A 57,671-nucleotide genomic window follows, 5' to 3' on the forward strand; every position below is an offset into this window, starting at 1 on the left:
CTGAGTCCGATAGAATACCGAACTCAGGTCTTAGAAGCTGCTTAAATTATATGTCTAACTTTATTGGGTCAGATCATGTTTGTCCTATAAACTTTTTTCGGCTGAATTCTCCTTTTTTTCTTCTTCTTTTAGTTGTAAGGCTACTAGACTGGCAAAGTCATGAATGATGGTGGCTGCCAATAGTGATGTAATTTGTGTTGGATCATACGGCGGGAGGACTTCCACCAGGTCGAACCCAATAAAGTTGAATCCTTGCAGAGAGCGTATCATCTCAAGGGTTTCAAAGCTATTTAGACCGCCGACCTCCAATGTGCCAGTTCCAGGAGCGCAGGATGGATCGACAAAATCAATATCGAATGTCAAGAAACATGGTGTATCCCCAATGGTTTTCTTGACTTCCTTCACGACATCTTCTATTCCTCTCTTCTTCAGCTCCGGCGTAGTTATCACATTGTACCCTAGTTCTGTACTGGAATCTAAATCTCCTGGATGATTGAGCGTACCTCTGATGCCAATCTGGAAAACTTTATCCGTTTGGAGCAAGCCTTCCTCATATGCACGGATAAACGGGGAACCATGCCAGTATTTTTCTTCATAATAAGTATCCCAAGTATCTGTATGTGAATCAAAATGGAGAAGTGCAACAGGACCGTGGATTTTTGCGGCTGCTCTTAAATTAGCCAATGTTACTGAATGATCCCCTCCGATGCCGATTGGAATGATACCGTTTTTCATCAAGTCTCCCATAGCCTTTTCAATTATCTCATAGCTTCGATGTATATTATGGGGAATCACCGAAACGTCCCCAATATCAATGGCATTACATTCGTCAAAAGGAAATACCTTGTGAATGGGATGATAAGGAAACAACGTCATGGATGCTTGGCGGACTGCCTGTGGAGCAAACCGGGCTCCTACCCTGAATGAAGCAGCTGTATCAAAAGGCATACCTACCACTGCCAATTTGGCATTTTCTCTTGTAGAAGGTAAGCGCATAAATGATCCGGTGGTACAAAACTCTGGTTTAACATCAGGTGATAAAGGATATTTCATTTTTCTATTCCTCCATTTTCTTATAACTATAGTAGTTTTGAAACTCATTAAATGAATTCCTATAGATGATTAATCATGCAATTACCATGCCAAGTCACTGTGAGTGATTTAATGAGGGTTTTTACTAGATAACATGGGCTTTGTGTATGCAAAGGCGAATAAGTTATGGGAAATTGAATCGCCGCCGATGAAGAGATACTGAAAGACTTCATATCTGTGAATCAATCATTTACCGGTAAGAATAAAGGAATTAAGGTGTTTTTCGTTTGTCGAAATAAACCGAAATCATATGGCACAGAAATTGCATAAAGGTATACAGGTAAAACTTTTAAAAAAGAGGGAGGCATGGGGATTATTCTAGTTAAGAAATTGAACTCACTGGTTTGAAAGCGGTTTCAAGGAGGAATGATAGGTGGAAAATGAGGTTACATTGAAAAGATCACTGAAATTATGGCAAATCGTTATGATGGGGTTAGCATATATGACCCCCATGGTCGTATTTGATACATTCGGCATTGTATCTGGGATTACGGGCGGCCATGTGCCGACTGCCTATATCGTTGCATTGGTGGGGATGCTTTTTACAGCTGCCAGCTATGGAAAACTTGTAAAGGTTTTTCCTGCTGCAGGTTCTGCCTACACTTATACGCAAAAGGCGATAAACCCGCATTTAGGATTCCTGGTAGGATGGTCCTCGTTGTTAGACTATTTGTTTTTACCTATGGTCAATGCATTGTTGACCAAAATTTATTTGACAGCATTATTTCCAGGAGTTCCTACATGGATTTGGGTAGTATTGTTCGTAGCAATCGTCACCATTCTCAATCTCAGGAGCGTCAATGTACTTGCTAACTTTAATGCGCTTTTTGTTTTAATTCAGATTGCCATCATGGCAGTGTTCATCATTCTTGTTGTCAAAGGTTTGAATGATGGAGAAGGTACAGGAGAAGTGTTTACATTAATGCCTTTCGTAAATGAAGGGATGGACTTCTCGGCCATAATAACCGGGGCTACGATCCTTTGTTTTTCCTTTTTGGGATTCGATGCGGTAACGACACTATCTGAGGAAACGCCGGATCCGAAAAAAACGATTCCAAAAGCGATATTTTTAACTGCGCTATGGGGTGGAATCATCTTCATTACCGCATCTTTCTTTATTCAGCTCTTTTTTCCGGATATATCCCGTTTTAAGGAACCGGATGCTGCATTACCGGAAATCGCCCTTTATGTAGGCGGGAAGCTATTTCAATCCATTTTTCTTTGTACGACTTTCGTCAATACGCTAGCCTCGGGACTAGCATCACATGCCAGCGTTTCCCGTCTTTTGTATGTTATGGGCCGTGATAAAGTGTTTCCGGAAAAATGGTTTGGATTCATTCATCCCAAGTGGAAAACACCAGCCATTAATGTACTCATAGTTGGAGTCATTTCAATGTCGGCTTTATTCTTTGATTTAGTGACAGCAACGTCACTGATCAACTTTGGTGCATTAATGGCATTTACCTTTGTAAATCTTTCAGTGATCAGCCATTTTATCATTCGGGAAAAGGAGCACCGAACGATAAAGGGGTGTATTAAATACTTAATTATGCCTTTAATTGGAGCTATAGCAATTGGCATTCTATGGATCAACCTTGAGGCAAGTTCCCTAATAATGGGGACAAGTTGGTTCATTATTGGTTTTTGTTATCTATTATATATCACAAAGGCATTCAGGAAGGCACCGCCCCAATACCAAGTTGAAGAAATTCAGCTATAAGACTTTGCAAGGAAAAACGCATTCGATAAGGATGCTTCAGTTTATAGACTTCAAAAGGTTTAGGAATGATTTCATTCCTAAACCTTTTTGATTTTTAATTGGATAAAGAATAGATTAACGCGACCATTTCTGGCCCTTGCCTGTCCAGTTGGATATCTTCTTTATATTCATGTAAGAGTCGCCTGCACCGACAATATTTTACGTCCGCTTGTTGTCCAAAGCATGCCATGGCTTTTCTTTTGCATCAGCGGATATTTCATAAGTAGTAGAGAAGTGTGGTGCTTTATCTGACATAACCTAAGAACCGGCATAGGCCACGTTCGTATTTACCTCTTCAATAGTTATGCATCAATCGAATAAATAGAGTAGATTGAATGAATGTCAGTTTAACCAAAATGACTGGGTCAATACTTGGGCGTACTACCTCTGAATACATATCTTTCACTAAGTCATAAATGATGATAACATTTAAAGTCGATTTCGCTTAATAGAATCATGTTTAGAAAGTATCCTTTTGACTTCAAGTTTTAATACTTCTTTTTTAAAAACAAATAAGACTGTAGGCAAAAGGGTTCTATTTAAAAGATAAACAAAGTTGATTGGAACGGAAGGTGCGAGCCTCCTGCGGGAAAAGCGTGTCGAGGGAAACCCCGCAGGAGCAAAGGCGCCGAGGGCGGACCGCCCGCGGAAAGCGAGTGCCTGGAGGCTACGTTAGAATTTATTATTATCTGGGTTTGACTACAGCCGGACGCATTCTAAAAGGATGCGTTTTTTTTGTATTTAATCATCATTTTTTACATATGCAAATCTGAATTGCTTATGAATTAATACATATGTCCTGATGTATTGTATGTGTGATATGGGTGAGGACAGATGGCGGTATGGTGCCATTCATACAATATCCTCAAAGCTGGCATGAAAGTTGCTTAATAAGTAATAAGAATAAAAGTGAGGTGCTAAAATGTCAGAGGAAATTAAGGTTATTGAAAAACGTCAATTGGATAATCCACTGCAAGAATTCCAGGATATCTTAAAAGAAGCGATTCATGTTTTGGACTATCCAGAGCAGGTTTTTGATTTTTTGAAAGCGCCAATGCGTTTTCTGGAAGTCTGTATTCCTATTCAAATGGATAATGGCGAGACAAGGATGTTTCAAGGGTATCGTGCTCAACATAATGATGCAGCCGGTCCAACGAAAGGGGGAATCCGGTTTCACCCGGATGTCACTCCTGAAGAAGTTAAGGCATTGGCCGGGTGGATGAGCTTGAAATGCGGAATAACCGATCTTCCATACGGAGGGGCAAAAGGCGGCATTGTGTGTGATCCGAGACAGATGAGTTCATCTGAGCTTGAGCGATTAAGCAGAGGGTATGTCAGGGCAGTAAGTCAAATAGTGGGCCCTACAAAAGATATCCCGGCACCAGATATGTATACGAATTCACAAATCATGGCCTGGATGCTGGATGAATATGATCACATCAGGGAATTCGATTCACCGGGATTCATTACAGGAAAGCCTCTGAGATTAGGAGGATCGAAGGGCAGGGAAAAAGCCACTTCCAAGGGCGTATTATATACACTTCAAATGATTTGTGATTTAAAGGGGATTCCCATTGAAGGCATGCGGGTAATCATCCAGGGATTCGGGAATGTTGGCAGTCATTTAGCATTGTATTTACATGAAATGGGGGCAAAGGTTGTCGGAATAGCGGATGAACTTGGAGGTTTATATGATCCGAATGGATTGGACATTCCTTACCTTTTGGAGAACAGGGACTCTTTTGGGGTCGTTTCGAACTTATACAAAGATTCATTATCCAATCAAGAATTATTGGAAAAAGAGTGTGATGTGCTGATCCCCGCAGCGATTAGCGGAGTGGTGAATAAGGATAATGCAAAACGACTAAAATGTGAAATCCTGATTGAAGCAGCAAATGGGCCGACGACAAAGGAAGCGATCAAGATTCTCGATGATAAAGGTATAGTGCTAGTCCCGGATATTTTGGCGAATTCAGGAGGGGTAATTGTCTCGTATTTTGAATGGTGCCAGAACAATCAAGGGTATTACTGGACGGAAGAGCTTGTAGATGAACGATTGAAGGAAAAGATAACGGCCAGCTTTTTGAATGTCTACCATACTTCACAAAAATATTCCGTGAACATGAAAGTGGCTGCTTATATTGAAGGGATTCGCAAAATAGCAGAAGCATCCCAGCTTCGGGGGTGGATCAGGTTCTGAACGAATTAGGGTTTACAAGAAAGGAGGCAATCCGTTGATTTTTGATATTCTTTCCGAAAATAAAGAAAACCAGGCTATTCATCATTATTGCTTATTGTCACAAGATTATAGATATGATGTAACCATTGTATATTCGGCCCAGTTTTTCGGTAAAGCAATGGTGACTTCCATGCAAAGCGGAAGAATGATCCTGCTTTGTGCCAATGATATTAATTTAGATCAGTACTGGGCTCCGACCCTTGGCATTGAACAAGAAGATATATCTGAGTTCCAAAACTTTCTAAGGTTAGTTTTACAAACCCCATTTCATTTTGAAGAATACTGAAGGAAGGAATGATGTAAATGTACGTTGATGTGATTCTTAGCCCTTGTGATGGCAGGATTGAAAAAATTTCAATATCCAAAAATTCGAGATTTTACGAATGGGAACAATTATTTCAGATTAAGAAGGCAGATGGAAGTGTGGAAATCATTGATATTGGTGTCAGCGGGAAAATAGAAACTTTGGAGGTATTGGAGGGCGAACCAGTGGTGGCCGGCGAGGTCCTCGCCTATTTTAAAGAAGATTTATTTGTGACCGGCAGCGATTAATATAAAACGAAAGGCTGTTTTCGCATACTTTGTTGCTATTTACGAAGTAGTGCAGTGTGGTTGATTTCCCCTCCAGGTGCTCGCTTTCCTTGGTGCGGGCGGTGAGCCTCCTCGGCGTAAACGCCTGTGGGGTCTCACCTATCCCGCAGCTCCCGCAGGAGTCTCGCACTTCCGCTCCAATCAACCTAAAATAGTTTCGTTTTAAAAACAACAATCTTTACGAAAAGAGCCAAACAAAAAGAAGATGATATGATTCATCTTCTTTTTGTTTTATCCGATAATCCTCCACTTCTCTCTTATTATCATGGTCCCCTATACCCCAATTTTGCAGAAACCCGATTCCCAGTTTCCATCACATTCTTAATGAGGAAATCGAGTCTTTCATCTGTCAGGTTAAAACTGACAAAACCAATGCTCACCGCACCGTGAACTTCCCCAAAATGGTTCAATATCGGTACGGCAACAGAACAGGTTCCCTCTGTTCTTTCACTGTGACTGATCCCATGTCCCTTCGTTTTAGTCTCTTGCAATATATCCCAAAAAGCTGCTCTTTCTTTAGTTGGTAGAAGAGCATCTACGATTTTTTTCGTTTGATTATATGGCATATAGGCGAGCATCGCTTTATTGGCAGCCCCGATATGCATAGGTACACGTGAGCCAAGCTGGTCATAAACCCGGATTTGGCTCTTTTCACTGTCGATCCTTTCGATAACGAGTGATTCCATCCCGATTGGTTGGCTTAGATAGACGCTTTCCTCCACTTTGTTCATAAGCCTTTCGAGTTCAGGTCTTATTTGACTAATGTAATCCATTTTGTCATACATGCGTAAACCATATTCGAGCCAAATATTCCCCAAACCATATTGTTTGGATTGCCCGTCCTGTTGAATTAATCCATGCAAGGACATTGCCTTTAACAACCGATGCATGGAGCTGACAGGAAGATCACATTCTTGGGAAAGTTCCGTAATTGACAGCCAGTTTTCCGAAGAATTGGATACCAGCACCTTTATAACGTTCATGGCGCGGTCGATTGATTGCATATAAAAACCACCTATCTTTCCATACAAGTTAAATAAAAAGTTAATTTATTTGAAAATTTAAAACATATTGACATTATACCAAAACTAAATTTATAATAAAAGAAAAATTCCTATTGGCGGAAACGTTTTCCGCTATGCGGAAAAGGGGGGAGAGGCAGTGACATTTTGTTCGTCCATGTACAAACCATTGGAACGTGTCATTGTAAAACATCCGAAAGAAGCTTTTATTAGTCAAGAGCATTTAAGCCAAACATGGGAGAACTTCAACTTTTTGGAAGAGCCAGATTTCAACGAAGCGCTAACAGAGTATGGTGACTTTATATCCATTTTGGAGAAATATGTCCCAAACATCGATTATTTGCCAGCATCTTCGGTAGTTGGCATTGACTCCTTATATGCGCATGACCCAGTCAAATTCACTAGCCAAGGGGCCATTATTTTAAAGTCGGGGAAAGAATCGAGGCAGCCTGAAGCGACTGTATACAAGGAATACTGTAAGGAAAAGAACATCCCGATCATTGGGTATTTAACGGGTGATGCGGTCGCGGATGGCGGTGATATCGTTTGGCTTGATGATAAGACCTTGGTTGTCGGGCATGGTTATCGTACAAACGCTGAAGCCATTCGGCAATTAAAGGAAATGACCGCACATCTTGTGGATGAATTCATCGTAGTTCAGCTTCCGCATGATCAAGGAGAGGCAGAGTGTCTCCATCTCATGTCTTTCATCAGCATGATCGACCATGATTTAGCGGTAGTTCATTCCCGCCTTATGCCTGTCTTTTTCAGAAAACTGCTTATTGAACGAGGCATTCAGCTTATCGAAGTGCCGATTGATGAGTACTTGAACTTGGGGTGTAATGTGCTTGCCATAGCTCCGCGGGTTTGCGTGATACCTTCTGGTAACGCTTACACGAAGCAAAAGTTAATTGATGCGGGAGCGACAGTTTATGAGTACAAAGGAACTGAAATCAGTTTCAAGGGCACTGGAGGTCCTACCTGTTTAACCTGCCCGGTGGTGCGTACAAATATTGATGAAGGGGGATTGAAATGAGTCAATTACTATGGGATACTCCAGAAACGCTCCGTGCTTTGTTGTGTGAACTTGTTAGCTGGGAAAGCCGGACTCTTACACCAGGGGAGCGAATGTTCTCTTATAAGGTGCAAGAGAAATTAAGGGAGCTTGATTATTTTAAAAGGAACCCGGCACACTTATCGCTTCACGAGGCAGATTTAGGAAGGAATTTTGTCAATGCCTTTTATAAACATCCCGATAGCAAGGAGACCGTAGTATTAATTAGCCATTTTGATACGGTTCATACTGAAGAATACGGTGACCTTGAGACTCTTGCATTTCAACCAGAGGAGCTCACGAAAAAACTTCATGATAGGAAAGATGATCTGCCGGAAGAAGCGCGCATTGATCTGGAATCAGGAAAGTACTTGTTTGGTAGAGGAACGATGGATATGAAAATGGGGCTTGCCCTTCATATGGCTATCATCGAAAAGGCAAGCATCGAACAATGGCCGATCAATCTCCTGCTGTTAACGGTTCCGGATGAGGAAGTGAATTCTGCGGGAATGAGGGCTGCAGTTAAAGAACTTGTGGCTTTACGGGATAAATATGACCTTTCCTATAAAATGTTTTTTAATAGTGAACCGTCCTTTTCACAGAAACCGGGTGATCATAATCATTATATTTATTCCGGAACTTTGGGGAAAATCATGCCCGCTGCCCTTTTTTATGGGAAAGAAACTCATGTAGGTGAGCCATTAAAGGGCATAACCGCCAACTATATAGCCTCGTTTCTCACGCAGCTCATGGAGTGGAACACTCTTTTTCTGGAAAGTGACCTTGGCGAGGAAACACCTTTACCAGTATCGCTTCAGCAAAAAGATCTAAAACTACAATATTCAACACAGACACCTTATCGGGCAGCCGCGCTTTATAATGTGTTCATCATGAAAAGAACAGCTGCAGAAATAATGGATCTATTCGAGCAGGTTGCGAACGAAGCAGCGATGAAATGCAATGAATCTTATAAAGAACTTTGCCTGCGTGAAGAAATTGAAGGTGTGGGCGAAGTACAAGTATTGCGCTACGAAAAGTTACTTTCATATGCCGAGGGCAAATTTGGCGGGAGTTTTGTTGAGCAAATAAAGAGTGAAGTTAAAGGAAACAAGGATTTGGATGAACGGGAAAAATCAGTGCGGATCGCTGAAAAATTGATGATACAATGTCAGGAGCTATCACCCGCCATTGTATTGCTGTTCGCACCGCCATATTATCCAGCCGTCAATTCGTCCGATGATCCGCTTATCATCGAATCTGTGAAATTAATGAAGGAGACTGCCAGAAAGTTTGATGAAGAAGTCAGCCAAATTCATTATTTTAATGGCCTTTGCGATTTAAGCTATGTTCAATATACTGATGATTCTGACGGCTGGACGGCTTTTGAAAAAAATACACCAGTCTGGGGCGATACTTACAGCATTCCTTTTGCCGATATGCAAAAACTTCAGGGACCCGTACTTAATGTGGGGCCATTCGGCAAGGATGCCCATCAGCGTACTGAGCGCCTTCACATCGATAGCGCCTTTGTCCATACGCCCGTTTTGCTTGAGAAGTTAATAAAGAGTATGTTTAAGTGTTTGGTTGAAAAGTGATGGTCCGACAGGAAAACTGGATTAATAGCATTAAACTTTAACTGGGGGTATTAAGATGAATGACCTTCCTAATGGTCCAATCACTTCCAAGCCGCTTAACCAGAATAATAAGCCACTTAACCAACTAACGGAGTTGCCGGAAAAAGGGGTAAATCCTTTTGTATTAATGTTTATCGTAATTGTGATAGTGACGGTTCTAACCTATATCTTACCAGCAGGCCAATATGAAAGAATTGAAAAGGATGGCCGAAGTGTAGTCAATCCCACTTCTTTTGAATTCGTAGAATCAACACCTGTGGGATTATTGGAAATGTTCAGCAGTATTCATGCAGGGATGATTGAAGGAGCATCAATTATCTTGTTCGTCTTTTTGTTTGGCGGAGCACTGGGAATCATGCAGGCAACAGGAGCACTGGATTCCTTCATTAAGTTTGTGGCTGTCCGATTCGGAACAAAAGAAAAATTGCTTATTTCGTTGATGGTATTAATCTTCGCATCATTAGGGACACTGATCGGCTCTGCTGAAGATGCATTAGTTTATATCGCCATCATTGTTCCGATGACGATCGCATTAGGCTTTGATGCACTTACTGGTTTTGCGATCGTCATCCTTGGAACATTGGCGACTGGATTCATTTCGGGCATTACGAACCCATTTAATGTTGGAGTTGCCCAAAGCATTGCAGAATTGCCCATGTATTCGGGAATGGGATTGCGAATCGCTCTTCTTGTTGTTTTTTATATCGTTACAGTATTGTACATCTATTTTCATGCAATGAAGGTTAAAAGGAACCCTGAACTGGGGGAGTATGGGAAATTCAGGCGTGAAGAACATGGACAACTTGATAAAAACTTTAGGATGAGCAAAAGACATAGCGCTGCTTTAATTATTTTATTGGTGAATTTCATCCTATTAGTCTATGGAGTTATTAAATTAGGATGGTATATAAGTGAAATTGGCGGCTTGTTTTTATTAAGCGGGATCATAATGGGCCTAATCGGAGGCTTGACTCCGTCCAAGATGGCTAATGGTTTTATTTCAGGAGCAGGCGATATGGTTTCCGGGGCATTGATAATAGGTGTTGCTCAGACAATCTTGGTCATCATTACAAGTGGCGGATTGCTTGATACCATTTTATATTATGCTGCAGGATTGGTTGAGCAGCTTCCTCCCGCCATAAATGCAATCGGAATGTTCATTGTTCAATTATTCCTTAACTTCATTGTTCCTTCAGGAAGCGGACAAGCAGCATTGACGATGCCGATCATGGCTCCATTAGCGGATTTAATGGGTGTGACAAGACAAACGGCAGTTTTAGCTTTTCAATTAGGGGATGGGATTTCAAATATGATATTTCCGACTTCTGGAGTGCTATTGGCTGGACTGGCAGTGGCCGGCATATCATTTACGAAATGGGTAAAATGGGTATTTCCCTATCTTTTGATTCAGGTTGCCGTAGCAATTATCTTTTTGATCATTGCTCAAAGCATACAGTATGGCCCTTTTTAAAGATGTGAAAAATCTGAATATTTGAACTAAGTGATCTAGGAGGCATTTATGATGAAGACAATACAGGAGACAGTTTTGGATGAAGTGATTTCATGGAGACGTCATTTTCATGAAAATCCGGAGCTCTCGTATCAGGAACACCAGACTTCCGAATTCATTTATAGGAAATTAAAAACCTTTACAGGATTAGAAGTGACAAGACCTACCGAAACGAGTGTTTTAGCGGTTCTCAAAGGCGCAAAAAAATCACCCCGAAAAACGAATACCATTTCTTTTCGTGCAGATATTGATGCACTCCCGATTGAAGAGGAAGCAGATATTGAATATAAATCAAAAAATCCTGGGGTTATGCATGCATGCGGACATGATGCACATGCTGCGATGTTATTAGGTGCTGCAAAAGTCCTCTCCGGGAAAATAGACGAGATTAATGGAGAAATTAGGTTCGTTTTCCAACATGCCGAAGAGGTTCTGCCAGGAGGAGCTCAGGAATTGGTGAAAAAAGGGGTCATGGAAGGAGTGGATTATGCATTTGCATTGCATGTTACTCCTTATGAACGAACAGGAACCATATGTTTAAGGGAAGGGGTATTCTGTGCAGCAGCCGATGATTTTGAAATTAAAATCATAGGGCAGGGCGGTCATGCGTCGACTCCGGAATTAACGGTAGATCCGCTTATCATTGGTGCAGAAATAACGACGAATATTCAACATATCGTTTCCAGAAAAATTTCAGCTCTTAGGACACCTGTCATTTCAGTCACCCAATTCCATTCCGGAAGTGCGCTCAATGTCATACCTGAATATGCAGAAATCGGCGGTACCATTCGTTCCTTGGACGCTGATAGCCGAGTTAAAGCTAGGGAGTATCTAGAGCAAATCGTTAAGGGGATTTCAGAAGCGCATGGGGCAAAATGTGAAGTCACTTGGTATTTAGGGTATCCAGCGGTGGTGAATGATAAAGCTGCCGTTGATATTTCAAGAACGGTCATGGAAGGTATTTTTGAGGAAAATAATATCATCCAAGTTGATGATCCTATGTTTGGGACAGAAGATTTTTCGGCTTTTTCCGAAATCGTTCCCTCTTCCATGCAATTTCTAGGCGTCCATGATAATGAATTTGGAAAAGCTTATCCTTTGCACCATCCTAAATTTAAAGTCGATGAGAAGGCTTTAGGGTATGGAGTAAGATATTTTGTAGGAATAGCGGATAAATTATGCGGTCATCAAAATAATTGAGAAAGCATGGACTAAGAAGAGACATCCCTTATAGTTAAGAAAGACTTTCGGTTGTCTCTTCTCTCGCTTTTGTCATAGTTAAGCAACTGCCTGAACAGCAAAAAGGTGAATTTCCCACATTTTAAAAAATAAGCAACCTATTTAGGAGGAATATATATGTTTAATCACGCGATTGTAAGAAAGATTGGAAAAAGTTTTGTAAATGGCTTAACAACATCGGATTTAGGAAACCCGAATTATGAAAAAGCGCTTGTACAACACGAGGCTTATGTAGAAGCATTAAAACAATGCGGTGTGAAAGTGACCGTTCTCGAATCGGATGAGAGGTATCCTGATTCCACGTTTGTAGAAGATACCGCGGTGTTGACGCCCAAATGTGCCCTTGTAACCAATCCTGGAGCGGAAAGCCGGAATGGTGAGATTAATGAAATGAAAGAAGTTTTAAAGGACTTTTATGACACAATCGAATATATTCAATCTCCAGGTATGTTAGATGGCGGGGATGTAATGCAAGTTGAGGATCACTTCTATGTTGGCCTTTCAACCAGAACGAATGAAGCAGGTGCTCTTCAGTTCAAAGATATCATGGGTAAGTATGGTTATGGCACGACCATCATTCCCCTTAAGAAATTCTTTCATTTAAAAACGGGTGTCAATTACCTGGGAGACAATAATTTATTAGTGGCAGGAGAATTCATTAATCACGAGGCTTTTTCCAGCTTCAATCAAATAACCGTAAAACAGGAAGAAGAATATTCCGGTAACTGCGTCAGAATGAACGACTGCGTTATTATCCCTAAAGGATTTGAGGGTACAAAGAAAAAGATTGAAGAATTGGGATACACAGTGATTGAAGTGGAAATGACTGAATTTCAAAAACAAGATGGCGGCCTTAGTTGTCTTTCATTGAGGTTCTAAGATGGTTTTTGGGAGAAGGCATATGCTTACTAGATAAAATAAGGACGTGATTATATGGGGTATGGACTGGAGAATAATGATCAGCTGCAACGCTCAATGAAAAGACGCCATTTATTTATGCTTTCACTCGGCGGCGTTATTGGTACAGGCCTTTTTTTAAACGCTGGCTATACAATTAACCAAGCGGGGGCAGGCGGAGCCCTGATCGGTTATCTAGCAGGCGGTCTTATTTTGTATATGGTCATGGTCTGCCTTGGCGAGCTGGCCGTTCATATGCCGGTTACCGGATCATTCCAAAAATATGCTGCCGAATATATTGGGCCTTCCGCTGGTTTCTCTCTAGGATGGATGTATTTCGTAGGCTCAGCCGCAACTGCAGGAGTTGAATTTACGGCAGCAGGAATATTGATGAAACAATGGTTCCCCCATAGTCCTACCTGGATTTGGTGTGCGGTGTTCATAGTGCTTTTATTTACATTGAATGCATTAACGACAAAAGGTTTTGCAGAGGCGGAATATTGGTTCGCTGGAATAAAAATCGTTGCAGTGATTTTGTTTATCTTGATTGGAATCGCTGGTATCTTTGGTTTTGTCTCTTTATCTGATCGTCCAACCCCATTCTTCGAGAATTTGGCACCTTCTGGTCTATTTCCAGCTGGCGGCATTACAATTATCTTTGTGACAATGATGAATGTAATATTCTCTTATCAAGGCTCAGAACTTATAGGAATAGCGGCAGGTGAAAGTGAAAAACCTGAAGAAAACATTCCTAAAGCCATTCGAAACGTACTATTTAGAATCATTGTTTTTTACATTTCATCCATTATCATCCTTTCCGCCATATTCCCTTCTTCGGAATTAGGTTTATTGGAAAGTCCTTTTGTAACTTTGATGAAGATAGCGGGGATTCCTTATGCAGCAGGTATCATGAATTTCATTATATTAACAGCCATTCTTTCAGTGGGGAATTCATGTCTTTATGCATCTACAAGGTTGCTTTGGTCGATGGCCCATGATGGGATGGCACCAAAAGTGTTTGGTCTATTGTCCAAAAGGAAAGTGCCCTTGAATGCCCTTCTTTTTACGATATGCTTTTCGCTTCTCTCGTTATTGACTAGCTTCATTGCGGCGGATACTGTGTTCGTGATACTAATGTCCATAGCGGGTATCTCCGTCACGATTTCATGGATGGGAATTGCTTTATCGCAATATATGTTTAGAAAGAAATTTATTAAAGCGGGTGGCAAAACGGAAGACTTACAATATATAGTGCCGTTTTACCCATTCGTCCCGTTGTTTTGTTTAGGCTTTTGTTCGCTGATTCTAGTATTCCTTGCCTTTGACCCCACTCAAAGAGTTGGACTGTTTTATGGAATAGGATTTTTGGTAGCCTGTATATTATTCTATAAATTTAAATTGGCTAAGAAAGCAGAGTCGAACACGAACTTGGAAAATGAAAAAATATTGTAATAGAGTCCCTATATTGATTGCCCGTTCGTATAAAAGGTTAGCCAGAGTTATTACTGGTTAACCTTTTTTAATCTTGTAGCTGAGGTCACTTGAATGATTACTTGGGAGGGGAATACTGACATTTTGGCGAAATAGATGGAATATCATATTACGAACATAGGAAGGAGGAATGGAGATGTCTGATAACAAAGTGACGAATAACATCACAACGAGTATAGAGGGGGGATCTCGTCATGTAGCGTACCCTTGACGGGCAGCGGGACCTTGTTTTTTCTGAGCACTGGCTGGATGGTGGGGACCGAGTGGATGGCAAACGGAAAATCGGGCGTTTAATTTTAAGTCTGACGGCGTATGGCATTATTGCATGCGGTGCACAGATGAAGAAGGCAATGCAGCCGACGGTATGCCAGTTATACTGGTAACGTTGACGTTTGTTGAACACGAGGGTAAGACAAAACCCATCATGCGTTCTGGATTCGCTTCAGTCGAGGGGCTTCAGCAAGTAATGGGAATGGGTATAGTCCAAGGATGTGCCTCACAATTTTACCGCCTCGTCGACCTGCTGGATAAGCTTCAGGAGCTGTGGTAAAAAGGTATGGGTGCTATTTAACAACTCGTATCATTGAACCTAACATTGCGAATCTTACTTAAGCAGGATCGCTTTTTTCTTATGCAGCTAAGGACAATGAAGCATGTGGAGAGAAGGAAAAGAAAACTATACAATTAAAAATGGGGGAAGTAATGAAAATCAATCACATAAATTTAACTGTTAATGATGTTACAGCTTCACGTGACTTTTTAGAAACATACTTTGGATTGACATGTGCAGGAAGTAGGGGAGATGGGTTCGCTGCAATGAAAGATGATGATGGTTCCATATTGACTCTGATGAAAGGAAGCAATGTACAATACCCCAAAACTTTTCATGTTGGATTCATTCAAGAAAATGAAGAACAAGTTAACAGGATCAATCAGAGGTTGAAGGAGGATGGATTCAAGGTAAAACCTCCACAACACATACACAGATATACTTTCTACGTGGAAGCACCCGGAGGATTTAACGTTGAAGTACTGTGTTAAAAGTATAAGGAGATGAAATGCCGTTTTCTAAAGATGAATGAGGAGGAAAACTGAAAAAGATGGTAGTGAAAGTGCTAAAAATACTGGATTTACCACAAAATATTTCTGCAATGGAAATGCAAGAATTTATTCAAAATCAATTGATGGAAAAAATGAAAATACCTACATTCATTGCAATCTAGGGAAGCTCCAAAGTTGGAGCGATGGATGTAGGCATGCTCTAGAAATCCACCATGGATCTCTGAGATACTTGATTTTAAAAAGATCTTCTATGTAGTTGTATATATATGGTTTGATAATAACGAAAAAGCTGACTGCAGGAGCCCGTTCAAAACGGCTCCTGTTATCAGCTTTTCTTTTTTACCATGGGCTCCAATTCGATAATGGGACTGCACGCCGAAATCAAACATGTATGTTTAGCTGTTTGCGGAGACGTTGCATTTCTGAATTGAAATAGGCTTTGCTGTAATCACATCCGACAATTGCTACGATATTGCCGTCATCATCAATGATTGGCGCAAAGCTTGTTTTCCACTCTCCGTACCTGTCTTCGTATATGGGAGTAACACCCGCTTTACCATTAAACGCCTGGTAAGCGACATTGACCATTTCCGGGGGACCCATATATTCTTCCCCCGGTTCAATTACAAAGCCTTTGTCTGCAACAAGGTGAATCAGACGTCCATCCTCCGACATGATAAATATAAAGACCCATTCAATTACGCCTTCCTTTTCTTGAATCATGGTAAGTTTTTGTTTTAATTTCTGGGAATAGGAAGTTTGCCGGTTCATATTTTTTTGTAGACTGATAACCTCTTCAGCTGGAATGATAGCTGCGGTTACAACGGCAACGGATCGAAGCCGCTGGTTTATTTGTTCTTCTAAAATGGCCCGTTTATCCACTGGTGAAAAGCTTGCCTCTTCCATTTTATTTCGTAATTTTTTATATTTCCTGCTCATCGTCGGCTGGCTGACTTCCAATACCTTTGCCGCCAGTTTCAATGATTTATATTGTTCCATCGCCATGTTGATGAGTTGTTCTTCCACAAGGTCAACAGCTTCCTGCAAAGGCATTAGGAAATCGATGACAGGTAGTGAAAGAGGTTTGGGCCCTTTAAATGGAAGCACCTCTTTAACCAAAGCAACATCCACTTCCGGCATTCCGCTAGTAATCACAAGTCTTTCAACTGTATTTTCAAGTTCGCGCACGTTACCGGGCCATTGATAGATGCAAAGCAAGTCGATTGCATCCGGGGTGAACGCTACCTTTCGATTGTACAGTGTATTGTACTTTTGTAAAAAAAACTGAACCAGGTGGGGAATCTCATCCACACGATTTCTTAGCGGCGGAAGATGGATAGGCACGACATGAAGACGATAATATAAGTCTTCTCGGAATTCACCTTTTTTCACCATTTTTTCGAGCGATTTATTTGTTGCGGCAATCACTTGAATGTCAACAGGGTGTGAGGTCGTACTTCCAATTGGTGTGACAACTCGTTCCTGAAGGACACGAAGCAGTTTTACCTGTACGTTAAGCGGTAACTCGCCCACTTCATCCAAAAATAAGATACCTTTATGGGCCAGTGTGAATTTTCCCTTGGCGCCTTCTTTCCGTGCGCTGGTAAAAGCCCCTTCTACATAGCCAAACAGTTCGCTTTCAATCAGGTTTTCCGGAATGGCGCCGCAATTGACAGGTATAAATGGTCCGTCGCTTCTATTACCCATATTATGTATGGCCCTGGCGGCTATTTCCTTTCCTACACCGGATTCCCCCAATAAAAGGACGGTTGCGCTGACATCACATACCATTTGCATTTTATGAAGAACATCAAGCATCGGTTTACTGCGGATCACAAATGGAAAAGTTGGCTTTTTCGATTCCGTTAATGGTCCCGATTGCCCCCTTGATGTATCTGGATATGAGTCTTTAATTTCTTTGTAAGCCCAGACCCATGCCCCGGATTCAATTGGGTATGCCGTCATCAGCAGCTCATGACCCTGCCATGAGGACTGCATGATAGATCTTTTCTCATTTTTGCCCATTATCTCTTCTGCCAAGCTTGTGGAAAATAAATCTTGTTCAACATCCTTGATGGAACCACCGACATTAGCGGATTTGATTGTATGGAATAAGGTTTTCCCTGTTCCAGTCGATTTCATGATGGTGCCATTTTTATCTGTCACAATAAGCTGATCGTAAATAGACAAGAGTGCAGAGGTGAAGTGATCCATTTATGTCTACCTGCCTTTCATTTAACTTCCTAGTTTCATATTACAGAAATTTCACAATTGTTCAATAGTTTCAAAAATGAATATTCTTCCTATTGAAAACCCTGTTAGCATAGTGCTTTCTGATTGGCATGGTTATTGCAATAAGTAAAGAGAAGGGACTAGAAAGCATGATTGCAAAGGAGGGAGAAGCGATTTTGAATAAAGAGAATCAGTTCCAACAGAATATCAATTCTGAAGATCCCTTTATTAAAAATCTATATTCAGATTTGAATGAGCGGATCAATGCGTATGAGCAGGAAGATGCCGTGAAAATCGAAAAAATGAAATGGAGTGATGCGACAGGTTCTATTTTTTTCATGGTTTTAATCATCGCCTACCTAATCTATTCATTTGTCTAAAATGTTGTCTAGGTCACGAAGAACAATGACAGCCTCATTCCAAGCCATACAATCATTATTTTAATAGTTGGGAGAGAAGCGTGTGAGCAAAGAGAAATCCTCCATTTCAAAGGATGTGGCCTTTGGGTTCTTACCGGCAAGTAAAAACGACCGGATTTTTAACCTACGGGATTTAATTTTAGTTCAAGTTGTTATTGGCCTCTCATCTTTTGGGCTGTTGACTGGCGGATATACAGGTACAATGCTTGACGCGAAGCAGTCACTTGCAGCGATTTTATTCGGTAACGCCTTCCCTATGCTGTTGATTGTTCCCATTACCCTTTATTTTGCGCGTTATGGCATAGACACTTTTGTAGGGTTTCGAAGTTCACTTGGTTATTTAGGATCCAATATCTTTTTCTTTGTTTTTCTTATTTTGACCCTCGGCTACATTTCCATTGCGCTCTTTATGTCCGGCCAGGCGTTGGCAGAGGCTGCTAATTGGCTGGGGATGCCCGCAATTTTTTCAAGCCAAGCAATGGGGGCGCCGTTTTTCTCGATATTACTCTTTATCTGTGCATTTCTTGTAACCGTGAGGGGACCGGTAGCGATTCAAAAATATACCGCAGTGGCCGTGCCGGTTTTTATGGTTCTCATGTTTGGCCTTCTCGCAATTGTCTTGTTTGGACAGGGATTCACGAAAGTTGCCCATATACTTCCTTCTGAACCCTTTGAAACGACTTCTCGTTCATTCGCGACAGCCCTGGAATTAAATATCGGTCTCGGCTTTTCATGGCTTCCGTATCTTGGCCAATACAGCCGTTTGTCCAAAACAGAAGGAGGCGCATTTAAAGCGGGATTCTACAGCTATGGAATCATCGTCTGTATCGCTGCTTTAGTTGGGGCCCTTGCTGCATTAGTCGCTGGTTCACTTAATCCTTCTGACTGGATGTTTTCCATCGCAGGAAGTTGGGGCGGCTTCATTGGCTTGATTTTACTTTCGGTAGGGAATGTCGGTGCAGCCATTTTCCTTATGTACTCACAAGCTGTCAGCTTTAAAACTGTATTCCCGAAAAAATCATGGATGATTGCGATGGGAACGACCGTACCGACTATATTCTTACTTCTAAGCTCAACGTTCTACGATGCATTTGGCTCATTCATTGCTGTCATTTCCTTCATTATGGCTGTACTTGGCGGCATTGTCGTGGCAGATTACTTTTTTGTAAAGCGCCAACGCATTTCAATAAGGGATTTGTATGACACACAAGGCTCTTATACTTATTGGAAAGGCATTAACCCGTCTGCCGTTCTCACGGTGGTCATTGGAACGATCGTTTACTGGGCACTCTATAATCCATTGACTTTTGAAGCAAGTGACTTTTTCCTTTATACAGCTGCCGGAATTCCAACATACTTTGTCGCTTTAGTCACCTACTATGTTTCATCTAAATACATTTTCCGTTATGAAGTTGACATGGTGCGTCCATCCGTGGAATTAAAGGAAGCTAAGTAGAAAAAAACTCACTTTAAAGAATCTAGGGAACGAGAGGAGATTGTTCAATGTTTACACAAAGTTTAGATTTCAAAACAACAGATTTAGATACATTCCCATTTCCATTCACTTCAGGTAACTATCGTTATTCAAACGACTTGAAAAAACTCTCAAACGTTAACTGTATTGAAGTTACACCAGAATACAAACTCCAAGTGGAAACGAAGCGTCGTCTCCTTGAAGAACAGCCGCATATAAGGTTTCAATCTTTTTCACACACAATGGAAATGCAATGGGAAGTGTTGGAAATGCTGATTGACATGGCAGCTGATCGCTATCCGGAGCATTTCGAGGTCATTAAAGATGGTGACAAATGGACTTTCAAGAACCACATTTTCGGGGAAACCGATTCATTCGTGTATGGCGATGCCAGCACGCTTCCAAATGAGCCGCTTGACTATATAGGCCGCCATTTCCATAATGATTTTGTTTTAATGGTTCATCGCGATATTAATTTCTATTTGGAAGTGGGTCAAGTTTCATACGCTGCACTCTTCTCGGCTAACTGGAATAAAGGGATGTCCTTTGATGAGATACATGCACCTGTTCCATTCGTATCACGGAAAGGAGATGAACTCGCAGATCGCGTTCGTAAGTTTTTATTATCCATCGAGCCAGGAAAGCCATGGACACGCATCAATTGGAACCTGATGGCGGACCGTTGGGATGTCAACTATGAAACGATGGATGTCTGGGGACCGCAACGTTCTGAAATAACTCAGGAAAATGCAGGTAAACTTGTTCGTTTGCGTGTTGAAGAACAAAAATTTTATCGCATGCCACGAAGCAACGCCATTCTATTCGTATTGAATACTCAATTCCTGCCGCTAGAGGATTTGACATTGCGCCAGGAGTGGTTTGATCTAACATATAGCGTACTGCAGGATATTCCCGGACCAATGGCTGAATACAAAGGAATTGCCCCATTCCTACCACAATCGGTCGAATATTTGAGGAGTATCGATGAAAAGAAAAAAGCGAAGATAAACAATAAGTAGGAGGATAGGGCCTTGTACAATAGTCCAGTATTGTTTGATAAATCCATTACGATCGTAAACAAATTTACCCCTCGGAATGAACGAAGAAAGTTTGTCGTCATTTCCGATCAAGCCGGATATGATCAGGCGAAAAGTTTCACTTCTGAAATTGCAGGTACAGTGCCTATTGAATGTCTATCCATTAACGGAATGGAAGATAAAGAGGAGATTAAGAGAGTCATACTGTCACAAAAGATGGGCACCCAATTTTATATTGCGGCTGCATGGAACAATGCCGTGATGATCTTCTCGCTCGGAGTGGAGGCTGGTCTATCTGAAGCTGAGATCCAGACGGTGATTATCGGGCCTAAACGACGTTACGTATATTGCATGAAATGTTTCGAAGTGTCGGAAGTCGAAGAAGAATCAGAAATTGCAGAATGTGACCATTGCAAAGCCAGTCTTGAAATAGGTCCTTTTTATTCAATCGTACGGGAAGGTTATATTGGTTACCCATACATCCCGATCGGAAAAGAAGAAGTAGGGAGCTGATCATCATGCGGGTAGTAGGAAATATTCAAATGAAAGTAAACAAGATCATTCAAGAAACTCCATTCGTGAAACAGTTCGAGTTGATTCCAGTTGATGGAAAGCCGTTGCCTGCATTTACAGGCGGTTCGCATTTGACCACTTACATGCCGGCTGGAGATAAGATTTTCGAGCGAGAGTACTCCCTTATCAGCAACCCAAGGGACCGCAATAAATATGCGATTTCCATTCGGCGTGATGAGGCATCACGCGGAGGTTCGGCTTTCTGGCATGATCAAGTAAAGATAGATTCCAGGTTGGAAGTCAGTTTTCCTAAAAATAACTTCCCTCTCAGCTTTCGAGCTAAGCATCATGCTTTTTATGCAGCTGGAATCGGCATAACCCCCTTTCTGGCAATGATGGAAGACATGGCCGCCGAAGGGCAAACCTTCGAACTCCATTATGCTGCACGCACTCCGGAGTTATGTGCTTTTTATGATCTGCTGAAAGCCAAATACAATGATCAATGCACCTTTTATTTTTCACAGGCAGAAGACAAACGCAGAATGATGCCCGAGACGATGATGGATCATCGCATTGGCACGCACGTCTATTTTTGCGGACCAATCGAGATGGTGCAAGAGTATCGAAAAGCTGCCAGTTCCTATGGTTATCCGGAACATGCCATCCACTTCGAATTATTTGCGGCAAAAAATGATGGGGCGAGAAATCCTTTCATCGTTGACCTTACGGAAAGCGATCGGTCCATCCGCGTTCAGGAGGGTGAAACACTGCTTGATGCGCTTTTAAGGGAAGGAATCGATGCACCTTATTCTTGTAAAGTAGGCGGGTGCGGAAGTTGTGAGGTGGATGTTGCAGAAGGTGAAGTGGATCACCGTGATTTCTTCCTTAGCGAAGAAAACCGTCAAACACGGAAATCAATCCTGACATGCTGCTCACGTGCGAAGGACGACAGACTGGTCTTAAAACTGTAACGATTAAATCCCGTACAGATTATAAAAAAATAATGAAAACCGGAGGAATGAAACATGACAATATTAGAAACGGCAGTATTAGAGCTTAAAAATTACATCGACGGTAAGTGGCAGACCTCATCTTCAAATGAAGTAATCCCGGTAATCAATCCTGCAACACAGGAAGTCATCGCAAAAGCTCCGCGTGCCACCAAAGAAGATACAGAAAGGGCAATCTCAGTAGCGAAGGCAGCCTTTGAAAGTGGAATCTGGTCTGGCCTAACAGCACAGGAGCGTGCTTCCTACCTATATAAAATCGCTGATAAAATTGATGAACGTGCCGAAGAGTTAACGATTCTTGAAACAATGGACAACGGGAAACTTAAAGCAGAGGCAGGTTTCGATATTGCTGATGCCGCCGCGTGTTTCCGTTACTACGCTGGTTTGGTCCTTCATCCAGAAGGGGAAACGTATCAAGTTCCCGCACCCGTGCAAGCGATGGTTGTTCGTGAGCCAGTAGGTGTAGCCGGTTTGATTGTACCTTGGAATTTCCCACTTCTAATGAGTGTCTGGAAAATCGCACCGGCGCTTGCGGCAGGAAACAGCATTGTATATAAACCGGCTGAAGTAACACCTGTAACAGCAATGAAATTATTCGAAATCCTGGAGGAAGCAGGCATCCCGAAAGGTGTGGCTAATATGGTGATGGGCCGCGGCACCGTTGTCGGTCAAACCATCGCGGAAAGCAACGATGTTGACATTGTTTCATTTACAGGAAGTACGGATGTTGGGCGCTCCATCATGAAGGCGGCAGCGGGCAACTTAAAGAAAATTTCCCTTGAGCTTGGCGGTAAATCACCTAACATCGTTTTTGCAGATGCAGATTTAGAGACAGCCGTCGATTATGGATTATTTGGCATCTTCTTCGGTGCCGGTCAAGTTTGTTCATCAGGCAGCCGAATTCTAGTTGAAGAAAGTATTTATGATGAATATGTAAAGCGCTATGTTGAACGCGCAAATAAAATTAAAGTTGGACCTGGACTTGCAGAAGACAGCAACATGGGGGCCATTGTCAGCGAAGCACAAATGATTAGCATTTTGAACTATATTGAAATCGGCAAACAGGAAGGTGCGACACTTGCGGCAGGCGGGTACCGTCTTGTTGATGACGGTCTTGACAAAGGGTACTTCATTGCACCGACTGTCTTCACCGATGTAACACCTGACATGCGCATCGTACAAGAGGAGATCTTCGGTCCAGTCGTTGTCATTCAAAAGTTCAAAGATGAAGAAGAAGCTATTAAACTGGCAAATGATACAGACTACGGACTTGCAGGCGGCGTCTTCACGAACGATGGAGCAAAAGGATTGCGTGTGATCAAGAAGGTACGGGCAGGCATCACATGGGTAAATGATTATCATCCAACATATGTCGAGGCACCATGGGGCGGTTACAAACAGAGCGGGATTGGACGCAGTTTAGGAAAATACGGTTTGGACGAATACCAGGAAATTAAACAAATCAACATCAATCTCGATGTAAAACCCGTCGGCTGGTTTCCAAAATAATCATATGATTAGAGAGGAGACAAACTACTTACCATAATTTAACCAAAGGGGTCCGGAAGTGAAAAATATCGCCCCCTTATGGAATTTCCTTTGAAATTTTGTCCAAGGTTAATCAATGGCAGGTTCGCTGGCTAAAGTAATCATTTCAAGTTGATCTCGGAATAGAATCATGTTTAAAAAGCATACACATCACCTTAAGCTTTTAACCTACTAAAAGAGTTCTATCAAAGTTGTTTGGAACGGAATGTATGAAACTCCTGCTGGAAAAGCGCGTCCAAGGGAGACAACGCATGCGCAAAGGGCGCCCCGAAGAGGCTACCGGACCGCCCGCGGAAAGCGAGTGCCTGGAGAGGAAATCAGATCAGATTTTACTAACCTTCAAAAAAGTTCCGGTTGATTTCAGAAATCCAGTAAGGTTGCATTACTAATAAAAAAGTAAAAAATCATGTAGTATAACCAAATTTTTTAAAAATCAAGGGTCAGAGTGAGAGCATTCGGCCCGGTCAGACAATAAATTAATTCAAGAAAAGTCAGTTCACTTAGATTTTTTCTAAAAAACATTCCAGTTGATTGGAACGGAAGGTACGAGACTCCTGCGGGAAAAGCGCGTCCAAGGGAGACCCCGCAGGCACAAAGGTGCCGAGGAGGCTCCCGGACCGCCCGCGGAAAGCGAGTGCCTGGAGAGGAAATCAACGTTCAATTTGTCTACAATCTGAAACCTAATCCAAATACGGATTAGGTTTTTTCAAATTGTCGAGAAACTTTTTAAAACACTTAACAAATAGTTCTTAACCCTTAAAGTATCTGAAATTAAAAAATCTCAAGGAATGAGCCATTTCGTAGGCATTTTTATTATGCAACAAAAGGACAAGTTTTCCTATGATGATTGAAAATGGATTTGAGCATAAAAAACACCATTGATATGATAAAAGTAACATACCATTGCTATTTATCGTTTTAATCAGAAATAGGGCAATGAGATTGAATCGTTTTACCGGTACAGCATTTATTCTTGGTGTCGTTGATTGTCGTACATAGTATCATTAAAAAGAAAAAGGAAAAAACATTACAATAATGCTCACACAATATAAGTTAATAAGTTTATTGCCTTCTTTAATATGAAAAGACTAGGAAGCCGACAGGACCTTCAAAAAGTCTTCAATCAAGGAGGAATCGTTCTATCAAATATTAAAGGCCAGCCAGGGAGTGGATATTGATGACTAAGTTTTATTCGGATATGACAGTGGAGGAAGCAATATCTTGTTTCCCGATAGGAAGCACTGAAGTGGAAGTTTTGGATGATTCAGAGGATTTCATCGGATTTTTGACAATAGAGGCTTTATCAGCGGCAGTGCAGCAGAGTGATTTGACGAAGCCCATTTCTCATTTCATTACGGTTAATGCACCGCTGCAAAATTTACGGAATTACTCAATACCATATGATCAATTTCAAGCATTCTTTGAGAGTGATTTATGCAGGGTTGTTTTTAATGCTCTGTATGATGGCGTGTATATCACGGATGGTGATGGAACGACATTATTTATCAATCAAGCCTATCAACGTATTACTGGAATAAGAGAAGAGGAAATCATCGGAAAACCGATGAGTTATTTAATTGAGCAAGGTATGATATCTGTTTCAGCTTCATTGGATTCCATTCGAACGAAGAATCAAGTTACTTTGACACAAAGAATTCGAAATGGAAGGAAGATTATCGTATCGGCCACACCTATTCTATCGCCACAGAATGAAGTCATATTTGTCATAAATAGTGTCAGGGATATTACTGAATTAATCCGGATGAAGTATACGATTGACAGCCAAAAGTTATCTTTCCAACCTATTTCCCAATTATTGCCTGGATCGGAACAGGTCAATTTACAGGAAATAATCATTGGTCCTTCTACAACTCCTTTATTCAAACTGGCTGATAAAGTGGCTAAAACGGATGCGAAGATCTTGTTACAGGGGGAAACGGGAGTAGGGAAGAGTTTAATCGCCAAGTACATACATGCCAAAAGCTCCAGAAAGGAAAAAATTTTCCTTGAATTAAATTGCGGAGCCATTCCAGCGAACTTGGTGGAATCTGAACTTTTTGGATATGAACCAGGGGCATTTACCGGATCCCTTAAGAATGGAAAAATGGGGATTTTTGAAAAAGTGAATGGTGGCACGTTATTTTTGGACGAAATTGGGGATTTACCTTTAGAGTTACAGGTGAAACTTTTGAAAGTGGTAGAAGAAAACAAGTTTATGAGAGTGGGTTCTACCGAAATGAAAGAAGTGGATGTCAGGTTAATTACAGCCACCCATCGTGATCTGGCCTCCCTCGTGCAAGAAGGATCCTTCCGCGAAGATCTTTATTACCGGCTTAATATCGTTTCCTTTGAAGTCCCGCCTTTACGCCAGAGAAAGGAAGAAACGATCCCGCTTTTAGAAATGTATTTGAAAAAATTCAATGAAAAATATAAAGAGAAGAAAAAGATGACACCGGAATGCTATGAATGGCTGACGAACTATTCGTGGCCTGGCAATATACGTGAGCTTGCGAGTCTTGCAGAGCGGCTGGTCGTCACGACATATGATGATACGATTGATTTACCTAATTTACCATCTTTCATCCAGCCGGTCTTATCAAAAAAAACGACAACACATTCTTTGAAGGAAGCCGTTTCCGAGCTGGAGCGTTCACTGATATTGAATGCGATGAAAAAATATGGGACTACAAGGGCCGCCGCCATCTCTTTGGATATCAGTCAAAGCGCTTTGGTGCAAAAAATGAAAAAATTTCACATTCGATTAGAAAACGAATCGAATTAGTTTTTTTGATTTGATTTCTACTCATTATTGATCCTGTTACCCATGAAAAAAAGGGTATCTCCCTTATGAATTAAGCGTTTTCACTTTGGCATGATTCCTGCATTAGTAAAAACATGAAAGGGGAGATAACCATGAATATTTCTATTTTTTCTATGGCTAACAAATTGGTGACAGGAGCAGACTCTTTACAGCAGCTGACTGATGAGGCTACGCGATTAGGGATGAGGAATCCGTTGATCGTTACAGATAAAGTTTTAGTGGGTGCCGGGGTTGTACAAAGGGTTGAGGATTTACTTTCATCAGCATACGGTATTTTCTCGGATGTGAATCCAGAACCGGAAATTGAAATCGTTGAGCATTGTGTACGGACAATCAAGGACGGAAAACATGATGGACTGATTGCGGTAGGAGGTGGAAGTGCGATTGATATTGCAAAAGCCTCTTCTGTCATGGCTACGAATTCAGGCAGCATCGAGACCTATTTCGGTACGAACTTGATTGAAGTTCCAGGTCTCCCTTTAATAGCTATACCCACGACGGCAGGGACCGGGTCAGAAGTGACGAATATTTCGATTTTATCGGACAAGAAAGAACAGGTAAAGAAGGGAATCGTAAGTCCGTACCTTTTACCGGATGTAGCGATTGTATCACCCGTCATGACGCTGACTTGCCCGCCAAGTGTGACTGCTGCGAGCGGAGTGGATGCACTTGTTCATGCCGTAGAGGCCTATATTTCCAAATTTGCGTCGCCCGTTACAGATGCCTTGGCAATTGGGGCCATGAAGTTAATCGCTGTACATTTACCAAAGGCTTATGCTGCGCCGGATAATCTGGAAGCACGGGAAGCGATGATTACTGGAAGCCTAATGGCAGGGTTAGCTTTTGGCAATGCAGGTGTTGGAGCTGTTCATGCCTTAGCTTATCCGCTTGGAGGCCGCTTCCATTTATCACATGGAGTCAGCAATTCATTATTACTGCCATTTGTCATGAAGTGGAATAAAATTGCCTGTTTGGAAAGGTTTCGCGACATTGCTGAAGCACTTGGAGAGAAAGTCAATCATTTAAATGATGATGAGGCAGCGGATAAAGCGATAGAAGCGATGACCAGAATATGTCGCTATGTTGATATACCACAGTCACTAAGTGAATTTGAGATTCCTGAATCGGCTTTAAGTGAAATGGCTGCCGAAGCCATCAAACAAGTCCGTTTACTTCGCAATAATCCCCGTGCATTAAACGTTCGGGATATCGAAAAAATATACCGTTCAGCCTATGGCTTTTAAGTGGAGGAAACATTATGAAATGGAAAAAACGCCGCTACGGAGAAGAGACATCGTATATACCTGCGGGACCTTTTAAGATTAGACTGCCATTTGTCCATTATCGTTTTGAGTGGCCTGACTACGTTCAAGGATTATTGATGTGTGCAGTTGACCTTGGAGCGATAACGCTGCTTGCAGACCATCTCGGTATGCCTTTTGACGTGGCTCTAGCCGTCGTTATCTTGAATGGATTATTATACTTGGCGCATCATTTACTCGGGGACCCGGTTATACCAGGTTGGATTACACCTGCGGTTCCATTGCTTGTATTATTCGTCGGGCAATTTCCGGAGGGGCCTGATCGGGTCTATGCACTGGTTGCGTTTCAATTAACATTAGGTATTTTATCGATATTGCTAGGAATGACCGGACTTGCCAGTAAGGTCGTGCGACTAGTGCCGAATGCAATCAAATCAGGCATTATTTTAGGGGCGGGTATTGGTGCTGTCGTTTCCATTTTTGAAGTGGGTGGAAAGTTTGATTTATTTCCTTATACAATTAGCATTTGTATCGGCTTTGCTTTTTATCTGCTTTTTTCGAAAAGTTTTGGAAAATTGAAAATGCGAAATAAAGCTTGGGTATTCATAGGGAATTTAGGGATATTGCCGGCAATTTTACTCGCGGTCTTTGTAGCCCCGATTTTTGGAGAAGCAAAATGGCCTGATATCCAATGGGGATTCAGCAGTCCGGATTTTGCTACGCTATGGTCAGACTATACTGTTTTCGGTTTAGGTTTTCCTGCCTTGACCTTCTTTTTAAGTGCGATTCCAGCTGTTTTTGCTACTTATTTAGTCGTATTCGGGGATGTGCTCAAAACAAAAGCGCTGCTTTCTGAATCCGATGAGGTCAGGGAAGATGAAAAGGTGGACTATAATCCAAACAGAGCCCATTTAATTTTTGGCGGCCGAAATGTGATCATGAGTTTTATCGGACCTGATATAACAATGTGCGGTCCGTTGTGGGCAGCCATGCAGGTCGTGGTTGTGGAACGGTTCAAGAATGGCAAGAAAGCGATGAATTCTTTCTTCGGCGGTGCCGGCTCGTTCCGTTGGGGTACGAATACAGGGTTATTCCTATTGCCGGTAGTCAGCCTGGTGGAACCCATTCTCGGTGTCGCCTTGGCCTTGACGCTTTTGGTTCAAGGATATGTTAGCGTACGCGTAGGCGTGATGCAGGCGAAGAGCCAACGCGACCTCGGAATTGCAGGTGTCGTTGCTGCCATCCTTGTTATAAAAGGTGCTGGCATGGCGTTTGCTGCAGGCATTCTATTATGTGTCCTATTATATGGCAAGGACTTTTTCAAAGGAGAGAATGATAAGACTTTTACAGATCATGGAGAAGAAGAGGAGAGTAAGGCATCATGAAAAAAGTAGTGGAAAAATGGCCAATTTATATTAATGGCGCACCTATTCATACAGAAAGTCATTTTGTAGTGGAAAATCCAGCAACATTGGAGCCTGTGGGCTATGTTCCGGACGCTAACGAAAAAGAGGCAAAGGCTGCTGTGGATGCAGCTCAAGCTGCTTTTCTGACTTGGTCGAAAACGAGTGCATACCATAGGGCGGAATTACTAGAGAAATGGTACACCATCATTGAGAACAGGCTGGATGAAATCGCAACGATCATGACCCTGGAACAAGGAAAGCCATTGGCAGAGGCAAAAGGTGAAATGAAGTATGCCTCAAGTTTCGTGAAATGGTTCGCTGAAGAAGCAAAGCGCAACTATGGGGAAATCATACCAGCCTCCGTTGCATCAAAGCGTATTTTAGTGCAAAAGCAGGCAGTCGGTGTCATTGCTGCCATTACCCCGTGGAATTTTCCTGCTGCCATGATCACGAGAAAAGTGGCGCCAGCTCTTGCTGCGGGATGTACCGTGGTCATAAAACCCGCGGAACAAACGCCTTTGACAGCTTTGCTATTGGTTGAAAGTGCTCATGAAGCGGGCATTCCGGCTGGTGTGATAAATATTGTAACTACACAAAAACCGGGAGATGTATCAGACGTGTGGATGAATGATTCACGTGTTAAGAAGATCACATTTACCGGCTCCACTCCAGTAGGGAAATATTTAATGAAAAAGGCGGCAGAAACAGTGAAAAAAGTCTCGCTTGAACTCGGTGGATTGGCTCCGTTCATCATTGCTGAGGATGCGAATATCGAAGAAGCAGTAAATGGTTTGATTCAATCGAAATTCAGGAATGCTGGACAAACATGTATTTGTGCGAACAGGATATTCGTCCATGAGACAATTGAACAGCCGTTTTTACAAGCTTTCGAACAAGCCGTTTTAGCTTTGAAGGTTGGAAATGGAATGGAAGGAGCCGATCTTGGTCCATTGATAGATGGAGCTGCAGTTAAAAAGGTTCGGCTTCAATTGGAGGATGCTGCAAGTAAGGGGGCCATCCTCCATAACACCTCAAAAGTCGATGAACAACAAGGCCATTTCATAGCACCAGCCATACTTTCCAATGTAACGGATGATATGCTGTGCATGCAGGAAGAAACGTTTGGGCCAATTGCGCCAGTCAGTACATTCAAAACCGATCAAGAAGCGATAGATCGAGCCAATAACACGAATTTTGGCTTGGCAGCTTATGTGTATACCGAGTCACTTAATAAGGCGGTTGCCTACTCGGATGCACTTGAATATGGGATTGTCGGTATTAATGACAGTGCCCCATCCACTGCACAAGCGCCATTTGGAGGCATGAAGGAAAGCGGTATAGGCAGGGAAGGCGGACACTACGGCATGGATGAATATTTAGAAGTGAAGTATGTCTCCATGCAGCTTGGCAAGTAAAAAAACAGAAGGGTCCGCCATGATTCTTAAGGCAAAAAAAGAGTGGAAGGCACATCAATTATCGATGTGCCTTCCACTCTTTTTCAATGGTTAAAATGCATTTTTACGTCCATTCAGATAGGAAGGAGGAAAGGTCATGTTTCCAAGGATGACATCGAAGTCAGCACCGGTAGCCTTGGGAACGTTACTTGTATGACCATGGAAAGTCTCATTTGCAAGTAATGCAAAGGCCACCGCTTCTTTCGCTTCAGAAGAGTATCCCAACTCTTCTTGAGTCAAAACTCGAATAGAATTTCCAAGCAGTGATTGAATCATGTTTAATAACGTTTTGTTATAGCTGCCACCGCCGCCAATGATCACTTCTTCAATACTGGTTTTTGGAAAGATGAAATTTCGATAGTTTTCCACAATGGACTTTGCTGTGAACATTGTTACTGTTGCCAAAATATCTTGGTTTGGAAGCGATTCAAACATCTTTAATAGTTTTACTACATATTGCTTTCCAAACAATTCCCTGCCCGTTGATTTTGGTGGAGGGCTCATAATATAAGGATGACTGATACAATAAGATAAAAGTTCGTCATTGATTTGTCCTTGTTTAGCTATGTTTCCACCTTCGTCATAGCTTATATTGAACAATTGGCGGCATACTTCATCAATGATCATATTCCCAGGCCCTGTATCAAAAGCGTACATGTCATCCAAAGATGCTTGCTTGGGTAAGACGGTTACATTTCCAATGCCACCTATGTTTTGAAGTAATCGTCCCTTTGCTTCACTTCTATAAAGAATGTATTCGGTAAAAGGAACAAGAGGAGCTCCTTGTCCACCAGCAGCCATGTCCATCGTCCGGAAATTAGAGATTACAAGTGTGTTTGTATCATGAGCAATTACTGCAGCTTCCCCAATTTGCAAAGTGGAGGGTATATAATTTTGTTCTTTTAAAGGCTGGTGGTAAATGGTTTGTCCATGGGATCCAATAAGATCAAGTTTATTAATGGGAAGTCCAGCTTTATGACAAACTTCCTTTACGGCATTGGCAAATAATTTCCCTAATTTAAAATTCAAACTGCATATTAACTGCACATTGGATGTATCTGCAGATAAAGACTGCATAATTTCTTTTTCAATTTCTTTTGGAAACGGGCATGTCATGAACTCAATCATTTCGATTTCAGTTTCGAGTCCACTTTTATTCACCCGAACGAGTGCGGCATCAATTCCATCCAGTGATGTTCCTGACATTAATCCAACTATGTACATCGTCATTCCACCTACTTCGATTCTTTTTTCATCCTGATATAGCATAATATACAACAGTGTATGCTATTAAGATAAAACCTTTTCCAATATATTGTTTATGGTTGCTTTACGTCCATTGTTCACTGAGAAGGGCCTTTTAAACTATAATGCTATTTCCTGAAGATCATTGTACTTTTATATCAATCTGTTTAGTTTGTTTGCTTTCATTGTGGGTGCGGTCCAATGCTGTCACAACATATGTGTAAGTCTTTCCTTTTTCTACACTGCCGTCATTAAACAATTGACTTGTATTTTCCTTATGCACTGTGGCAAGTAAGTTCGTTGAATCTTCAATGTTTCCTTTTTTCTTCCCATCAAAACGATAAATGGCATAATAGGTTGCATCTGATTGCTTATGATCTTGAATTTCGAATTGTATCCCATCTCCTGATTGTGTGGCCTTGCTCACCTTTGGGGCCTTTGGTGCATGATCATCAATCCAAGGCATGGCTGGAACCAATGCGGGATGCTTATAAATATCCTCGCTTAAGCGATCCGCTATCCCAAGAGGGTTTTTCCGTAAATCCTTGGCACTGAAATGCATGCTTCCATCAAATTCCTTATATGTTCGATTCAGTTTTAACTGGTTGGGCATTTCTTCAGGGTTGAACCAGTTTTGCACACCATTGGACTCTGTATTAATTTTATAGTCTCCCTGTCCAATATAGAGTTGAACATTTTTTCCTGCGACTTCTTTTGTCCACCAATCTAGAAGTTTGGCATAGTCAGCTACTGGCAATCCTATATTCCAATATAATTGAGGGGCAATATAATCAATGTATCCATTATTGATCCATGTTCGGGTATCTGCATATAAATCATCATAATTCGTTTGTCCAGCGGCAGTGTCAGAACCTGTGGGATCAACTGCTTTGTTGCGCCAAACTCCAAATGGACTTATACCAAACTTCACAAAAGATTTTTCTGCCTTGATTTCTTCGTTTATATTCTTAACAAGGTTATTTACATTATCCCTGCGCCAATCTTCAACATTTGTAAATCTATCTGCTCCATATTTTTGATAGGAAATATCATCTGGGAAAGGTACTCCTGCAATCTTGTAAGGATAGAAATAATCGTCCATATGGACTGCATCGATATCATAATTCTTAACAACTTCCAATATTCCATCGATCACAAACCGTTGTACGCCAGGAATGCCTGGGTCAAAGTACAATTGCTGTCCATATGGTATGACCCAATCCGGATGCTTTCTAGCAGGATGAGATTCTGGAAGATTATCAATATCCGCTATTTCAGCTGTTTTACCTAAAGGCATCGTAATGCGGTACGGATTAAACCACGCATGGAATTCCATATTACGATCATGTGCCGCTTCTACCATGAATGCAAGAGGGTCATACCCAGGATCTTTTCCTTGGACCCCTGTTAAATATTTTGACCAAAGACCGTATTCAGAAGGATAAAAAGCATCCGCAGTGGGTTTGATTTGCATAACGACAGCATTCATCCCCATCGCTTTTTGTTCATCCAAATATTTTATGAATTCTTCTTTCTGTGCTGATATGGATAAACCAGGTTTGGACGGCCAGTCAATATTTAACACACTTGCAATCCAAGTTGCCCGCAGTTCCTGTTTTACATAAGTGGTTGCTTGCGGGATTGTCCCTGATTCTGCATTTGCAATCAAATCAGCTGGAAGGAGAAGTGATCCTCCCACCAAAGCGGCTAGTGCCAATGAACCCAATTTTATCTTTGTAATTCTTTCATGCATCAATAGTACAACCTCATTTCATTACTAATATTTATATTTAATTATTTGTAAGCGTTAACAAATAATGAATATATGAATTTGTCATCTATGAATAGTGAGATAAGATCTAACAATAAAAAGAATCGTAGGTTTGGTTCACTAAATGGCTACTCGGTTTACATTTTTTATTTTTAGCAGAAAGATAACAATCAATTAGTTATCTTACTTTTATATTAAAATTAAATTTTAAAAATGTATATACAATATTGAAATTAAATTTTAATAGTGATATAGTCTCTTTAGCTAATAAAGTTTCACCTTTCACCACTGAAATAAAAAAGGATGATATGTATGCTAGAGCATTTAACGACAGAGAGTCGTAATGAAAAGACCATGAGTTTAGATGAAATGGGAACTCTTGAATTTTTAGAAGTGATGAACGAAGAAGACATTAAAGTTGCCCATTGTGTAAAAAAAGAACTTCCGCAAATTTCTAAAGCTGTGGACATGATCGTTGAAGCCATGAATAAAAACGGCAGATTAATTTACATGGGTGCAGGAACAAGCGGGCGCATCGGTTTATTGGATGCAGTAGAATGTCCCCCGACATTCAATACCGATCCGAGTGAAGTAGTGGGTCTCATAGCTGGTGGGGAAAAGGCTTTCATTAAGGCGGTTGAAGGTGCTGAAGACAGTTTTGAATTAGGTCCTGAAGATTTGAAGAAAATCGAATTGACAAACAGGGACGTCGTAGTGGGCATTGCAGCTAGTGGACGCACTCCATATGTTATTGCTGGATTGGAATATGCCAATCAAGTTGGTGCAGGAACTGTGTCGATAAGCTGTAACAAAGGTTCCGAAATAGGTAAGATTGCAAAAGTTGCGATTGAAGTGGTAAATGGGCCTGAAGTCCTGACGGGTTCTACACGTTTAAAAGCTGGAACATCGCAAAAGTTAGTATGCAATATGCTTTCCACCGCCTCAATGGTTGGAGTTGGAAAAGTTTATGGGAATTTAATGGTAGATTTACAGTTAACTAATGAAAAGCTGGTTGAACGTGCAAAACGTATTATCATGGATGCTACTGACTGCAGCTATGAAATTGCAGATGAATTTTTAGAAAAGGCACATGCCCAGCCTAAAATCGCCATTGTCATGATTTTAACGAATGTATCATATGAAGAAGCGTCAAATCGTTTAGTGAAGGCACAAGGATTCATAAGAAAAACGATTTAACGCTTTTTATAAAAAAAAATCAAAAAATTGGAGGAACAAATAATGAAGGTATTATTCGTATGTTCAGGTGGAATGTCCAGTGCAATCGTTGTAAGCGCTTTAAAAAAGGAAGGGGAAAAACAGGGTATAAACATAGAAGTATTGGCGGTCGGCACACAAGAATTCGATGCAGAAGTACGAAATGGCTGGGATGTTGCGATGGTAGCTCCGCAAGTCAAACATCGTTTCGACGGCTTTAAGGCTTCTGCAGATGAAGCGGGCGTCCCATGTGAAGCCATTCCAGCTCAAGCCTACAGCCCTCTTGGCGGACCTAAGCTACTTAAACTTGTAACGGAACTAGTAAAATAATAAACGGACCACTATTCTTATCACTAAACGTAAAAGGGGAAAACACGAATGGACAAGTTTGTAGCTTTTTTAGAAAATAATCTTTCAACACCTATGGCTAAATTGTCTGAGCAAAAGCATTTACGCGCAATTAGGGATGGTGTGGTTTCCGCGTTACCATTCATCATCTTTGGCAGTTTATTCTTGATCATTGCATTTCCGCCCGTTGCAGCAGATACTGCATTAGGTGAATGGTCTGCAAAACATATAGCTGAAATTTTAATTCCATATCGATTAACGATGTTTATCATGACGCTATATATTACTTTTGGTATTGGCTACAGCTTATCTCAAAGCTATAAACTTGATCCGCTATCTGGAGGTTTACTATCATTGGCAGCCTTCTTGTTCACAATTGGTGTAAAAATGATGGACGATGTGGGGTTTGTTTTGCCAATGACAAATCTCGGTGGCCATGGCCTTTTTGTAGGAATGCTTGTATCCATTTTTGCTGTCGAAATTCTACGTTTTTGTAAAACAAAAAATATCACGATTAAAATGCCGGATTCTGTTCCAACTTCAGTAGCCCGTTCATTTGAAGCATTAATTCCAGTTTCAATTGTCCTGCTTGTCATGACTTTAATTACAGTCGTTTTTGCTGTTGATTTACATTCACTTGTTGATAAAGCGGTTGCACCGCTCATCAGTGCTGGCGATACATTGCCAGGTGTATTAATTCCAGTATTTTTGATTACATTCTTCTGGTCATTTGGTATTCACGGCGTATCGGTAGTAGGTGCCGTAGCTCGTCCGGTATGGGAAGTATACTTGGGGAATAACTCGGCAGCAGTTGCAGCTGGAAAGGCAATTCCCCACATAGCACCTGAAACATTCTTCCAATGGTTTATTTGGATTGGTGGATCTGGTGCAACATTGGGATTAGTAATAGCCATGCTCTTAACGGCGAAGTCCAGCTATAGTAAAGCAATGGGGAAAGCAACAATTGTGCCGAGCATTTTTAACATCAATGAACCTGTTATCTTTGGGATGCCGATTGTACTAAACCCGGTACTGATTATTCCATTCATCATTACACCGCTGATTGGAGCAACACTTGCATATATAGCAACGTCCATCGGACTTGTGAACCCGACATATGTAATGGTTCCCTGGACATTGCCCGCTCCAATAGGTGCCTACCTTTCAACGGGCGGGGATTGGAGAGCCATTGTTCTCGTGATGGTGAATTTAACCATTTCGGTCCTTATATATCTGCCATTCTTTAAGATGTACGATAAAAAGCTTTTAGCACAGGAAAACATGGTAGAAACAACGGATAATAAAAATATCGCTTTATAAGGAATACCTAAAAGGGAGTTTGGGACTAATGCTCCAAACTCCTTTTATAAATTGAGAGGAGGAAAGGACATGAATTCAACATCCAGAATTCACTTTTTTAGTTACAAAAGTGCCTTTCTATTTTTTGGCTTCATTCTTGTTTTTAATTTTATCTTTAACAGATTAATGGATGCCTTTGAGATAAATAAACAATTATCACTGTACTTAGGAAATACCTTTGCCATAAGCGCAGGATTGACGATGGTTGTTTGTTTTGTTGAAGGTAAGTTTAAAAACAAGAAACAAGCAACGCTATTATTCTTGTCTTTATTAGCGGTAAGTGCACTGGTTTGTTATGCAATAATCTATAAATGAATGAAGAATCCAGATTAGCTTACGATGAGGTGTTGGGGAAATGGAAATGGAAAAAGGGCTGAAGATTGCCACAATCGGTGGAGGCTCCAGTTATACGCCAGAATTAATAGAAGGATTTATAAAACGATATGATGAGTTGCCTATTAGGGAACTGTGGTTAGTGGATATTGAGGCAGGAAAAGAAAAACTGGAGATTGTAGGAACCTTGGCAAAACGGATGGTTGAAAAAGCAGGACTTCCAATGGAAATACATCTAACGTTAGACCGCCGTCAAGCCTTGCAAGATGCTGATTTTGTCACAACTCAAATGAGAGTGGGTTTACTTGATGCACGAATCAAGGACGAGAGGATCCCGTTGGAATTAGGATTAATTGGTCAAGAAACAAATGGGGCAGGAGGATTGTCCAAGGCATTACGAACGATACCCATACTTCTGGAAATTGCAGAAGAAATGGAGGAGCTCTGCCCTGATGCATGGTTAATTAACTTCACAAATCCAGCGGGGATGGTAACGGAAGCCCTGCTCCGCTACAGTAAACATAAAAAAGTCATTGGAGTATGCAATGTTCCATTTAATATGCATATGTCTATTTCTAGCATGCTTGGTGTCGATATGAAGAGAGTGCACATAGATTTTGCCGGTTTAAACCACATGGTATTCGGGATGCATGTGTTCGTTGATGATCAAGAAGTAACAGATAAAGTGCTTGAAATGCTTGGCAATCCTGAAATTCAGCTGACAATGAAGAATATTGCCCCATTGGCTTGGAACAGAAGGTTTTTGAAATCTTTAGGAGTGGTGCCTTGCCCGTACCATCGGTATTATTACAAAACAAAAACGATTTTAGAAGAAGAGTTGGAAGCATTCAAATCAGGGAAAACCCGAGCTGAAGTTGTGAAAAAATTAGAAGAAGGTTTATTTGACCTATACAAGGATGAAACCCTTGACATCAAGCCTCCACAACTAGAGCAGCGCGGTGGAGCTTACTATAGTGATGCAGCATGTAACGTCATTTCTTCTATTTATAATGATAAAAAAGACATTCAAGTGCTAAATGTACAAAACAAAGGATCGCTTACTGATATTGATTATGATTCAGCAGTCGAAGTAAGCTGTATCGTCACAAAGAATGGACCAATTCCTTTGGCTATGGGTAAATTACCCTTACAAGTGCATGGCTTGATCCAACAAATCAAATCATTTGAGAGAATTGGTGCTGAGGCAGCCGTTACAGGTTCTTATGATAAAGCGTTATTGGCTTTAACGATCAACCCGCTCATCTCAAGTGATGACCTGGCGGAAATGGTTTTACAAAAACTTTTAAAAGCGCATGAAGAATACTTACCGCGATTCTTCAGTGAAAGTGCTGTTCCATCAAGTGAATGGTGTTTTAACTAGTGAATCTGGATTACAGTAATCCAATGAACCTTCATAATCTAACATAAATGGGAGTGTAATGATATGTCAACTGAACTGAACAATAACGAAATGGAAATTTTTGAAATCATATCACATAGTGGAAATGCAAGAGGATTAGCATTTGAAGCACTGAAAGAAGCGGAAGAATTTAATTTTGAAAAGGCAGAGGAACTAATTAAACAAGGCCAGGAAGAATTGAACATGGCCCATAAAACACAAACCAAGCTCATTCAAGCAGAATTGAATGGAGTTCCAAGTGAGAAAACTTTATTGATGATTCATGCTCAAGATCACTTGATGACTGCAATGAGCGAACAAAAACTAATAGAACACATGATTCGCATAGTAAAAAAGCTAGCCCCACAACAGTAAAGAGGTGATTAAAAATGGGTAAACTCGGTATATCTATCTATCCAGAGCATTCAACCGTTGAAAAAGACATGGAATACATTGCACTTGCACACAAATATGGCTTCAAAAAGATCTTTACTTGCTTGCTTTCTGTCGAAGGAGACAAAGAGAAGATTTTAAAAGAATTTAAAGAAACGATTCATTATGCCAATCAATTGAATATGGAAGTGATGGTCGATATTGCTCCCCGAGTATTCGGTTCACTGGGCATTTCGTATAATGACTTATCATTCTTTGCAGAATTAGGCGCGTATGGAATCAGGCTGGACATGGGTTTTACAGGCAACGAAGAGTCGATCATGACACATAATCCATATGGTCTAAAAATTGAAATAAACATGAGTAATGCAACGAAGTATCTAGAAAATATCATGGATTACAAACCAAATATAGAACATTTAGTTGGATCGCACAACTTCTATCCCCATCGCTATGCAGGATTGAGCTATCCACATTTCATTAAATGCTGTGAGTCATTCAAAAAGCATAATATCCGCACGGCAGCTTTCATAAGCTCACATGCAGCAACGTACGGACCTTGGCCTATAATGGAAGGATTATGTACCTTGGAAATGCACCGGGAATTACCGATTACAACACAAGCGAAACATTTGTATGCAACAGGATTGATTGATGATGTAATCATAGCAAATGCTTACGCATCTGAAGATGAATTGAAACAGCTTAGCTTGTTAAACAGCGGTCTGTTAACATTTAATGTTAACCTTCACGAAACCATAACAGATTTGGAGAAAAAAATAGTATTGGAAGAATTCCATTTTTACCGTGGAGATGTTTCCGATTATCTAATTCGCTCGACTCAATCACGAGTGAAATATAAGAGCGAAGAATTTAAACCAACATATACGCCTGATATTAGAAGCGGTGATATATTAATTGAAAACGAGCTCTATGGACAATATAAAGGGGAATTGCAGATTGCATTGAAGGAAATGAAGAATTCGGGGAAAACGAATGTAGTAGGCCGAATAGCAGAAGAGGAGATTTTTCTCCTCGATTATTTGGAACCATGGGGGAAATTCCAATTCAATATTAATGGATCAGGGAAGGAACGGTGATATTCCTTCCTTTTTTACTGAATAGGAGAATGACATGAATTATATTATCGGTGTTGACGGCGGAGGGACCAAAACTGAAGCAGTGGCTTATGATATGGATGGTAATAAAATTAGTGAATGCAGAGCGGGGTTTGGAAACCTGCTTATTAATGAAAAACAAGCCACCGCTAACATTATACAGGCAATTGAACAAACCATGACTCCTATTGATGATGGCAGCTGCCTATACATTTGTTTAGGATTAGCCGGGTATGGAGGAGTTGAAAATCCGCAGGGCATAAAAAGTGCATTAAGCAAGGCATTTAAGGCGCCGTTCACCATTGTAAATGATGCAATTATCGCTCATGCTGCTTTGCTAAAAGGAAATGATGGCATTTTGACCATATCCGGAACGGGATCTGTAAGTATCGGCATCCATGAAGGAATCGAGAAATCGGCTGGTGGATGGGGACACATTCTTGGGGATGAAGGAAGTGGCTATTGGATCGCCATGCAGGCTTTTATAAGAATGACGCAAGAAGAGGATGAAGGGTATGAATATAGCCATTTAACCGAGTCGATACTGAAAAAACTTGGCTATGTTAATGTAATGGAACTGAAGAAATTCATTTATTCTGCCACGAAATCCGAGATAGCCGCGTTTGTTCCCCTAATAGTCCAACATGCGGAGAAGGGGGATGGCTTCTCGCAAAATATTCTGAATCAGGCCGGGTACCACCTTGCAAAACAAACGCTTGAGGTTATCAAGAAGTTAAAGTTGTGCGAGAATGTTACAATTGCATTAAAAGGTAGCATATTGTCTAATGTACCATTGGTGCAAAGCTCATTCATCAATCATATTAAACTTGAAAACCCAAATGTGAAATTTGTTTTAGAAGACGTATCAGCTACCTTGGGTTGTTACTACATAGCAATGAAGCATTTAAAGTAAGTAGATCAAGGAGAGTAAATCATATGCACGGCGAAAATATTATATTGAGAATTGAAAGTTTATTGAACCAATTGCCCAAATCAGAAAAGAAAATTGCACAATATATTTTAGAAAATCCCAAAGATATAGTAAGAATGACGATACATGAATTGGCCGACCATGCCAACGCAAGCAGTTCGGCAGTAACGAGGTTCTGTCATTCCATAAAAGTTAATAGTTTTTCAGAACTGAAGGTATCCCTATCATCCCTGATTTCCCAGCCGGAGAAAAAAGGTTTCCATGACATTGAGCCTAATGAAACAATAGCATCGATCAAAAATAAAATTGTGTCCAACTCTGTCCAGGCCATACAAGAAACGGCACATTATTTGGATGAGGCCGTTCTTGACAATATCATTGAAACCATGAGGAGTGCAGACGTGATTTATGTCTATGGCTTAGGGGCATCATGGCTCGTTGCTGAAGATATTACACAGAAATGGTTACGGTTAGGAAAGATTGTAAGTGCCAATCAAGACCCGCATATTACGGCCACTGCACTTGCTGCATCATCAAAGAATACCGTTTTTTTCTGTATATCCAATAGTGGCGAAACTGAAGAAATTCTGGAACTCGTTGATATTGCTAAAGCATATGGCATTAAAACAATTGGTTTATCGCGATTGGGGAACAATGGACTAACTAAAAAAGTTGATATGTCACTAAATCATGTCCGTGCACCGGAGGCTAAATTCCGAAGTGCTGCAACAAGTTCGCTATTTGCCCAATTTCTAACGGTCAGCATTATTTTCTATGCGTATGTTTCTAAATACTATAATGAAAATAAAAACGAAATTGAACGTTCAAGGGAATCGGTACTGAAATTCACAAAAAGGAATGTGGATACCTAAATGTGGGCCTAATAAAATGGATAAAATCAACGAACCTAAGTTTTAGCTTGAGATGTTTCCGATCAGGATGCCTTGTAAAAATATACATCACGATGAAAGGAAGATGTAAGCTGAATGATCCAAAAGAGTTCTCCGAGTCCCATTTATCATCAACTTGAAGAGGAGATTAGAGGAGCGATTCAAAGTCTTGAATTGGTGCCAGGAGAGATGATTCCTTCAGAAAAAGAATACACTGAAAAATATGGCATAAGCAGGATGACGGTGAGACAGGCCATTTCTAACCTCGTGAATGGCGGTTATTTATACAGACAGCGCGGAAAAGGAACCTTTGTTGCCGAACAAAAATCGGAGCCGCCCTTGCAAGGTCTGACTAACTTTACAGAGGATATGATTTCAAGAGGACTTAAACCAAGTACGCGAGTTATCAGCTTTACGGAGGTCAAGGCAGATCATGAACTTGCTGCAAATCTTGAGGTTGAAGCAGGAACTGCTATTTTCGAACTGGAACGTGTAAGGCTTGCTGATCGGTTGCCGATGGCATATGAAAAGCTATACATCCGTAAAGATCATGCCCTGGACCTTACGGAAGAAATAGCTGTAAGTGCCATTCATGATTATGTTGAAAAAAAGTTCGGCTTAAAAATCCAGCATGGCAGACAGGTAATTGAAGCCGCCATCGCTCAAAAAAAAGAGGCGGAAATGCTCGGGGTAGCTGAAGGTTCCCCTGTATTGCTGATAGATCGAAGAATTACCCTTGAAACGAATCAACCACTTGCGGTTGTCAGATCTGTCTACCGGGCTGATCGATATATATTCAAAATCAATTTGGAGCGGTTATCGTGAGCAAAATGGGAGTAATAATCCCGTTTACAAAAAGATTACTAAAAAACCCCCCCTGCCCAAATATGGACAAGGGGGGGTTAGTAGAATATCATTTTTCAAGTTTGAGAATTTGCCAGATAGAAAGGAAAGATACGGATTAACAATCCAGGACTTTCATTATTTCGCTAAGCTTTCTGTCAATCGGTTTTCTTTCCAAATGACTGTAATGCCAAGGCCAATGACGATAATGACAGCAGCGAATAGATAAGGGTAGTGGATGTTTACGTCAAAAAGCAATCCTCCCATGGATGGCCCGGCGATATTCCCTAAGCTCGTATAGGTGGAGTTCATTCCAGCAACGAATCCTTGTTCTTTTCCGGCAGCTTTTGATAAAAATGTCGTCAATGCCGGACGAAGCAGGTCAAATGCAAGGAATATGAAGCAAGTTACCACTAGTACTGCCAAAAAGCTGGAAATCATAGTGGATGCTACCGCAAAAATGGCCCCGACGATTAAACATAATTGGATAAGCTTCTTTTCGCCGAGAATATCTACCAGCTTTCCAAACATGAATACCTGTACTACAACTCCGAAAATAGAGCTTATTGTAATGATAATGGCAATATCCTTCGGCGTGAAGCCGAATTTATGATCAGAAAATAGGCTAAACACCGTTTCATAGGCTGACAAACCAAAAGCGAGTACAAATACAATGATGAACGCAATGAAGTAAAGCGGATTCAGAGATTTTTTTAAATCGCCGATAAAGTTCGTTTGCTTTGTATTAGCAGAAACTTTTACAAGCTGTTCCTTTGTCATCGGTTCTTTTAAAATGAATATTGATGACAGGCAAGCTATAAAAGCAATGCCCGCCGCAAGGAAGAAGGGCAAGCGTATACCATATTCTGCAACAAAGCCACCGATTCCTGGTCCTATTATAAAGCCCAAGCTAATGGCGGCTGAAATATAGCCCATTGCTTTTGGCCTTTCTTGAACGGATGTAATGTCCGCAACATATGCAGTAACACCAGGCATGATAAAGGCGGCACTGATTCCGCCTAGGATCCTAGATAAATAAAACACCGACACATTTGTCCCTACACCGAAGATTAGTTCCGAAACACCAAAAAGGAATAAGCCGATGATGATGATTTTCTTTCTGCCGTAACGGTCAACCCAACGACCTGCGAATGGAGACATGACAAGCTGTGAAACCGCAAATACGGCAACCAGATAGCCCATCGTGCTTCCGGATAAATGCATGATATTCATAAATGACGGCATAACGGGGATGATGAGTCCTATTCCCAGAAAAGCAATGAATATATTGCTTAGAAGAATAATTAATACCGCCTTTTGATCTTTAATTGGTTTATTCATGTTTTAACACCACTTTCTATGTGAATCATTTTTGCGAAATACCCCTCCAAAACACTTTCCAGGAGGCTGATAATTTATCATTCAGCCGTTTCTCATCATTGCCGTATACAAGCTCAAGCAAAATGGAATCCACGACTCCCAAGAATGCATAGGTCGGCGTTATGGCTTCATCTTCGACGATTAATTTGGCATTGATCCAATCATGGAATTTACATTCCAGGATCGCCTGCACCTTTTCCTCGATATCGATCACTTCCTGCCCGATTTCTTTTTCAAGATGCGCTGGCGGAAAAAAGGACATACGCAGCCAAAATTTTATATGCTCATTTTTTTGGAAAAGGTCGATGACCAATTGAAGGAATCCGTATAAATCTTTTTCAGGATTTTTTGAATCAACTTTACGGAAATATTGGAGCTTCGACGATAGCTCCGTCTCTTTCGCATCACGTAAAACTTGCAGGAAAAGATCATCCTTGCCTTTAAAATGAGCGTAAATGGATTGCTTTTTCATGCCGACTTCTTCAGCTATTTGAGAAAGCGAAGCTCCTTCATAACCATGAATCGTGAAATATTTTAGAGCGGCTTCCTTAATTTCATTACTTTTCAATAATATCACCTCATAATTTAACGAACGTTCGTCAGTTATAATAGCAAATTACATAAATATATGCAAGCGAATATGTTAATAAAAAGGTATTATGCCCGAAATCATTGATAATTATGGCGCTATATTTGAAAAGGACATAGCTATGCACTAAAGGCTACTCACAAAATTCCTGCATATAATTCTATATGGAAAATAAAGAGGCAGGTGGGATGAAGTTGGATATGTATGACATCAGAAATGCGATTCATTACTATTACACAAAAATACAAGAAACGAATCATCCTTATTATTGGTACTGTTTGGCTGAGACTCAAAGCAGGGCCGGATTAACAAATGAAGCACTGCAAACGATAGATAACGCCTTGTCGTTTCAGAATCCTTATCCTTCCAAACAGGAACTGCTAGACATGCAATTGAACCTCCAAACCGTTCTTTCAAGACAAATGATCTCCAATAGAACAGTCATAGTGACCTCAAAACAGGGAGATATTGATGCGGACGGGACAAAGGACAATGTTTTTCTTACCGCAAACAAAACCCCTGATAGTCCCTTTTGGAGGAATATAACCTTGGTTATCCAAAATGGGAGGACTAATCAATATGAACAAGTTCCAATGAAAAATGATACAGGATATAATCCGACCCTTTTTCTTGGTGATTTTACAAGTAATGAGGGGGATGACATTTTAGTGGTCATTGATACAGGAGGAAGCGGGGGTTCCATTTATGCGTATGTTTTTTCCTACCTTAACGGTCAACTCATGACCATTTTTAATTCAGATTCATTCAATGAATCCTTTCAATACGATGTTCATTATGAAAACCAATACAAAGTGAAGGTGAACAGTCATTACCTAAAAGAAAGGTACATTCTTGACCTGACTTATAAGGATCAGGAATATTTATCTGAAATTTATAACAAGGAAGGTATATTGAAGGCGCCGATTGAAGGATGGGTCAATCCTTTATCTGGTTTATATCCGGTTGATTTCAATAGGGATGGCATATATGAGCTCGAAGCGTATCAGAGGATCGCAGGGAGGTACAATGCCGACTCACTGGGATTTGTACAGACCGTATTGAAATGGAACGGGAAAGCATTTGCTCCTGACCGGCAGAATGTGGCTATATTTGGAAAGGGAATATAGCACAAAGGAATAGATGGTCATGTACAAGGTACAGGCAAAATCTTCGCCCAAAAGAAACCGGAAAATATTCCTGGCAATGGTTCACCTGACTGTGTTCATTGACGAAGAAAAACGAACCGGCTTTCTATACGATTTACCTTCGAAGCGGATTAATGCATATTTGAATTTTTAGTAGGCGATGCCTACACGTGCTTTTAAAAAATCGTTACTTTTTATTTGGCTAAATGCAAATTCTGCTGTATCCGGAACGGATATTTCAACCCCATCCTCCGGCAAAAAGTCGCCTTCTATACGATATATACCAACTCTTTTTCCATCCGGCAAATACGTAGGACAGACAATTGTCCATTGTAGTGTTGATTGTTTAAGCAAATCGAAAACTTCATGATGTTCTTTCGCTGCACGGGTAGACTTCTGCTTTGATTCACTTGTCTGATAACGCAAAGAATTTGGGATTGTTCTACTTTGGAGGATACCTGCCGTTCCAATGGTAATAATTCGTTGTATACCTTCGTTTTCCATAGCTTCGATAATTAGTGGCATACTTTCTGATAAAGTCGTTGTCCCATCTGTATTAAGTGCACTAATAACTACATCAATTCCATGCATGGCGCGTACGATATCATCTTTATTTAAGACATTACCTTGAATGATGGTTAAATTGGCATTGTTTATAGCAATCTTCTCTGGAGTGCGAACTAAAACCGTAACATGATGATTGTCTTGCAGACCATAAATAACTAATTGACCCCCAACTCGTCCAGTTGCACCCAAAATTAAAATATTCATGGAAACGACCTCCTTTTTATCTAATATAATTATTCCACTAACATTGTATCGTCATTTTCAACTATTGGGGAGTTTTGTGCATTAAATCATTATAATCCAGTGTTTGCTGGCGGTACCCCATGCCCAAGAGCATTTTCCCACAATCTTGTTGTGGGTATATTTTTTCCTCAACATTGAATTCATCCAAAAGCTTATTGTGGATAGCTTAATGAAAGATTACCTATTTCCTGCTTCAGATAAATTAAATAAATTTTTTATAAAATTATTCATATTTAGACAAAATTACTAATTTTTGTTTTATAAAGCCTTTCTAATATGAAATCCTGTTATGTCCAAGCTCACTTATTCCTTTTCCATATACTAATAAAAAAAGGAGGTGAGAAAGTGAGTAAAAGTAAGAATAGCTCTTCACGCAAGGATGAAGAGAAATTGAGTAATAATGAGCATAGCTCTTTACGTAAAGATAAAGCGAAAATAGAATCGGCACAGCAAGAGTGTATTGATCGTGCTTATCGTATTCCTATATTTTTAAGTACGACGACTCATTTAAATGACAACCAACAACGGTTTCTAAACCGTCTAATTTTAGAGATTGAGAATGCTTTGCTTTTTCCGCGTACATTACCATTAAGCGAAAGTTATCCTGAATCCATTTTAACTGATATTCGTCGGTTAGTTTCATCAAGCTATGGAATGTTGGCAGTAAACCTTCGTCGTTTTAAAATTCAAACAGTTGATGTCAATGCAGGACCCCTTCCACCTTCCACTCCATTCTGGACAGGATCAGTTTATTCACAAGTAGAACCTTCAATGGCTTTTCAATTTGGTCTACCCTTATTATTAGTAAGGGAAGAAGATACTGACGCAAATAATGGAATTTGGGCAGGAGGAATTGCCCCACTCAACCTATTTATAGTTTGGCATTCTGAAACTCAAACTGTAGATCAATTCTTTAACACTCCTGAATGGAGATCAGCCTTTGCAAATTGGAGTGCACAAGTAAGAAATGCTTTTTATATACAGACAGAGCCTCAGTTCAAGTACAGATGTGAATGAAACCCTGGTACTTTAGCAACAAGTCGAAAATATACAATGTTTAGTTCACCTTTATATATTTTCGACTTATTCACACAAAAACAAATATTTCCTTTTTGTTATCACGAACAAAAAGATTTACTTCATAAAAACAGACTTTATAGAAGAGAGACGGCCGGGTCTGGTAACATCCGAAGGCTTTGCGTATATTTTCGTTAAAATTGTGGCCGGACCCCATCGCCATCAAGCTAAGGTGAATTTGTATCATCATAAAAAAACGAGAGTTTCAAAACTACTTATCTCCATCTTCTCTACAACAATTAGCTAAAGAAGTTGGTTTTGTTCAACGTACAACTAAATATCAAGCACAAGAATTAATTGCTTTATGTGTATGGTTTAGTCAACAGTCGCGAGTAACACCACTCACACAATTGTGTAGCCGCCTCGAAGCATCTACAGGTGTCCTCATGAGCCCTGAGGGGTGGGGAGTTCCTCCACGTTTAGTAGGAAAAGCGAGGGAAAATGATAAAATCACCTTCTGTTCCACGGGTCTACTAACCATTCAACCGAAAGGCTTATACATAAGGGATTTAGGTTATTTCGACTTACACGCTTACAGAAAATGAATGATGAAGGTGCTTACTAAATCTCACGTTTTAAGTTGAATTCTCGTATATATCGTAAGAATGATGAACCAGAGTTTTTTTGGAATGGGACTGTGAAGAAAGGTACTCTCTTTATTCAGTTAGAATGGAAGAGTTTTGAATCAATTTCAACATGGATGGTTTTTTTGTCATGCGTTATTTTTAGCGTTACCATAGTAAATTAAAGAGAACATCCTTGTATATTATCTCTTGCGCGCGTACCTTGATGGCGATGTGGCGGTATCCCAATAAGAAAAACGTTCGTTGATAAGGAAACAAAACGGGCCGCTCAAAAGCTTCATGAGGGCCCATTTAACGTGAAAAAAATATAAATAGCGACCACAATTTTGCCCCTAATATCCCTGTCCTTCTTTCGATTTTAGAAAAGCATCAACGGATTCATCCAATAATTTTTCCCGATTAGGATCTTCATTGACATCTGTATCCACTTCCATCACGTCGTTTAATCGACTAACCTGACTTTTTGGCTGAGCTGGATTATTTTTTTCTTTTGGCATATAAACTCCTTCTTGAACAGTTATTTTTTATTTAGTATGAACGATTCATCCAATATTCACTAAGATTATTTCCGCTTCTTTCCCAAATCGAGTCCGGTTGTCTTAATGGAAGGTTGAAACAACATACACGATATTCTTTCGGTTATCGTTGACTGAATATTATAAATATTGTAATATTTATTTTGCGTATTTGTTTTTTTGAAACGAGGTTTTATATTCGAAACAATTGAGTTTTCCTTGTGTACAGTCAAATAATCTGACAGGAGGTTTTTGTTATGAAGAAAAGAATAAGAAATACTTCGTTTGGTTTTTTGTTGGTAGTGACCATAATTCTATCATTATCATTATTTCTTCCTTCATTTGGCCAAACAGCGGTCCAGCAAACCGATTTTAAAGTAACCCTATTAGGTACAGGTTCTCCACTTTTAAGTACATCCCGCTCCGGTCCAGCTACTCTTGTAGAAGTTGGTAATGAAAAACTCCTCTTTGATGCTGGACGCGGAACCGCTTTACAATTATATAAAGCGAATATGTTACCAGGAAGTGTTGATAAGTTATTCCTTACGCATCTGCATTCGGATCATACAATCGGCATACCGGACGTATGGCTTACAGGTTCCTTACCAACAGGAGGAAAAAGAGAGCAAGCATTTAAGATTTGGGGACCTAAGGGAACCGAGAAAATGATGGTACATATGAATAAAGCATTTAAAGCCGATTTGGATGCAAGGGATGACTCTGGAAATGGGAACGCTGAAGGAGCAAGTATTGTCGCAAATGATATCAAGGAGGGTATTGTCTATAACAAAAAGGGAATTGAAGTAATAGCCTTCAAGGTTGACCATAAATCAATAGAGCCTGCTTTCGGTTATCGGGTTAATTACAAAGGACATTCAGTAGTTATCTCAGGCGACACCCGCTATAATGAAAATCTTATAAAATTTGCCAAAGGTGCTGATGTGGTGATTCATGAGGTTGCAGCGGCAAAACCTGATAATGAATCAGAATCAATCGCCAATATACTTGATCTTCACACTACACCGGAGGAAGCAGGTAAAGTCTTTAGCCAAATACAACCAAAACTTGCTGTGTACTCACATATAGTATTATTGGGAGGATTAACAGAAGAAAAAGCTGATTTGCTCGAAAGAACTAAAAAAACATATGAAGGAACTGTGTTAGTAGGGGGGGATTTACTATCCATTGAAATAGGGGAAGAGGTACAAGTACAACAGCCGGTTAACGAGGCGAACTCGGGGAACTAGACAGACAGGGCTGCAACGAGCAAATGCGTTACTCCTATTAATTAATGCGATGAGAGTTTGATACCTTCTTTTGAAGGTGTATTCGTTGAAGAACATGCAGCAATGCCTTATAAAGCACAAGAGATAAAAGAAAAGGCTATAACACGATCAAAAGATTTAGCTTCTACTTTTTAAAACAAAGAGTCAACAATTTGTTGGCTCTTTGTTTATCATATAGCAATAATTCAAAACCCAACTGTACTTGTTGGGTTGACACTATAAGTGATATAATTTGTTAAAAGAATGTAAGTAAGGAAGGAAGGTAGGCTTATTATAATGAAACCACTGCAGCACGAAAGTGTAATTCCACTTTATCACCAATTGATGGAGAGGCTGAAGGGTTCTATTGAAAAGGGGAATTGGACACATGGTGACAAAATCCCATCTGAAAATCAATTGATGGACCAATTCGGTGTGAGCCGGAACACAGCTAAAAAAGCAATTGAGGAGCTAGTACAGGAAGGCATCCTTTACCGAATTCAAGGAAAAGGTACTTTCGTGGCAAAACCAAAATTGCAACAGTCATTGATGGGTTTTTACAGCTTTAGCAAAGTATTGAAAGAAAAAGGAATGAACCCTAAAGATATCATTCTAAAAATAGAGGAAGTTAAATCAACGGCAAAAATCAGAGATGCGCTGCTGCTTGGAGAAGATGAGAATGTCATTGAAATGAAACGCCTTCGTTGTGCCGACGATGAACCGTATATTCTGGAATCTTCTTTCATCCCGAAGAACGTGATTTCAGATACTGAGCAACTTGAAAAAGTTGGCGAAATTTCATTATATGATTTATTTTCACAACAATTTAATATCGTAGTAACCAGAGCAAAAGAGGCATTTGAACCCGTCCTCATTCGTGCTGAAGAAAGTGAGTACCTTCAAACGGAAGAAGGCCGTCCGGCACTGTTGCTTGAACGGACAGCCTATGATATTAATGGAATGCCTGTTGAGTTTTGTATATCCATTGTACGAGGAGATCGCTGCCGCTTTTACACGGAACTAACATGAAGGTTGAATCACTCATAGCATTATGTCTATGAGTTTTTTAAGTTCCAAAAACCCGCTAACATGAAATGTAAGAGTAAAGGAATCGGTTTTTTTATTTATTTAAGTTGTTGGGTTGACAGGTTAATGGATGGAGTATATATTTAATTTAGTCATAATTTTCAGTCAACTACTAGGTTATGTCGACAAAACAGTTTATTGGAACCTTTTTTTAATACAACTTGTACCAACAACCCATTGTGTATTAAGCGAAAATGTGAACGAAATAAAACTACTCTTAAAAACATTATAAACATTCAAAATGTTTTTCTTATAAAGGATAAAAATATTTGTTATCCTTTATAAGAAAGCGCTTAAGTACATAATTAAGAGGTGTTTTATTAGTGATAAGATTAAAGGATATTGCTGAACGTGTAGGTGTTTCCATTTCTACTGTTTCTAGAGTAATTCAAAATGATCAGACACGAAATGTTAACCAGGAAACAAAAGCGAAAATTTGGGAGGCTGTTAAGGAGTTAGGGTATATACCAAATCAGAATGCTCGAAATTTAGTTGCAAACAAGCAAGGAAAGAATAACATAAGAACAATGAAAATTGGATGGGTAGCCAATCCAAAACAGGCGGAAATTAACCCTTACTTTGCAAATATTTATACAGGTATTCGTGATGTATTAACAGATCATGATTACAACTTGATTAGTATTACCAGGGATGAACTTGAAAACGAGACGCTACTTCTTAAGACTATACATGATTCGGGGATTGAAGGACTGCTTCTTATCGATAAGATTAATGACAGCATTATTGAATATATTCAACAAAATATACCTCTAGTAGGATTGGACTTTTTTTATACAGATAAAAATATAGCAATCGTAGACTACGATCGCGAGGAATCTATTAAAATGGTGGTTCAGTATTTAGTTAAGCAAGGGCACCGGGACATAGGTTTTATTGGTGGAGGTGTTAATGAAACTTTTGAAAATTTGTATGCTGAACTTCGTTTTAAAGGTTTTCAACATGCCATGGAAGAAGCCGGGCTAGCCACCCAATCTGAATGGGTAATGAATACACAGTGGAAAATGGAAAACAGCTATGAGAAAATGAAAACTTTAATTAAAAGAGATCCATTGCATATGCCAACAGCAATGGTTTGTGCGAGTGACTTGATGGCCATCCCTGCCATGAGAGCTGTCAGAGAAAATAAACTTAGAATTCCAGAGGATATCGCTTTCTTTGGGGTTGATAATATTGAAATGGGGAAATATTCGTCTCCACAGCTTTCGACGGTAGACATCCCTAAATATGAAATGGGAAGAATTGCAGCTAAAACTATTATGGAAATGGTAGAAGGGAAGATTACACTTCCGATAAAAATCATATTGCCATTTGAATTAGTCCTTCGGGAATCATCTAACATAAAACGAACCTAAGCGGTTCTTTTTTTGAAATTTGTTGGAAAACGTTTGGAGTAAATCAGGAAAACTATCGGAAAAATGGAAGATAGGAGAGTAAACCATGAAACAAATGACAGCAATAATAATCGGGGCAGGTGACAGAGGGGGAAGAGCTTATGCACCTTATGCCTTAGAATACCCTAATGAATTAAAGATCACAGGTGTGGCTGAGCCGAATAAAGAAAGAAGAACTAAATTCCAACAAGAACATAATATTTCCAACGAAAATAGTTTTGAGTCTTGGGAAGATGCATTCAATCCAGGAAGAAAAATTGCTGATGTAGCTATTATTTGTACACTTGATCGCAATCACTTTAAACCGACCATTAAAGCATTGGAACTGGGTTATCATGTTTTGTTGGAAAAGCCTATGTCCCCAGACCCAATGGAATGCATAGCGATGGAACAAGCAGCCCAAAAGTATAATCGACATCTTACAATATGCCATGTATTGAGGTATACAGAATTTTGGGCAACAATTAAAAAGATTATTTCATCAGGAGAAATTGGTGAGGTAGTTTCACTTCAATTAAATGAAAATGTAGAAGTGATGCATATGTCGCATAGCTTTGTACGTGGCAATTGGAATAATAAAGTACGAACAAGTCCGATGATTCTGCAAAAATCATGTCATGATATGGATATTATTTCTTTCGTGATAGACAAGGAGTGTAAACGCATTAGTTCATATGGTTCGCTTATGCATTTTAAGGAAGAAAATGCACCAATTGGAGCACCGAAAAGATGTTTAGATGGCTGTCCTGTTGAACATGAATGCCCATTTCATGCTGGAAGGTATTATCTAGGTGAAGGAAAAGGATGGGCAAGGAAATTTACAGAGGATTATACAAATGAAGGAATAATAAAAGCATTAAATGAAACTCCATTTGGAAAATGCGTATATCGCTCAGATAATAATGTGGTGGATCATCAAGTTGTAAATATGGAATTCGAGGGGGGAGCAACAGCGACGTTTAGTATGTGCGGGTTCACAAGGGAGCAAACACGTATTGTTCAAATAATGGGAACAAAAGGAGAAATACGTGGGAATATGGAGGAAAATAGTATTTCGATTTTTAATTTTCTCACCAAGCATGAAACGATAATAAGATTTGACAATCCCATTGGTGGACATGGTGGTGGAGATAACAGCATCATTAGGACTTTCTTGAGAGAAATTCAATATGGAAATAAACAAGATAGCGTTTCTTCCGCACTTGCTTCAGTAAGAAGTCACCTAATGGCATTTGCTGCTGAAGAGTCAAGGCTAAAACAGGGTCAATCCATTAATATTGATGATTATTATAATAGTTTAAAAGAAAAACCAAGAGGTAAGTAATTTCCCTATATTAAGAGAAAGGTACCATCTACCATTTTCTTTGGAGTGTAAAGTCAATAAAGAAGATTTGTTCACATCCTGGTTTTATTTTCAGAGCCTATTTTATTTAGTGGAGGTGGTAAGCCCTATACAAATCGCATTCGTACGTATTTCTAATTTATGCTGTAGTAAAAGTTTTAATGGAATAAATAAATGTAAGGGTTATCATGGTGAAAAATGTCACAAAACCATTCGTGTTCAAGAAGTATTTTGTTAGAAATCTACAAAACTTTATTTGAAAGAAGGTAACATGATGAAAAAATGGCTAATAATGCTTTTAACCACAATTTTAGGATTAATAGGATTAGCTGGATGTAGTAATGATGACACTGCATCAGGGGACGGAAAGGTTGAAATTACTTATGGATTTTGGGATAAGAAGCAAGTCACTGCCATAGATGAAGTCATCAAGTTATTTAACGAAAAATATCCGGACATTAAAGTGAAAACGGAGTTGACTCCTTATGGCCAGTATTTTCAAAAACTTGAAACTGCTGCAACTGGGGCGGCGTTGCCAGATGTTATGTGGATGAATGGTGCCCATGTTGAGAAATATGCAGAAGGAAAGGTAATTCTCCCACTTACTGACCTTGCAAAAAAAGAAAACTATGACTTAGATAATTATCCGAAATCTCTAATTGACCTTTATACCGTAAAAGGAGAAATATTCGGTATTCCAAAAGACTTTGATACAACGGGCTTATGGTATAACAAAAAAATCTTTGATGAAGCAGGTGTACCATATCCAGATGACACTTGGGATTGGAGTAAGTTAAAGGAAGTCGCTAAAAAACTGACAGATAAAGACAAAGGTATTTGGGGCTATGCTGCATTAATGGGCAACCAAGGTGGCTATTATGATTTTATCTGGCAAAATGGCGGTTATATTATTTCTGACGATGGTAAGTCTGTAGGTTTTGATCAGCCGGAGGCCATTGATGCGCTTAAATATAATATTAGTTTCATTAAGGAGGGATTATCTCCAACACAGGCTCAAATGACAGAAACAGCCGCTTCTGAATTATTCTCTTCAGGAAAAGTAGCGATGATGTTTGATGGTCCTTGGATGGTACAAGAGTATAAGAATAATCCTGATATAAATGTTGCTGTAGTACCAAAAGGAAAACAGCGCGCGGTTGCCATTCATGGGCTAGCCAATGTTATTGCGGCTAACACAAAGCATAAAGACGCTTCATGGAAGTTTGTCCAGTTCCTAGGCTCTAAAGAAGCCGCAGATATATTTGCGAAAACAGGGACGGTTATTCCAGCTTATAATGATACACAGGATGCTTGGATACAAGCCGTTCCAAATATAAATCTTCAAGCCTTTATTGATGGTGTCGATTATTCTGTTCCACTGCCTAGTGTTATACGGACAGGAGAAATTTGGCAGTATGAAACGGACGTTCTTAAAAAGGTTTGGAGTGAAGAAGAAAGTGTGGACGACGCTGTAAGAGAGTTAACAGAAAAGGCAAATGAGGCGCTATCCAAGAAGTAGAAAAAATGAAGAAGAGAAGATGATTCTTCTCTTCGTTCCTTAAAAGGAGTGAATGCAGTGAAGGAACATCCTCTACAGGTTGAAGTGAATACGAATGCAAAACTTAAGGTTTCCAACTTAACGAAGACAAGGAAAAGTTCAGACTTCTTTTGGGCTTATCTCATGATTGCCCCTACCATGCTCGGTTTGTTCATTTTTTACCTGTGGCCTATCTTTCAGACCTTATATTTTAGTTTCACCGAATGGGGAGCATTTGGTCAATATGAGTGGACGGGGTTAGATAACTATAAGCGGATGCTTGAGGATACTAACCTTTTGAAATCATTTAAGAATACTGGGATTTATATTATTATCACTGTCCCAATCGGAATTTTCTTCTCTATTATAATAGCGGTACTCCTAAACCAGAAAATTAAAGGGAAATCCGTTTATCGCACATTATATTTCTTACCCGTAATTACAATGCCTGCAGCCATCGCAATGGTTTGGAAATGGCTTTATAATTCTGATTATGGACTGCTAAACTATCTTTTGTCTTTATTTGGGATCAAGGGTCCACAGTGGGTAAGTGATCCGAAAATTGCCTTATATTCGATTATTGTGGTAGCAATCTGGAGTGGAATTGGTTATAATATGGTCATTTTCCTTTCCGGACTTCAAGGAATTCCAAAGTCCTATTATGAAGCGGCGGAAATGGATGGAGCAGGGCCGATCAGTGTGTTCTTTAAAATTACACTGCCACTGCTCTCTCCTGTTATTTTCTTTGTAAGCATCACTTCTCTAATTGGAGCCTTTCAGGTGTTTGATCTAATTTTCATGATGATTGGAAAAAGTAGTACAGCCTTGGAAAGCACACAATCGGTAGTTTATTTATTCTATCAGCACGCTTTCGTTTTAAACGATAAGGGATATGCAGCAGCAATCGCTGTTCTATTATTAATAGTAATCCTAATCATCACTGCAATCCAAATGGTCTTACAGAAAAAATGGGTTCATTATGACTAAAGGAGGGAGAACCATTGGAAAGAACGAGGCAGTTTGTAACAAGTAAGACATTCCTTATCCATTTCGTCCTTATTGTAGGATCCGTGGCAATGGTCATGCCTTTTTTTTGGATGATCTTAACCTCATTAAAAACTTATGCTGAGTCAATTCACGTTCCGCCTGTTATATTTCCGAAGGATTTCCAATGGGGGAACTATATAGAGGTTTTTGGACTTCTGCCTTTTTTCAAATTTATGTTTAATACCTTTATAATTACGGTCGTCCGGACAGCAGGGCAGCTATTTTTGTGTTCGTTAGCCGCCTATGCATTCGCTCGGATTGAATTTCCAGGCAGGAACATTCTGTTCATGCTAGCTTTATCGGTATTAATGGTACCAGGGCAAGTGTTTTTACTCCCGCAATATATGATTATGGTGGATCTTGGCTGGTTAAATACTTTACAGGCGGTGATAGTACCAGGCCTGTTTAGTGCATTCGGTACGTTCCTGTTAAGGCAATTCTTTATGGGACTTCCAAAAGAACTAGAAGAGGCAGCCAGACTTGATGGCTGTAACCATTTTCAAATTTACTGGAAAGTAATGCTTCCCCTCGCGAAACCTGGGTTGATTGCTTTGGGCATTTTCACTACTCTTTGGAGCTGGAATGAATTGATGTGGCCAATGATCGTAAATAGTTCTCCTGAAACAATGACACTTTCTGTCGGATTGTCATCGCTTCAAGGTCAATATTTAACTAACTATCCTATACTTATGGCAGGCTCCTTTTTAGCGATACTGCCAATGCTGATTTTATTTATCTTCTTGCAAAAACAATTTATTGAAGGAATTGCAGTAACAGGCGGAAAATAAATAGAAAAATGTACACGATTCAATAGGGGACTTAAACATAAAATTAATTCTAAGATATCACAACTTGATGGGTTGACCCAACAAGTTGTGATGGTGTAAAATAAATAAGTATAGATTGTAAGTATGTTTTTTGGAAGGCAGGCTTATTTAGACACTCTAATCCTGAACTTACGTTTTAAAAAAACTCATAGTATTTTGGCTATGAGTTTTTATTAAAATAAACTTGTACCAACAACCCGACTATATAAAGCTGGAAGTCTGAATTAGTTGACTATTTTTGGAAGTGGGGAAAGACTATGAAGTAGTCGGAATCGTTTGTTCAAAAAGTAAACGATGGAGAGGAATAAGAGGTGCAGGAAAATGAAAAATGCAATCGGCATTGACATTGGAGGGACAAAAATTGCAGCGGGAATCATTACGGAATCGGGAGAATTGCTAAAGCGCGTGGATGTAAAAAGTGATCCTTCAGATCGGGAAAAAATG

52 protein-coding genes and 3 pseudogenes (1 of these 55 running past the window's edge) are annotated in these 57,671 nt (G+C 40.2%); 45 read left to right on the forward strand and 10 right to left on the reverse strand.

Annotated elements, in window-relative coordinates:
• Nucleotides 1–84: 84 nt before the first annotated feature.
• Nucleotides 85–1,053, reverse strand: coding sequence for an agmatinase (gene speB, locus AC3WLU_RS22680; protein ID WP_098864306.1), 969 nt, complete (start codon nucleotides 1,051–1,053; stop codon nucleotides 85–87).
• A gap of 412 nt (nucleotides 1,054–1,465) precedes the next feature.
• Here speB and AC3WLU_RS22685 point away from each other — a divergent pair, with 412 nt between their 5' ends.
• Nucleotides 1,466–2,812, forward strand: coding sequence for an APC family permease (locus AC3WLU_RS22685; protein WP_053535505.1), 1,347 nt, complete (start codon nucleotides 1,466–1,468; stop codon nucleotides 2,810–2,812).
• 264 nt (nucleotides 2,813–3,076) lie between these two features.
• Here the strand turns inward: AC3WLU_RS22685 and AC3WLU_RS22690 are convergent.
• A pseudogene (locus AC3WLU_RS22690) lies at nucleotides 3,077–3,269 on the reverse strand (transposase); the annotation flags it as partial.
• 504 nt (nucleotides 3,270–3,773) lie between these two features.
• Between AC3WLU_RS22690 and AC3WLU_RS22695 the strand changes: the two are divergent.
• Genes AC3WLU_RS22695 through AC3WLU_RS22705 form a run of 3 tightly spaced genes read left to right on the forward strand, consistent with a single transcriptional unit; the run spans nucleotide 3,774 to nucleotide 5,642 of the window.
• A complete protein-coding gene (locus tag AC3WLU_RS22695) occupies nucleotides 3,774–5,051 on the forward strand; it encodes a Glu/Leu/Phe/Val family dehydrogenase (RefSeq protein WP_053535500.1) in 1,278 nt (425 codons plus the stop codon).
• A gap of 34 nt (nucleotides 5,052–5,085) precedes the next feature.
• Entirely contained in the window at nucleotides 5,086–5,376 is a 291-nt protein-coding gene (locus tag AC3WLU_RS22700) for an SAV0927 family protein (RefSeq protein ID WP_492597976.1), read from the forward strand.
• 17 nt (nucleotides 5,377–5,393) lie between these two features.
• A complete protein-coding gene (locus AC3WLU_RS22705) occupies nucleotides 5,394–5,642 on the forward strand; it encodes a biotin/lipoyl attachment domain-containing protein (protein ID WP_057277871.1) in 249 nt (82 codons plus the stop codon).
• A 302-nt stretch (nucleotides 5,643–5,944) separates the two neighbouring features.
• Here AC3WLU_RS22705 and AC3WLU_RS22710 read toward each other — a convergent pair whose 3' ends face one another.
• Complete coding sequence (locus tag AC3WLU_RS22710; RefSeq protein ID WP_098865372.1) at nucleotides 5,945–6,685, reverse strand: IclR family transcriptional regulator; 741 nt, start codon at nucleotides 6,683–6,685, stop codon at nucleotides 5,945–5,947.
• A gap of 175 nt (nucleotides 6,686–6,860) precedes the next feature.
• Here AC3WLU_RS22710 and AC3WLU_RS22715 point away from each other — a divergent pair, with 175 nt between their 5' ends.
• From AC3WLU_RS22715 to AC3WLU_RS22755, 9 genes are all read left to right on the forward strand, one after another.
• Nucleotides 6,861–7,739, forward strand: a complete 879-nt coding sequence (locus AC3WLU_RS22715) for a dimethylarginine dimethylaminohydrolase family protein (RefSeq protein ID WP_278088994.1) — start codon at nucleotides 6,861–6,863, stop codon at nucleotides 7,737–7,739.
• A complete protein-coding gene (locus tag AC3WLU_RS22720; RefSeq protein ID WP_492597977.1) occupies nucleotides 7,736–9,352 on the forward strand; it encodes a M20/M25/M40 family metallo-hydrolase in 1,617 nt (538 codons plus the stop codon). The genes AC3WLU_RS22715 and AC3WLU_RS22720 overlap by 4 nt, the downstream gene beginning before the upstream one ends.
• Nucleotides 9,353–9,518: 166 nt before the next feature.
• Entirely contained in the window at nucleotides 9,519–10,862 is a 1,344-nt protein-coding gene (locus AC3WLU_RS22725) for a YfcC family protein (RefSeq protein ID WP_492597995.1), read from the forward strand.
• 48 nt (nucleotides 10,863–10,910) lie between these two features.
• Nucleotides 10,911–12,101 (forward strand): amidohydrolase, encoded by a 1,191-nt coding sequence (locus AC3WLU_RS22730; RefSeq protein WP_440438931.1) that lies wholly within the window; start codon nucleotides 10,911–10,913, stop codon nucleotides 12,099–12,101.
• Nucleotides 12,102–12,257: 156 nt separating this feature from the next.
• Nucleotides 12,258–13,019, forward strand: coding sequence for a dimethylarginine dimethylaminohydrolase family protein (locus AC3WLU_RS22735; RefSeq protein ID WP_440438930.1), 762 nt, complete (start codon nucleotides 12,258–12,260; stop codon nucleotides 13,017–13,019).
• Between the two features lie 54 nt (nucleotides 13,020–13,073).
• Nucleotides 13,074–14,489, forward strand: coding sequence for an amino acid permease (locus tag AC3WLU_RS22740; RefSeq protein ID WP_440438929.1), 1,416 nt, complete (start codon nucleotides 13,074–13,076; stop codon nucleotides 14,487–14,489).
• A 364-nt stretch (nucleotides 14,490–14,853) separates the two neighbouring features.
• Nucleotides 14,854–15,078 carry an SRPBCC family protein gene (locus tag AC3WLU_RS22745; RefSeq protein ID WP_492597978.1) on the forward strand — a complete coding sequence of 75 codons (225 nt, stop codon included), beginning with the start codon at nucleotides 14,854–14,856 and terminating at the stop codon, nucleotides 15,076–15,078.
• A 152-nt stretch (nucleotides 15,079–15,230) separates the two neighbouring features.
• Nucleotides 15,231–15,569: a VOC family protein gene (locus tag AC3WLU_RS22750; protein ID WP_063575820.1), complete on the forward strand. Its 339-nt coding sequence runs from the start codon at nucleotides 15,231–15,233 to the stop codon at nucleotides 15,567–15,569.
• Nucleotides 15,570–15,628: 59 nt separating this feature from the next.
• On the forward strand, nucleotides 15,629–15,751 hold the full coding sequence (locus AC3WLU_RS22755) for a hypothetical protein (protein ID WP_492597979.1): 123 nt from the start codon (nucleotides 15,629–15,631) through the stop codon (nucleotides 15,749–15,751).
• Between the two features lie 220 nt (nucleotides 15,752–15,971).
• On the opposite strand, the gene AC3WLU_RS22760 is transcribed toward AC3WLU_RS22755, so the two are convergent.
• Nucleotides 15,972–17,804: a sigma 54-interacting transcriptional regulator gene (locus AC3WLU_RS22760; protein ID WP_098865363.1), complete on the reverse strand. Its 1,833-nt coding sequence runs from the start codon at nucleotides 17,802–17,804 to the stop codon at nucleotides 15,972–15,974.
• Nucleotides 17,805–17,971: 167 nt separating this feature from the next.
• On the opposite strand from AC3WLU_RS22760, the gene AC3WLU_RS22765 reads away from it, so the two are divergent.
• From AC3WLU_RS22765 to AC3WLU_RS22810, 10 genes are all read left to right on the forward strand, one after another.
• Nucleotides 17,972–18,202 (forward strand): hypothetical protein, encoded by a 231-nt coding sequence (locus tag AC3WLU_RS22765; protein WP_268565511.1) that lies wholly within the window; start codon nucleotides 17,972–17,974, stop codon nucleotides 18,200–18,202.
• 82 nt (nucleotides 18,203–18,284) lie between these two features.
• On the forward strand, nucleotides 18,285–19,697 hold the full coding sequence (locus AC3WLU_RS22770) for a purine-cytosine permease family protein (protein WP_098865362.1): 1,413 nt from the start codon (nucleotides 18,285–18,287) through the stop codon (nucleotides 19,695–19,697).
• A 47-nt stretch (nucleotides 19,698–19,744) separates the two neighbouring features.
• Complete coding sequence (locus tag AC3WLU_RS22775; protein WP_492597980.1) at nucleotides 19,745–20,734, forward strand: heme-dependent oxidative N-demethylase family protein; 990 nt, start codon at nucleotides 19,745–19,747, stop codon at nucleotides 20,732–20,734.
• A gap of 12 nt (nucleotides 20,735–20,746) precedes the next feature.
• The gene (locus tag AC3WLU_RS22780) at nucleotides 20,747–21,265 is read left to right on the forward strand and encodes a hypothetical protein (RefSeq protein ID WP_098865360.1); all 519 of its coding nucleotides are present in this window, start codon (nucleotides 20,747–20,749) and stop codon (nucleotides 21,263–21,265) included.
• Nucleotides 21,266–21,270: 5 nt separating this feature from the next.
• On the forward strand, nucleotides 21,271–22,236 hold the full coding sequence (locus tag AC3WLU_RS22785) for a PDR/VanB family oxidoreductase (protein WP_492597981.1): 966 nt from the start codon (nucleotides 21,271–21,273) through the stop codon (nucleotides 22,234–22,236).
• Nucleotides 22,237–22,290: 54 nt separating this feature from the next.
• On the forward strand, nucleotides 22,291–23,784 hold the full coding sequence (locus tag AC3WLU_RS22790) for an aldehyde dehydrogenase family protein (RefSeq protein WP_492597982.1): 1,494 nt from the start codon (nucleotides 22,291–22,293) through the stop codon (nucleotides 23,782–23,784).
• A gap of 1,216 nt (nucleotides 23,785–25,000) precedes the next feature.
• Nucleotides 25,001–26,605 (forward strand): sigma-54 interaction domain-containing protein, encoded by a 1,605-nt coding sequence (locus AC3WLU_RS22795; RefSeq protein WP_492597983.1) that lies wholly within the window; start codon nucleotides 25,001–25,003, stop codon nucleotides 26,603–26,605.
• A 131-nt stretch (nucleotides 26,606–26,736) separates the two neighbouring features.
• On the forward strand, nucleotides 26,737–27,888 hold the full coding sequence (locus AC3WLU_RS22800) for an iron-containing alcohol dehydrogenase (protein ID WP_328110415.1): 1,152 nt from the start codon (nucleotides 26,737–26,739) through the stop codon (nucleotides 27,886–27,888).
• A gap of 14 nt (nucleotides 27,889–27,902) precedes the next feature.
• A complete protein-coding gene (locus tag AC3WLU_RS22805) occupies nucleotides 27,903–29,291 on the forward strand; it encodes a solute carrier family 23 protein (RefSeq protein WP_145504752.1) in 1,389 nt (462 codons plus the stop codon).
• The gene (locus AC3WLU_RS22810; RefSeq protein ID WP_440439254.1) at nucleotides 29,288–30,727 is read left to right on the forward strand and encodes an NAD-dependent succinate-semialdehyde dehydrogenase; all 1,440 of its coding nucleotides are present in this window, start codon (nucleotides 29,288–29,290) and stop codon (nucleotides 30,725–30,727) included. The genes AC3WLU_RS22805 and AC3WLU_RS22810 overlap by 4 nt, the downstream gene beginning before the upstream one ends.
• Nucleotides 30,728–30,817: 90 nt before the next feature.
• Here AC3WLU_RS22810 and anmK read toward each other — a convergent pair whose 3' ends face one another.
• Together anmK and AC3WLU_RS22820 are read right to left on the reverse strand one after the other, a co-directional pair.
• Complete coding sequence (gene anmK, locus AC3WLU_RS22815; RefSeq protein WP_492597984.1) at nucleotides 30,818–31,990, reverse strand: anhydro-N-acetylmuramic acid kinase AnmK; 1,173 nt, start codon at nucleotides 31,988–31,990, stop codon at nucleotides 30,818–30,820.
• Nucleotides 31,991–32,153: 163 nt separating this feature from the next.
• Entirely contained in the window at nucleotides 32,154–33,764 is a 1,611-nt protein-coding gene (locus tag AC3WLU_RS22820; RefSeq protein ID WP_492597996.1) for a glycoside hydrolase family 10-like protein, read from the reverse strand.
• Between the two features lie 330 nt (nucleotides 33,765–34,094).
• On the opposite strand from AC3WLU_RS22820, the gene murQ reads away from it, so the two are divergent.
• The 10 genes from murQ (at nucleotide 34,095) to AC3WLU_RS22870 (ending at nucleotide 42,593) form a co-directional block, all read left to right on the forward strand.
• Nucleotides 34,095–34,979, forward strand: a complete 885-nt coding sequence (gene murQ, locus AC3WLU_RS22825) for an N-acetylmuramic acid 6-phosphate etherase (protein WP_063575832.1) — start codon at nucleotides 34,095–34,097, stop codon at nucleotides 34,977–34,979.
• Between the two features lie 42 nt (nucleotides 34,980–35,021).
• A complete protein-coding gene (locus tag AC3WLU_RS22830) occupies nucleotides 35,022–35,327 on the forward strand; it encodes a PTS sugar transporter subunit IIB (protein ID WP_063575833.1) in 306 nt (101 codons plus the stop codon).
• A gap of 48 nt (nucleotides 35,328–35,375) precedes the next feature.
• Nucleotides 35,376–36,665, forward strand: a complete 1,290-nt coding sequence (locus AC3WLU_RS22835; protein ID WP_098186345.1) for a PTS sugar transporter subunit IIC — start codon at nucleotides 35,376–35,378, stop codon at nucleotides 36,663–36,665.
• Nucleotides 36,666–36,734: 69 nt separating this feature from the next.
• Entirely contained in the window at nucleotides 36,735–37,019 is a 285-nt protein-coding gene (locus tag AC3WLU_RS22840; protein WP_063575835.1) for a hypothetical protein, read from the forward strand.
• Nucleotides 37,020–37,059: 40 nt separating this feature from the next.
• Nucleotides 37,060–38,418, forward strand: a complete 1,359-nt coding sequence (locus tag AC3WLU_RS22845) for a 6-phospho-beta-glucosidase (protein ID WP_492597985.1) — start codon at nucleotides 37,060–37,062, stop codon at nucleotides 38,416–38,418.
• A 63-nt stretch (nucleotides 38,419–38,481) separates the two neighbouring features.
• The gene (locus tag AC3WLU_RS22850) at nucleotides 38,482–38,811 is read left to right on the forward strand and encodes a PTS lactose/cellobiose transporter subunit IIA (protein WP_034307713.1); all 330 of its coding nucleotides are present in this window, start codon (nucleotides 38,482–38,484) and stop codon (nucleotides 38,809–38,811) included.
• Between the two features lie 14 nt (nucleotides 38,812–38,825).
• Complete coding sequence (locus tag AC3WLU_RS22855; RefSeq protein ID WP_413001006.1) at nucleotides 38,826–39,929, forward strand: DUF871 domain-containing protein; 1,104 nt, start codon at nucleotides 38,826–38,828, stop codon at nucleotides 39,927–39,929.
• Between the two features lie 34 nt (nucleotides 39,930–39,963).
• Nucleotides 39,964–40,860: an N-acetylglucosamine kinase gene (locus tag AC3WLU_RS22860; protein ID WP_492597986.1), complete on the forward strand. Its 897-nt coding sequence runs from the start codon at nucleotides 39,964–39,966 to the stop codon at nucleotides 40,858–40,860.
• 23 nt (nucleotides 40,861–40,883) lie between these two features.
• Entirely contained in the window at nucleotides 40,884–41,750 is an 867-nt protein-coding gene (locus AC3WLU_RS22865) for a MurR/RpiR family transcriptional regulator (protein WP_054400352.1), read from the forward strand.
• 114 nt (nucleotides 41,751–41,864) lie between these two features.
• Nucleotides 41,865–42,593, forward strand: coding sequence for a GntR family transcriptional regulator (locus AC3WLU_RS22870; RefSeq protein WP_477590021.1), 729 nt, complete (start codon nucleotides 41,865–41,867; stop codon nucleotides 42,591–42,593).
• 156 nt (nucleotides 42,594–42,749) lie between these two features.
• Here the strand turns inward: AC3WLU_RS22870 and AC3WLU_RS22875 are convergent, their stop codons facing one another.
• Both AC3WLU_RS22875 and AC3WLU_RS22880 read right to left on the reverse strand, forming a co-directional pair.
• Complete coding sequence (locus tag AC3WLU_RS22875; RefSeq protein ID WP_063575840.1) at nucleotides 42,750–43,952, reverse strand: MFS transporter; 1,203 nt, start codon at nucleotides 43,950–43,952, stop codon at nucleotides 42,750–42,752.
• Nucleotides 43,953–43,977: 25 nt separating this feature from the next.
• Nucleotides 43,978–44,559, reverse strand: a complete 582-nt coding sequence (locus tag AC3WLU_RS22880) for a TetR/AcrR family transcriptional regulator (protein ID WP_095679382.1) — start codon at nucleotides 44,557–44,559, stop codon at nucleotides 43,978–43,980.
• 407 nt (nucleotides 44,560–44,966) lie between these two features.
• Between AC3WLU_RS22880 and AC3WLU_RS22885 the strand changes: the two genes are divergently transcribed.
• The gene (locus AC3WLU_RS22885) at nucleotides 44,967–45,707 is read left to right on the forward strand and encodes a YybI family spore inner coat protein (RefSeq protein ID WP_492597997.1); all 741 of its coding nucleotides are present in this window, start codon (nucleotides 44,967–44,969) and stop codon (nucleotides 45,705–45,707) included.
• A 168-nt stretch (nucleotides 45,708–45,875) separates the two neighbouring features.
• Here the strand turns inward: AC3WLU_RS22885 and AC3WLU_RS22890 are convergent, their stop codons facing one another.
• Nucleotides 45,876–46,496, reverse strand: a complete 621-nt coding sequence (locus AC3WLU_RS22890) for an NAD(P)-dependent oxidoreductase (RefSeq protein ID WP_145504762.1) — start codon at nucleotides 46,494–46,496, stop codon at nucleotides 45,876–45,878.
• Nucleotides 46,497–46,925: 429 nt separating this feature from the next.
• On the opposite strand from AC3WLU_RS22890, the gene AC3WLU_RS22895 reads away from it, so the two are divergent.
• Both AC3WLU_RS22895 and AC3WLU_RS22900 read left to right on the forward strand, forming a co-directional pair.
• Nucleotides 46,926–47,552, forward strand: a complete 627-nt coding sequence (locus AC3WLU_RS22895; protein WP_057277958.1) for a hypothetical protein — start codon at nucleotides 46,926–46,928, stop codon at nucleotides 47,550–47,552.
• 236 nt (nucleotides 47,553–47,788) lie between these two features.
• A pseudogene (locus tag AC3WLU_RS22900) lies at nucleotides 47,789–48,007 on the forward strand (IS4 family transposase); the annotation flags it as partial.
• A 521-nt stretch (nucleotides 48,008–48,528) separates the two neighbouring features.
• Here the strand turns inward: AC3WLU_RS22900 and AC3WLU_RS22905 are convergent.
• Nucleotides 48,529–48,693: a hypothetical protein gene (locus AC3WLU_RS22905; protein WP_153246145.1), complete on the reverse strand. Its 165-nt coding sequence runs from the start codon at nucleotides 48,691–48,693 to the stop codon at nucleotides 48,529–48,531.
• A 275-nt stretch (nucleotides 48,694–48,968) separates the two neighbouring features.
• Between AC3WLU_RS22905 and AC3WLU_RS22910 the strand changes: the two genes are divergently transcribed.
• The 9 genes and pseudogenes from AC3WLU_RS22910 to AC3WLU_RS22950 form a co-directional block, all read left to right on the forward strand.
• Nucleotides 48,969–49,958 (forward strand): MBL fold metallo-hydrolase, encoded by a 990-nt coding sequence (locus AC3WLU_RS22910; RefSeq protein WP_492597987.1) that lies wholly within the window; start codon nucleotides 48,969–48,971, stop codon nucleotides 49,956–49,958.
• Between the two features lie 60 nt (nucleotides 49,959–50,018).
• Nucleotides 50,019–50,132 (forward strand): annotated as a pseudogene (locus AC3WLU_RS22915) (FMN-dependent NADH-azoreductase); the annotation flags it as partial.
• A 141-nt stretch (nucleotides 50,133–50,273) separates the two neighbouring features.
• On the forward strand, nucleotides 50,274–51,005 hold the full coding sequence (locus AC3WLU_RS22920) for a GntR family transcriptional regulator (RefSeq protein WP_440439248.1): 732 nt from the start codon (nucleotides 50,274–50,276) through the stop codon (nucleotides 51,003–51,005).
• A gap of 380 nt (nucleotides 51,006–51,385) precedes the next feature.
• The gene (locus AC3WLU_RS22925) at nucleotides 51,386–52,435 is read left to right on the forward strand and encodes a LacI family DNA-binding transcriptional regulator (protein WP_492597988.1); all 1,050 of its coding nucleotides are present in this window, start codon (nucleotides 51,386–51,388) and stop codon (nucleotides 52,433–52,435) included.
• Nucleotides 52,436–52,520: 85 nt separating this feature from the next.
• Complete coding sequence (locus AC3WLU_RS22930) at nucleotides 52,521–53,798, forward strand: Gfo/Idh/MocA family protein (protein ID WP_492597989.1); 1,278 nt, start codon at nucleotides 52,521–52,523, stop codon at nucleotides 53,796–53,798.
• Nucleotides 53,799–54,090: 292 nt separating this feature from the next.
• Entirely contained in the window at nucleotides 54,091–55,335 is a 1,245-nt protein-coding gene (locus AC3WLU_RS22935) for an ABC transporter substrate-binding protein (protein ID WP_492597990.1), read from the forward strand.
• Nucleotides 55,336–55,419: 84 nt separating this feature from the next.
• Complete coding sequence (locus tag AC3WLU_RS22940) at nucleotides 55,420–56,340, forward strand: carbohydrate ABC transporter permease (protein WP_232522829.1); 921 nt, start codon at nucleotides 55,420–55,422, stop codon at nucleotides 56,338–56,340.
• An 89-nt stretch (nucleotides 56,341–56,429) separates the two neighbouring features.
• Nucleotides 56,430–57,188 carry a carbohydrate ABC transporter permease gene (locus AC3WLU_RS22945; protein WP_492597998.1) on the forward strand — a complete coding sequence of 253 codons (759 nt, stop codon included), beginning with the start codon at nucleotides 56,430–56,432 and terminating at the stop codon, nucleotides 57,186–57,188.
• A gap of 360 nt (nucleotides 57,189–57,548) precedes the next feature.
• Nucleotides 57,549–57,671, forward strand: the 5' portion of a protein-coding gene (locus AC3WLU_RS22950) for an ROK family protein (protein WP_440439244.1). It continues 780 nt past the right edge of the window; the window shows 123 of its 903 coding nt (coding positions 1–123); it begins with the start codon at nucleotides 57,549–57,551; its stop codon lies off the right edge, out of view.

It is taken from the genome of Peribacillus sp. FW305-BF15 (genome assembly GCF_058783805.1).

Excerpts from the sequence above, each read along its gene's own strand:
- AC3WLU_RS22705 (WP_057277871.1), top strand. The coding sequence starts at position 5,394 with ATGTACGTTGATGTGATTCTTAGCCCTTGTGATGGCAGGATTGAAAAA.
- AC3WLU_RS22795 (WP_492597983.1), top strand. The coding sequence starts at position 25,001 with ATGACTAAGTTTTATTCGGATATGACAGTGGAGGAAGCAATATCTTGT.
- AC3WLU_RS22885 (WP_492597997.1), top strand. The coding sequence starts at position 44,967 with ATGCAATTGAACCTCCAAACCGTTCTTTCAAGACAAATGATCTCCAAT.
- AC3WLU_RS22910 (WP_492597987.1), top strand. The coding sequence starts at position 48,969 with ATGAAGAAAAGAATAAGAAATACTTCGTTTGGTTTTTTGTTGGTAGTG.
- AC3WLU_RS22745 (WP_492597978.1), top strand. The coding sequence starts at position 14,854 with ATGCGGTGCACAGATGAAGAAGGCAATGCAGCCGACGGTATGCCAGTT.
- AC3WLU_RS22935 (WP_492597990.1), top strand. The coding sequence starts at position 54,091 with ATGAAAAAATGGCTAATAATGCTTTTAACCACAATTTTAGGATTAATA.
- AC3WLU_RS22790 (WP_492597982.1), top strand. The coding sequence starts at position 22,291 with ATGACAATATTAGAAACGGCAGTATTAGAGCTTAAAAATTACATCGAC.
- AC3WLU_RS22855 (WP_413001006.1), top strand. The coding sequence starts at position 38,826 with ATGGGTAAACTCGGTATATCTATCTATCCAGAGCATTCAACCGTTGAA.
- AC3WLU_RS22760 (WP_098865363.1), bottom strand. The coding sequence starts at position 17,804 with ATGGATCACTTCACCTCTGCACTCTTGTCTATTTACGATCAGCTTATT.
- AC3WLU_RS22835 (WP_098186345.1), top strand. The coding sequence starts at position 35,376 with ATGGACAAGTTTGTAGCTTTTTTAGAAAATAATCTTTCAACACCTATG.
- AC3WLU_RS22755 (WP_492597979.1), top strand. The coding sequence starts at position 15,629 with ATGGTAGTGAAAGTGCTAAAAATACTGGATTTACCACAAAATATTTCT.
- AC3WLU_RS22710 (WP_098865372.1), bottom strand. The coding sequence starts at position 6,685 with ATGCAATCAATCGACCGCGCCATGAACGTTATAAAGGTGCTGGTATCC.
- AC3WLU_RS22740 (WP_440438929.1), top strand. The coding sequence starts at position 13,074 with ATGGGGTATGGACTGGAGAATAATGATCAGCTGCAACGCTCAATGAAA.
- AC3WLU_RS22805 (WP_145504752.1), top strand. The coding sequence starts at position 27,903 with ATGAAATGGAAAAAACGCCGCTACGGAGAAGAGACATCGTATATACCT.
- AC3WLU_RS22800 (WP_328110415.1), top strand. The coding sequence starts at position 26,737 with ATGAATATTTCTATTTTTTCTATGGCTAACAAATTGGTGACAGGAGCA.
- AC3WLU_RS22930 (WP_492597989.1), top strand. The coding sequence starts at position 52,521 with ATGAAACAAATGACAGCAATAATAATCGGGGCAGGTGACAGAGGGGGA.
- AC3WLU_RS22725 (WP_492597995.1), top strand. The coding sequence starts at position 9,519 with ATGTTTATCGTAATTGTGATAGTGACGGTTCTAACCTATATCTTACCA.
- AC3WLU_RS22850 (WP_034307713.1), top strand. The coding sequence starts at position 38,482 with ATGTCAACTGAACTGAACAATAACGAAATGGAAATTTTTGAAATCATA.
- AC3WLU_RS22715 (WP_278088994.1), top strand. The coding sequence starts at position 6,861 with ATGTACAAACCATTGGAACGTGTCATTGTAAAACATCCGAAAGAAGCT.
- AC3WLU_RS22775 (WP_492597980.1), top strand. The coding sequence starts at position 19,745 with ATGTTTACACAAAGTTTAGATTTCAAAACAACAGATTTAGATACATTC.
- AC3WLU_RS22865 (WP_054400352.1), top strand. The coding sequence starts at position 40,884 with ATGCACGGCGAAAATATTATATTGAGAATTGAAAGTTTATTGAACCAA.
- anmK (WP_492597984.1), bottom strand. The coding sequence starts at position 31,990 with ATGTACATAGTTGGATTAATGTCAGGAACATCACTGGATGGAATTGAT.
- AC3WLU_RS22840 (WP_063575835.1), top strand. The coding sequence starts at position 36,735 with ATGAATTCAACATCCAGAATTCACTTTTTTAGTTACAAAAGTGCCTTT.
- AC3WLU_RS22860 (WP_492597986.1), top strand. The coding sequence starts at position 39,964 with ATGAATTATATTATCGGTGTTGACGGCGGAGGGACCAAAACTGAAGCA.
- AC3WLU_RS22875 (WP_063575840.1), bottom strand. The coding sequence starts at position 43,952 with ATGAATAAACCAATTAAAGATCAAAAGGCGGTATTAATTATTCTTCTA.
- murQ (WP_063575832.1), top strand. The coding sequence starts at position 34,095 with ATGCTAGAGCATTTAACGACAGAGAGTCGTAATGAAAAGACCATGAGT.
- AC3WLU_RS22785 (WP_492597981.1), top strand. The coding sequence starts at position 21,271 with ATGCGGGTAGTAGGAAATATTCAAATGAAAGTAAACAAGATCATTCAA.
- AC3WLU_RS22820 (WP_492597996.1), bottom strand. The coding sequence starts at position 33,764 with ATGCATGAAAGAATTACAAAGATAAAATTGGGTTCATTGGCACTAGCC.
- AC3WLU_RS22750 (WP_063575820.1), top strand. The coding sequence starts at position 15,231 with ATGAAAATCAATCACATAAATTTAACTGTTAATGATGTTACAGCTTCA.
- speB (WP_098864306.1), bottom strand. The coding sequence starts at position 1,053 with ATGAAATATCCTTTATCACCTGATGTTAAACCAGAGTTTTGTACCACC.
- AC3WLU_RS22890 (WP_145504762.1), bottom strand. The coding sequence starts at position 46,496 with ATGAATATTTTAATTTTGGGTGCAACTGGACGAGTTGGGGGTCAATTA.
- AC3WLU_RS22810 (WP_440439254.1), top strand. The coding sequence starts at position 29,288 with ATGAAAAAAGTAGTGGAAAAATGGCCAATTTATATTAATGGCGCACCT.
- AC3WLU_RS22870 (WP_477590021.1), top strand. The coding sequence starts at position 41,865 with ATGATCCAAAAGAGTTCTCCGAGTCCCATTTATCATCAACTTGAAGAG.
- AC3WLU_RS22765 (WP_268565511.1), top strand. The coding sequence starts at position 17,972 with ATGATTGCAAAGGAGGGAGAAGCGATTTTGAATAAAGAGAATCAGTTC.
- AC3WLU_RS22845 (WP_492597985.1), top strand. The coding sequence starts at position 37,060 with ATGGAAATGGAAAAAGGGCTGAAGATTGCCACAATCGGTGGAGGCTCC.
- AC3WLU_RS22695 (WP_053535500.1), top strand. The coding sequence starts at position 3,774 with ATGTCAGAGGAAATTAAGGTTATTGAAAAACGTCAATTGGATAATCCA.
- AC3WLU_RS22920 (WP_440439248.1), top strand. The coding sequence starts at position 50,274 with ATGAAACCACTGCAGCACGAAAGTGTAATTCCACTTTATCACCAATTG.
- AC3WLU_RS22945 (WP_492597998.1), top strand. The coding sequence starts at position 56,430 with ATGGTCATGCCTTTTTTTTGGATGATCTTAACCTCATTAAAAACTTAT.
- AC3WLU_RS22720 (WP_492597977.1), top strand. The coding sequence starts at position 7,736 with ATGAGTCAATTACTATGGGATACTCCAGAAACGCTCCGTGCTTTGTTG.
- AC3WLU_RS22735 (WP_440438930.1), top strand. The coding sequence starts at position 12,258 with ATGTTTAATCACGCGATTGTAAGAAAGATTGGAAAAAGTTTTGTAAAT.
- AC3WLU_RS22830 (WP_063575833.1), top strand. The coding sequence starts at position 35,022 with ATGAAGGTATTATTCGTATGTTCAGGTGGAATGTCCAGTGCAATCGTT.
- AC3WLU_RS22730 (WP_440438931.1), top strand. The coding sequence starts at position 10,911 with ATGATGAAGACAATACAGGAGACAGTTTTGGATGAAGTGATTTCATGG.
- AC3WLU_RS22905 (WP_153246145.1), bottom strand. The coding sequence starts at position 48,693 with ATGCCAAAAGAAAAAAATAATCCAGCTCAGCCAAAAAGTCAGGTTAGT.